The organism is Pseudomonas sp. R4-84, assembly GCF_054130985.1.
Window position 1 is genome coordinate 3,081,392 of the sequence record NZ_CP096390.1, and the last position, 57,671, is coordinate 3,139,062.

The following is a 57,671-nucleotide window of genomic DNA, read 5'->3' on the forward strand; positions in this document are numbered from 1 at the left end:
GTTTTCGGTCTGCAAGGCTTTCAGCCACGGGCCGAGCTTATCCTCCGGACCACAGCTCCAGCGCAGCGGCAAGCTATTGATGAACAGGCCGACGATGCTTTCCATGCCTTGCAGGTGCACCGGGCGGCCAGCGACGGTGATGCCCATTACCAAGTCGCGATCACCACTGTAGCGCCCGAGCAATAGCGCCCAGGCGCCTTGCACCAGGGTGTTGAGGGTCAGGCCATGCTGCGCCGCGACGTTCTGCAACGCCTGGGTCTGCCCGGGCTCCAGGAGTTCGACACAGTCTTCGACCGGTTCGGCAACACCTTGGATGCGACCGACATGACCAAAGCCAAACTCGTTGGGCGTATCGAAGCCCGCCAGTCGCTGTTGCCAGAAGGCTTGGTGATCTTCCGGTTTCTGGGTTTCCAGCCACCGGATAAAGTCGCGATACGGGCGCGGTGTCGGCAGGCTCAGTCGGCGCCCTTCCCCGGCGGCGCGGTAGCCGTTGAGGAAGTCCATCATGATGATCGAGAAACACCAGGCATCCATGAGGATGTGGTGGTAGCTGCGCACGAACTGGTAGGTGTCGGGCGCCAGTTTGTACAGCCTGACCCGCATCAGTGGCGCCTTGGTGAAGTCCAGGCCTTCGGCACGCTCCGCGCTGAGCAATTGCTCGAGGCGGTCCTGCTGCTCGCCTTCGCTCAGATGCGACCAATCTTCATAGGTGATCGGTAATTCGACCTGCTTGTGCACCACCTGCATCGGGCGTTTCTGCTGCTTCCAGACGAACGATGTGCGCAGCAGTTCATGGCGCTCCACCACCTGCGCCCAGGCCTGGCGGAAGGCCGCGAGGTCCAGGTCCGGCATGACCATGACATGGCGATATTGGAGCAGATACATGCCCTTGCCAGGGTGCATCAGGCTGTGAAACAGCAGTCCTTGCTGCATGGGAGCCAGCGGGTAAATAGCTTCGATATTGCGCGAAACAGCTTTGACCTTGTCGTTCATGCTGACGGTATCCGAACCTGTAATTGGGGGGCGCAGGGGGTTCATTGCTCAAGTTGTTCGAGCAACCCCAAAAATTCATCGTCGGACAGGCCCGAGTCGGCGAAATCCGAAGCCGTGGCGCGGCCCGCCGCAGGGGCCTGACAGTGATCCAGCAAGGTGCTGAGTCGCTGCTGGAATTGCCGCGCCAGTTCGTTCACCAACACCTGATCGTGGACCTGCGGCGCATAACGCCATTCGACGTGTAGCTGGCCTTCATTGACGAGCGCCGTCACGTCCAGCCAATGGGTGCGGCAGGTGCTGTCGGCGCGCATGCCGGGGCACATCGGCCGCGCCAGGCGCCAGAGGCTCGATGCGCCGATCCACTGATCGACACGCCCCAGGTAGTTGAACGTCAGCAGCGTGACGGCACCCAGGCCGTGGGCCGGATCCTGGCGCAGCAGGCCGTAGCCGATGCCTTGTTCGGGGACGCGGCGCAGGGCTTCCTTGGCCGCGATGATCGAGGATTCCAAATCCCAGGAAGTATCGATGGCCAGCGGATATCGGCTGGTGTGCCAACCGATGGAGCGCGACAGCTCGGGGCCTTGCTCCCAGCCACTACGACCGTGGCTTTCCAGCTCCAGGGTGACGCGCTCGCGCCCCTGCCATTGGCCGATGACACCGGCCAACGCGGCCACCAGCAGATCCTGGACCTGAGTGCTGTAGGCCGAGTGACAATCGCCCAACAGCAATTGTGTTTGCTCGACCGACAGTTGCATGTTTAGTGTCCGGCTTTCGCCGTATGTATTGGGCTGTTGAGGAGCGCTATGTTCGGCGGCTACCTGCTCATGCCAGTAGCCAACCTGGGCCAGGACGGCGGGCTCGCGGCGATACTGCTGCAAGGCCTCGCTCCATGCGTGGAAACCCGCCGACACGGCAGGCAACGCCGCGTTCGGTTGCAAGTAGAGGCTTTCCAATTCCTCCAGCAGCACTTGCCAGGACACGGCATCGATCACCAAGTGATGCGCCGTGCATAGCAGCTCACGGCTCTGGGAGAAATACACCCAGCGGATCAAAGGCGCCTTGCCCAAATCAAAGCCTTGTTGCCAGCGCTGCAACAGCGCTTCGTCCAAGGGTTGGTCTTCGATGTGGAACAACCCGTCGAGCTGGCCCGAGGAAAACGCCTGGTAGCGTTGTTGCCAACCCTGCTCCGACGTTTCAAATATCAGGCGCAAGCTGGCATGACGTTGTAACAGTGCGCCAACAGCCTGGATGAACCGCGCCTGTTCCAATGGTGCGTTCAATGCCAGAAGCAAGGATTGGTTCCAATGCTCGGGCTCGGTTTGCTCCTGGGCGAAAAACCATTGCTGGATCGGCGTCAGGGCGAACGCTGTGACAGGTTCGAGCACGGCCGGCGTAGCGCCCGTCTCCACCGCGCCAAGATCAACCACCTGCTCGGCCCAACCGCGCACGGTTGGGAACTCGAAAATCTGCTTGGGCTTGAGCTGCAGCCCGTGCTGCTTGGCCCGGGCGATGATCTGCAAGCTCAGGATCGAGTCTCCCCCGACACTGAAGAAATTGTCATCGACCCTCAGGTCGGGGTTATTGAGAATCTCACGAGCGATATCGAGCAGACGCTGTTCGAGGTTGCGCTGTGGCGTCTGCACCACTCGGGCCAAGGCGCGTACGCTCTGTTCGGCAAACAACTGCTTGGGCGTCATCAGGATATGTTGCTGGCGGGCCAAGGCAATGATCTGCAGGCCGAGGATCGAATCGCCGCCCAAAGCGAAGAAGTTGTCATCGGGGCCGAGGTCGGGGTTGCCGAGCAGCCCGCGCCAAATATCCAGCAACGCGCTTTCAACCGCATTCAGAGGTTCCTCGATGGGAGACGTCGTCTGCGCGGTGGCCGGCGCTTGCCCGGCCAAATGCTGCAATGCCTTGCGATCGACTTTTCCGTTGGGCAACAAGGCAAACCCATCGAGGCAATGCCACTGGGACGGTTGCATATAGTCCGGCAGTTGCGCTTGCAGGGCGGCCTGAATATCAGGCAACGCGGCCAATGGTGCGACCAGGAACGCCACCAAGCGGTTGCCCGTCAGGGGCGATGGGTTGTTCAGCACCTGTACGTCGCCGACCTGCGGCATCGCCCGCAGCCGTGCCGCAACCTCTGCCGGCTCGACCCGATACCCGCGGATCTTGACCTGCTCATCGAGCCGACCGAGAAACTCCATCTGCCCCCGATGATTGAGCCGCACCCGGTCACCGGTGCGATAGCCATGGGCACCGAAGCGGGCGTGGTCTGAATCGTTGGCGCTGAGGTAACCCAGCGCAACCGTTTTGCCCTGCACGCAAAGTTCGCCGCTGACACCGATCGGCAACAGACGGCCCTCGGGCGAACGCACGCTGACCTGGACATTGGGCAGCGGTCGTCCCAGCGGTGCCGCGCCATCGATATCGACCTCATGAGTCAACACCCCGACGGTGGTTTCACTGGGGCCGTAGTGGTTGACGATACGCAGGTCCGGCATCAATGCCCGCAAGCGCGAAACCAGCTCATGGCCCAGGGCTTCGCCACCGGTGACCAGGCATCGGCGCGGCAATAGGCGCTGGGGATCGTTGGCGACCAGCAAGGCGTTGAGGTGTGAAGGCACAATTTTAAGCAGGTCCACGGGATCGCGCTCAAGCACGGCCGCCAGCTCCTCGGCGTCGAATGACAGTTCCTCAGCCAACAGCCGCAGGCGACGGCCGCTGAGCAACGCACCGAACAAGGCCGTGTGCCCCAAGTCGGTGGCGCAGCTGGCGAGACTTGCCAGACTGGCATCGGCGGACAGATCCAGGCGTTCCAGGCACCCGACCACGTAATGGATCAGGTTGCCCTGGCTGACCATCACCCCCTTCGGCCGTCCCGTGGAGCCGGAGGTGTAGACGACGTAGGCCGACCTTTCAGCGGGCAAGGACGCGCGCAACGGCGATTCACCCGACAACGCCTCAGGTGGCAACGACAGCCACCGCACCGTTTCAGGCAGCCACTCGGGACGCTGGCCCTCGCCGACCCAGACCTTGGGCGTGCCATCCTGGCAGATGTCCTGCAAACGCGACTGCGGCCACTGCGGATCGAGGGCCAGGTAGGTGGCGCCGCACTGCCAGGCGGCGAGCATGTGCATCACCAGCTCGCGGCTGCGGGGCAAGCATAAGGCGATGCGTGCGCCCTCCAGATTCGCGCCTGCTTGCAAGCGCTCGCCACGGGCGACCACTGCACGGCCCAATTCGGCATAGCTGAGCGTGCCCTTTTCGTCTTGCAGGGCAATCGACTCGGGCTTTCGAACGCACTGCTGGACGAACGCCTGCCAGGCGTTGCTGACCGGGACCGGCAGGTCCTCGCCACAGAGCAAGGATTGCTGCGCCGGTGCCAGCCAGTCGAGCTGGGCAAACGGTACGTCCGGCTGTTCGATGACCGCGTGGACCAACGCAACGAACTGGTCGCAAAACCGTTGGACTGTTTCGTGGCGGTACAAGGCCTTGCTGTAACGCCACCGACACAGGAAGCCGTCTTCCTCGTCGATCATGACCATGTTCAGCTCATGGGCCGCGCCACGCTGCTCCGACAGCAGACGGTCGACGTACTGCTCGAACGGCGCGATGCGCTCCTTGTTGAGGGTGAACATGTGCTGAAACAGCGGCGCCCTGCCCATCTGGCGAGGCAGATCCAACTGTTTGACGAGGCGCGAGAACGGATAATGACGGTGCTGCAAGGTTTGTTTGACGTTGGCGTCCACCTGCCTGGCCCAATCGCCGCCGGACAGCTCGCGCTGCAAACGACAGCGGACCGGCAACGGGTTGACCAGGTAGCCCGGCAGATTGACGTGCTCGCGGCGCAGGCGCCAACCGCTGGGAGTGCCCAGCACAAAGTCATCCTGGCCGGACAGCACGCCGAGAAACTGCTGGAACAAAGAGAACCAACAGATATAAGGCGTCACGCCCCATTGACGGGCCACGGCACGAATTCTGGCCGTGGTGGCCCGGTCGAAACGAAACGACAGCTCCCCGCCTTGGAATGCCTGATTGCTGCCGTAGTGAAAATCGGTCGGTAGCTCCAGTGCCGGGGCGCCTTCCAATTGCGCCTGCCACCAGGCCAGTTCCATCGGTTCGGCGGCTTCGCTGCGTATGTGCAATTCGCTGCAATAGTCGCGATAGGCATCTGGATTCACAGCGGGCAATGCTTGCTCGTTGATCAGCGCGAACAGTTCATTGAGCACGATGTAGAACGTGGCCAGGTCAGCGGCGATGTGATGAATTACCAGCAGCACGGTGTGCTCGACATCACCGGCGTGAACGTTGCTCAACAGGACGACCCGACTGACGTCGCCGGCTTCCAGGTCGAAAGGCTTATCGGCCCACTCGGTGACGCGCTGCTGCAACGCCTGCCTGTCGGCCGCCTGCAGCGCGATGCGCTCCAGCGGCCGGACTCGCTCGCGGTCGCTCCACTGCAACAGGTCGCCATTGCGCTCGGCATAGGCGGTGCACAGCATGGGATAGCGTCGCTGCACCGTTTCCCAGGCGTCTTGCAGGCGTCGGGGCAAGTCGTCGGTGACGAACTGCGCCTTGATGCGCCCTGCGTAAGCGATGTTATAGGCGCAGCTGTCCGGCTCCAGTCGTTGCAAGAACCAGAGCGCCTGCTCGTTATCCGTCAGCGGGCGCGCTTCAAAATAATCGGGGTGCCGGGCCAGCCATTGCAGCACGTCGGCGCCGTGCGCCGTCAGTTCGCTTGCCAGTTCATCGTCCAACGCCCTAGGTGATCCGGGGGTGATGACCAATTGGCCTTCGACTTTCGATAGGCGAATCCCACGCAGCCAGCAGCGATGCATCAAGCGATCGAGCATTCGATGTCCTTCATTTTGCTTGTTCTGAATGAGCCGCCCCATGTGACGGCTGTCTGCAAGAGCGTCTAGCTCAGTTCGCGGAAGCAGGCTCGGCCATGGCGACCACGACCTTTCGCGCGCCCTGGAATGTCGAACGGCCATGGGCCACCAGCATGTTGTCGAGCATCAGCACGTCACCGGCTTGCCAGGGAAAGCTCACCTGGCAGCGCTGCAATACGGCACGGACATGCTCCAGGGCATCAAGCTCGATAGGCGAGCCATCACCGTAGAAAACGTTACGTGGCACGCCCTCTTCACCGACGATGGAAATCAGCGTCTCGCGCACGGGTGCGGCGAGATTGGAGATATGGAACAGATGCGCCTGGTTGAACCACACCCACTCCCCAGTCACCGGGTGCTGGGCCACGGCCTGGCAGATCTGGCGGGTGGACAGCTCGCCGTCCTCTTTCCATTGGAACTGGATCTGGTTGGCGCGGCAGAAATGTTCGACTTGTGAACGGTCTTCCGTGCTGAACGCCTGTTGCCAGGGCAAGTCGAGGCCGTTGCCATAGTTGCGCACGTACATCAGGCGCTTCTCGGCGAAACGCTGACGTATGGCGGGGTCGAGTTGCTGGTAGACCTTGCGGCTGTCGGCAATGGGGGTTTCACCGCCCACCGCAGAGGCCTGCATGCAGTGGAACCAGATTTTCATTGGCCAGTTAAGCGAGTAGGACTGCTCGTTGTGTAGAGGGATCACTTGGTGGGCCGGGTACTCGGTCGACGTGTAGACCCGGTTGTTGAGCTTGGTGCGCGGCGTTGAGGCGTAGTCGTAGGTCAGCAGTTCATGACCAAAACCGCGGGCGAATGCTTCAAAGTCCGCTTCGCCATTGAACACAAAGCCACGAAACAGGATGCCGCCCGCTCGCGGTAACTGCGCCTCGACTGCTTGCAGGATCTGCGCCCGGCTGTCCTGCCACGCAGCCCCCGCGCCCGGCGCGTGGAAGATAAATGGCAAGGTCTGTTCGTCGCCCGGTACGCCTTCCATGGGTTGAACCTGTGCACGCGCCAAACCAGTTTCCATTTGTGATCCCTCGCCATTCCGATGAGCGTGATTTTTCGAGAGCACAAACTATTACAAACGAGTAACAACTGCAATAGAGAATCATTGTCATTAATGACGTTTGTATGACAATCGACACAAATCATTTGGCCTGAAGCATGCTCTCCCGCTCAGCGATATGAGACATCAACAGGTAGGCGGAACCCAGCAAGCCCTGCATCGTATCGGCATAGCGGCTGCGGTTCAGGTACAGAAACTGGCGGTTCTTCACCGCAAACAGGTTCTGCCATTGCGGCGACTGGCGAAACGCAGCCGTGCTCGCTTCCGAATCGAGCAGTTCTTCGTATGTGTCGATAATGAAATCACTGTCGAAGTCGCCGATTCGCTCCAGGCTGTAGGGCACGTTCTGGCGCGCTTCGCGATAGGCGGCGACACGGCCCAGGCCGAAATCCTTGATGACGTCATCCATCCCGCCACGGCCGATCAACTGGAAACCATCGGTATAGACCTCGAGCGTCGTGACCGTGATCCGCGAAGGGTCCTTGACCCGCTTCTTGAACTCGCTGACGACCCATTCGTATTCATGGAGCATTTCTTCGTAACGCTGCTGCTTGCCGACCAGCTCGGCGAGCTGCCTGGCGTAGGTCTTGATGTCGCTTTCCCGGGAGGGCAGCAGCACGACCGGTGCGATTTTGCTGAGCTTTTCCTTTAGGTCCGCGTGATAAGACAGGCCGACAATCAGGTCAGGCTTCAGGGCGGCGATGGCTTCCAGGTCAGGAGATTGGTGCGAGCCGATGTATTGAATGCCCGTCACGTCGAAGCGCTCCTGGGCGCCGCGAAACAGCACGTCCGAAAACAGCTTCTTCCTGCCTGTCGATCCGCAGGGCTTGATACCCAATTCGAGCAACTGATCGGTCAGGCTGAAATCGTGCAGGGAGACAATGCAGTGGGGTGAAACAGGCACCTCGACACGACCGAAACTGTTCTCGAACACTTTGGTTTCGGCAGCGCCAGCGTGCATCGACATCAATGCAAACGGCACGCACAGCATGCCAAACAACCTCTTGAACACTTCTCTCATCCCTACCCGCACGCGTTTGCCTCCGATAATTTCAAGATAAGCGCCGCTGTGTTTTCAGCGACTGCGTTGACGCGCCAACAATATGATCAGATAAGGCGCGCCGATAATTGCAACCACCAGCCCCGCCGGTAATTGCAGCGGTGGGAACAGCCACCTGCCCAGTGTATCCCCCGCCAGTACCAGCAATGCCCCCATCAACGCCGACAAAGGCATCAGCGCACCGTGGCGATCGCCTGCCAGTTGGCGCGCCAGGTGCGGCGCCACCAGCCCGACGAAAGTCATGGTACCGACGTTCGCCACGGCGGCCGCTGTCAGCATGACACTGCACAGCAATAGGAAAGCCATGACACCCGTGACGTTCAGGCCCCGGCTCAGCGCGACTTTTTCGCCCAACTGCAACAGGTTCAATTGACGGTGAAAAAACAGCAAGGGAACCCCCGCGAGCAACAGCCAGGTGCCGAGGCTGTGAACCTGCGGCCAACCGGCCCGGTGCAAGCTGCCGCCCAGCCACATCAGGGCCGACTCGACCTGGTCGATGTTGCCGTAGGTGATCAGTAAATCGGCTACTGCACTGAGCATCGCGGTGAGCCCAACGCCGACAAGGATCAACCGCAGCGGCGAAATCCCCTGGCGCCACGACAGCAGCGCGACGAAGAATGCCACGGCCAACCCGCCCGCCAGTGCCGCCAATGGATAGAGCTCAAGGGGCAACAGCGTGGGCCAGAGCACAATGATCAGCAGCATCGTCACACTGGCGCCCGACTCCACGCCCACCAGGCCCGGCGCCGCCAGCGGATTGCGCGTCAACGACTGCATCAACAGGCCGGCCAGCGACATGGCCATGCCGGCGAGGATCGCCAGGGCCACACGTGGCAGTCGCAATTCCCAAAGCAGATTGCGCGTCGTCGAGTCGACCTGTTCAGGCGCCCACAGCGCTTGCCAGGCCTGGACAACCCCCAACGAATAACTGCCGACAGTCAACGCGTACAACGATAAGGCTACCAATGCGAACATCAGGGCCAGCACCGAAATCACGTCGATGGGCCGGGCCACCCAAGGCAGTAATGGCAGTGCCCTGGGCAAGATCAGCCCAACGCGCGTCATTTGACTTTCCTCAACACCAACGCGACGAAAATCGGCCCGCCGATCAGTGCCGTGACAATCCCGGTGTTCAGCTCAAAGGGGCGCACAACGGTTCGTGCGGCAATGTCCGCCAGGATCAGCAGCAACGCGCCGAGCAGCGGCGCGGCCAGCAATAGCCGTCGATAATCATCGCCAAACAACAGCCGCGCCGCATGGGGCACCACCAACCCGACAAAACCGATCGGTCCCGCCAGCGCCACGGCGCATCCTGACAGCAGCACCACGGAAGCCAGCCCGAACAGGCGCATTTTCAACAAGTTGACGCCCATGCCGGCCGCAGCCTGCGGACCGAGCCGATGGGCGTTCAAGGCCCGGACATTGACCAGGCACAAGACCATGCCCAACACCACATAAGGCCAGACCCATGCCTGCATCGAGCCTCCGGTCACGCCGATCGACCCGGTGAGCCAGCGGCGAAGGCTGTCGAGCCCCTGCTGGTCGAGCAACAGCAGGATTGACGTGATGGCGCTGAACAACGCCGCGATCATCGCGCCGGACAAGGTCAGTCGAATCGGGTTATGGCCCCTGCCCGCCAGCAGCAGGACACCAATGGCTGCCACCAGGGCACCGCTGAAAGCAAACAATGGGATCATCGACAGGTCGTGGCCGGGCAGCACCAACAAGCCGAACACCACGAACAATGCCGCGCCGCTGTTGATGCCGAGAATGCCGGGGTCGGCCAGGGGGTTGTCACCTACCGCCTGCATGATCACTCCCGCCAGGCCAAGGCTGGCGCCCACCAGCATGGCAACCAGCAAGCGTGGCAGGCGGCTGCCACGGATGACGCTCTGATCGGCGTTGTCCGGCGCATACGCCACCAGTGCCTGCCAGGCCTCGTTCCAAGGGATGCTCTTGGCGCCAACCGCCAGGTGCAGCAGCGCGGCCAAGGCGATGGCGACCAGCAGGCCCAGCCACACCGGTATTCGCAAACCGTGACTCACATCGCCTCCCGCACAGCCGATGGCTGGCTACGGGTGGTTTGCGGAACGCACAGCGGGTCGCCCGAATAAGGGTCGGTGATGATGTGCGCGTCCAGGTCGAAGACCGCCTTGAGATTCTCACGGGTAAAGACTTCAGCGGGCGCACCTTGGGCCAGCAAGCGGCCTTCACGCATCATCACCAGGTGATCGGCATAACGCGCGGCCTGGTTGAGATCGTGAAGCACGGCGACGACGGTCTTGCCTTGCTCGCGCAGGTCCACCAGCAGTTCGAGCAAGGTGATCTGATGAGCGATATCGAGAAACGTCGTGGGCTCGTCCAACAGGATCACTGGGGTGTCCTGGGCCAAGGTCATGGCAATCCAGCAGCGCTGCAGTTGTCCACCCGACAGGGTGGCCAACGAGCGATCGAGCAACGGTGCGATGCCCGCCAGTTCGATGGCACGGTCGATTGCCTGCTGATCCTGTTCGGACCATTGCCGCCACCAGCTCTGCCAGGGGAAACGTCCCTGCATCACAAGCTCTCGCACGCTCATGCCGGCCGGTGACGTAGTGCGCTGGGGCAACAACGCCATGCGCTGCGCCAGCGCCCGGCGCGAATACTGCCCCAGAGCCTTGCCGGACAGGTGCACCTCACCCGCGCTTGGGCGCAGCATATGTGCCAGCACATTCAAGAGTGTGGTCTTGCCACAGCCGTTGGCCCCGATCAACGCCGTGAAGCAGCCTTCGGGAATGTCCAGGCTGACACCGTTGAGAATCTGTTGCTCGCCATAGCTCAGCCGCACATTGCTGGCTTTCAGCATGACCGTCCCTCCACCGCCCAAGAGGGCCTGATCGAATCGTCCATCGTACAGATCCCGCGCATTCGTTTCCCGGTAACAACGCCGGAAAACCCACCGCAGGCTAAAAAGTGCGGCACAGAATATGTCGAAACTAAAATAAATTCCCTACAAGCCTGACAATATTAATGCAAACCCTTATCATTCACAGTCAGATTATGGCCAGTAGACACTAACTTCGCTCGCCTGCCCTGCCGCCGGACCGGGACGATAGGCTTGCGAAGATCAATAACAATCCTCAAGGACTTCCTCGATGCTCGTAAGAAAAACAACAGTTGGCACCGAAAAACGTTACGTCTCGCGTCATCCAGCGTTTCACTTGAGCACTCTGGCCCTGGCTTTGGGGAGCATCTTTTCAGCACAGGCGATCGCCGCACAAGAAGAGGCTGCAGCCAACGCTCCTCTTCAACTCGGCGAAATCAACATCAATGCCGCCGCCGTGGAAAACCCCACGGCGCCGCTGGCCGGCAAAGTCGCGCTGCGCAACGGCAGTGCCACCAAGTCCAACGCGGCCATCACTGAAACGCCGCAATCGGTGTCCGTGGTCACCGCCGATGAAATGCGCGATCGCAAGTCCGACACCATGGCGGACGCCCTCAGCTACACCCCGGGCTTCACCAGCCAACCGAGCAGCTTCAACCGCACGGCAGATCGGTTCCGCATGCGCGGCTTCGACGTCGAATCCGCCACGGGTGGCTCCCTGCGCGACGGCATGCGTTTGCAGTACAACTCCTACGATGGCGTCCAGGAACCCTATGGCCTGGAACGCGTGGAAGTCGTCCGTGGCGCGGCTTCGGTGCTCTACGGCCAACTGTCGCCTGGCGGCTTCGTCAACGGTGTCAGCAAGCGTCCGACCGAAACCCCATTGCATGAGCTGGGGCTGCAATACGGCAACCATGATCGCAAGCAACTGACCGCCGATTTCAGCGGCCCGCTCGGTGACAGCGATGTCCTCAGCTACCGCCTGACCATGCTCAAGCGTGACAGCGACACCCAACAGGACTACATCAACGACGACAAGCTCTACATTGCCCCGGCCCTCACCTGGCGCCCCGATGAAGACACCTCGCTGACCCTGCTCTCGTTTTATCAAAAGAGCGACACGCGCTTCTCCGCCCCGCTGCCCTATCAATTGGTCAAGGGCGTGGGCAACGGGCCGGTCAAGATCGGCCGACACGATTTCATCGGCGAACCCGACTACGATGATATGAATGGCGAGATGTCCGCCATCGGCTACGAATTCGAACACCGGTTCGATGAACACACCCGTATCAGCAACAAGTTGCGTTACTACGAAGCGGATGTGAAGTGGAAATACATGCAGGCACAGACCAGCGCGGCGGCCATCAACGGAGCGGCCAATACCGGCGTCCTTCGTCGCCAGTACAGTGATCGGCGCGAGCGTTCCCGGGCGCTGGCCAGCGACACCAACATCGAGACGCGTTGGAACATTGGCGGGATTGAAAACACCTTCCTGGTGGGTGCCGATACCTACGATGCCTCATATGATTCGCATAACTTCCGAGACAGCCGCCCGTTCCCGGGAAGCCCGTCTATTAATATTGGCGACTACAACTACGGACAGCCGGTGATAGTGGACAAGAGCCGGAGCCGCGACCGCGGTTCACAGATCGATACCTTCCAGACAGGTATCTACCTGCAAGACCAGATCAAGTTCGACGATCATTGGCTATTGCTGCTCGGTGGTCGCCACGATTGGGCAGATCAGGATCAGGAAGGCTTCGCCACCGGCGAGAAGCTGAGCCAGGACGACGAATCCACCACTTGGCGCGCGGGCCTGGTGTACCAGGCCGATAACGGCCTGGCTCCTTATATCAGCTACAGCGAATCGTTCTTCCCGGTCGCAGTGGCTGAAGCAACGGACCAGACCTTCGATCCTACCGAAGGCAAGCAGTACGAAGTCGGCATCCGCTACCAACCCCCTGGCAGCAATATATTGCTCAGCGCAGCGGTCTATGAGTTAACACAGGAAAATGTCGTGAAACGCGACCAGGCTGGCGGCAATCCCCAGCAGATTGGCGAACAGCGTTCTCGAGGTTTGGAATTGGAAGCCAAGGCAGACGTCACACCTCAACTGACGGTTATCGCGTCGTACGCCTACACCGATGCGCGTATTACCAAAAGCCAGATTCAAAGCGAAGTAGGCCAACGCAGCGAGGACACGCCTTACCATCAGGCCGCCTTGTGGGCTGATTACAACTTCGCCCTCTTCGGCGTCCCACAGCTGAAAGTCGGCGGCGGCGCGCGCTACAAGGGAACCACCCAGGCGTCCGGCATCGATTCGCAAATGCCGGCCTACACGCTGTTCGATGCCATGGCGAGCTACCAGATCGACAAGAACTGGGACATATCCCTTAACGCCAACAACGTGACGAATAAAAAATACGTCTATTGTGAAGCGTCCACTTGCCGCTACGGCGACGAGCGTGAATTGGTGACCTCCGTCAACTTCCGCTGGTAAAACCTCTGGCTCGGTCGGCGCCGACAGGCGTCGACCGGACTCATTTCACACCGTACAAACACCTCTCTGCGCCCGTTCGAATTCCCTTCATCGCCCCCATCCTTCTGAATCCTCTTTTGACCTTGACGCATCGGATGACGATCGTCATATTACGATCATCATAAGCCAGACAAAAACCGGCCAAGGGGATTGATTCATGGAAACTGGGAATGCATCAGCGATTGCAGACGCGCAGCCACTCGCATCGAGCCCAGCCCTGACCGGCCGAATCGTCGCACTGCTCGCCGGCCTCGCGGCCATCGGCATGCTCTCCACCAATATCATCCTCCCTGCGTTCCCGGTGATCGGTGATGATCTCGGCGTGACCGCCCGCGAACTGGGCCTGACGCTCTCCAGTTACTTCGTCACCTTTGCCCTGGGTCAGTTGGTGGTCGGGCCGTTGGCTGACCGTTATGGACGGCAGAAACTGGTGCTGGGCGGACTCTCGGTGTTCATAGTCGGCACCGTCATCGGCGGCCTCGCCACCACCCTTGAGGTACTGATTGCCGGCCGCGTCGTTCAAGCACTGGGCGTGTGCGCGGCCTCGGTGCTGTCGCGGGCCATCGCACGGGATCTGTTCGAAGGCGAGACACTGGCCCGCGCCCTGTCATTGACGATGGTCGCCACGGCCGCTGCGCCAGGTTTCTCACCCTTGGCGGGCAGCGTGCTGTCCGTCACGCTCGGATGGCGCGCCATCTTCATCCTGGTGGGATTGGCCGCCGTGGTGCTGGCGTTCTTCTATGTACGCGATCTTGGCGAAACCCATCCCGCCGACCGCCGGGCGCCGCACTCTACCGGCAGTGTGGTGCGCGCTTACGCCAGGCTGATGGTGGACAAGCGTTTCATCCTCCCTGCCCTGTCGATGAGCCTGTTGCTCAGCGGTCTGTTCGCGTCATTCGCCGCTGCCCCGGCCATTCTCATGAAAGGCATCGGCCTGACGTCCCTGCAGGCCGGCCTGTATTTCGCATCAACGGTGTTTGTGGTGTTCGCCGCCGGCCTGGCCGCTCCTCGCCTGGCCCGACGTTTTGGCCCAGGTAACACCGCCCTGCTGGGCATTGCCTGCGCCATGATCGGCGGTGGTTTGCTCATCGTGGGGCCGGCCAGCCCGGGGCTTGGCTGGTATGCGGTGTCGATGGTGACGTTCCTGTGGGGCATGGGCCTGGCGAACCCCTTGGGCACGGCGATCACCATGGGACCTTTCGGCAAAGAGGCCGGGATGGCCTCGGCGCTGCTGGGTTTTCTCTCCATGGGTGCGGCAGCGTTGACCACCTGGCTCGCCGCCGTGCTGAGCTTTTCACCCATCGCCACACTGGGCGCGATACAGGCGTTGACCTGCCTGGTCGCGCTGGTGCTGTTCCGCTTGCGCCGCTGACGCGGCGTCAATCGTCCCAACGACGGAATAACACGCTGGCATTGACGCCACCAAAACCGAACCCATTCGACAGTGCATGGGTGATCGGCATTTTCCGGGCCTTCAGGCCAACCAGATCGAGGCCGTTGGCTGCCTCGTCGGGATGCATCAGGTTCAGCGTCGGCGGCACGACCTGATCACGCAGCGCCAAAACCGTGAAGATCGCTTCGATGCCGCCGGCCGCGCCCAACAAGTGGCCAGTGGCTGATTTGGTAGAAGTGATCGCCACGCCTGCGCCCGCGCCGCCGTTCGTGCCAAAAACCGCGCGGATCGCCGCCAGCTCACCGGCATCACCCACCTGGGTGGACGTCGCGTGGGCATTGATGTGCTGCACTTCGCTGGGGTTGAGATCTGCCTGGCGCAACGCCTGCTCCATGGCGCGGCGGGCGCCGTTGCCATCCTCCGGGCCCGCGGTCAGGTGGTAGGCATCGGCGCTGGTGCCATACCCCACCAACTCCGCCAGGGGCTTGGCGCCCCGGGCCAGGGCGTGTTCCAGCGACTCGATCACCAGCAACCCGGCGCCTTCGGCCATGACGAAGCCGTCGCGCTCCCGATCGAACGGCCGCGAGGCCTCTTGTGGTCGCTCGGCAAATCCCGTGGACAGTGCCCGCGCCGCCGCGAAGCAGCCCAACGTCACGCGGTCGATCGCCGCCTCGGTGCCGCCGCAGATGGCAATGTCCGCCTCGCCACTCTTGATCAGCCGAGCGGCATCGCCAATGGCTTGTACGCCGGCAGCACAAGCGGTAACGGGCGCACCTAGCGGCCCTTTGAAACCATGCCGGATGGACACCTGCCCGGCCGCCATGTTGGCCAGGAAAGCCGGCGCGGTGAACGGCGACAGTCGACGTGGACCGCGAGCATCGGTGGTGCGCACCGCATCGGCAATCGTGGCGAAACCACCCACGCCCGAAGAAATGATCGTGGCAGTCCGCTCCTGATGGACGGGATCAACAGGATGCCAGCCCGCCTGCTCCAAGGCTTCGTGAGCCGCCACCAGGGCGAACTCGATGAAGCGGTCCATCTTCTTGCGATCCTTGGGCGCGATGAGGCGCTCCGGGTCGTAACCGGCGATACCGTCCTCTTCCAAGGTCGGCACCTGCCCCCCCACGGCGACGCCGGTCCCGTCGGTGATGTCGGCGGACAGGTTGCGAATGCCGGATTGCCCGGCCAGCAAGCGCTGCCAGACCTCTTCCACCCCGCAGCCCAGCGGGCCGACGATGCCTACGCCAGTGATGACGATGCGTTTTTGACCTTCGCGATTTTTCATGAAGCCCTCTTCGTATCAGGACGGATCTTGAACCAGATGGAATACATCGCCGGCAGGAACACCAGCGTCATGATGGTGCCGACGAACGTGCCGCCGATCAGGGTGTAGGCCAGCGTGCCCCAGAACACCGAATGTGTCAGGGGGATGAATGCCAGGATTGCCGCCAGTGCCGTGAGCAACACCGGCCGTGCACGCTGCACCGTGGCCTCGATCACCGCATGGAACGGATCGAGCCCTTCGTTGGCGTTGTGATGGATTTGCCCGATCAGGATCAGCGTATTGCGCATGAGAATGCCCGACAGGGCGATCAGGCCGACCAATGCATTGATACCAAATGGCTGATTGAAAATCAGCAATGTCGGCACGACGCCGATCAGCCCCAGTGGCGCCGTCAAGAACACCATGATCATCGCCGAGATCGAGCGCACTTGCAGGATGATGATCAGCAACGTCAAGGCGACCATGATCGGCACCAGCGGCACGATGGCCTTGCCGGCCTTGCCCGACTCCTCGATGGCGCCCGCCTGCTCGATCCGGTAGCCGGCGGGCAACGTGTCGATGACCGGTTGCAGTTGCTTGATGATCGCGCTGGAGACGTCCGGTGGCTGCAGGCCTTCGGCAATATCGCCGCGCACCGTCATGGTCGGCGTGCGATCACGACGGCGCAGGATCGGATCTTCCATGCGCACATCCACCTCGCCGACCTGGGACAGCGGAATGCGCTGGCCTGTCGCGCCCACTAGGGTGAAACCTTCGATCCGCGCGGGGTCGAGGCGGATGTCACCGGCGGCGCGGCCGATCACCTGCACCGAACGGATGTCCTCGCGCACTGCCGTGATCGGCACGCCGCTGAGCAGAAATTGCAATTGCTGGGCGACCGCATTGGACGTCAGCCCCACCGCTTGCAAGCGGTTCTGGTCAAGATTGAAATGCAGCGTCGGCACCAAGGGTCCCCAGTCGGTGTTGACGGTCCTCATCATCGGGCTCGCCTGCATGATGCCCTGGACCTGACTGGCGATCTCGCGCAGCTTCGTCGAATCAGGGCCCATCACACGATACGCCACGGGGAACGGTGAATACGGGCCGAACACCAATTGAGTGACCCGCACCCGCGCCTCGGGAGCCAGCCCTTGGGCGATCGCTTCGCGGAGACGGAACTTGAGGGCTTCGCGTGCTTGCTGGCTGTCCGTCAGCACGACAATCTTGGCAAATGACGGATCGGGAAGTTCCGGCGCCATCGCCAGGTAGAAACGCGGCGCACCTTGGCCGATGTAGGCGGTGACGATCCGGGCCTCTTCCTGTTGTTGCAGCCAGGCCTCGACCCTGGCGGTGGTGGCGCTGGTTTGCTCGATGGAGGTGCCGTACGGCATCTGCACTTCCACCAGCACCTCGGGCCGATCCGAGGTCGGAAAGAACTGTTTTTTCACCAGGCCCATGCCGAGGATCGCCACCACGAATGTCGCGATCACCGTACCGGCCACCCACCATTTGCGCGCGATGACTCGCGTCAGCACTCGGCGGAAACGGTTGTAGTGCCGGGTGTTGTAGATGGCCGCGTGCCCGCCTTCGACCTGCTTGATGTCGGGCAACAATTTCACGCCCAGGTACGGTGTGAATGCCACCGCGACCACCCAGGAAGCAATCAGCGCGATGCCGACGATCCAGAACATGTTGCTGGTGTATTCGCCAGCGGTCGATTGCGCGAACCCGTTGGGCATGAAGCCGATGGCGGTCACCAGCGTGCCGGACAACATCGGTGCGGCCGTGTGGCTCCAGGCATACGCGCTGGCCTTGATCCGGTCGTAGCCCTCCTCCATTTTCACCACCATCATTTCAATGGCGATGATCGCGTCGTCCACCAACAAACCGAGCGCGAGGATCAGGGAGCCGAGGGTGATTCGGTCGAAATTCTTGCCGGTGGCGGCCATGACCACGAACACCACGGCCAACGTCAACGGCACGGCCGCCGCGACCACGACACCCACGCGCCAGCCCATGCTGAGGAAACAGACAATCATCACCACCAGCAGCGCGACGAAGAACTTGACCATGAACTCGCCGACCGCCGAGTCGATATTGACCGATTGATCGGTAACCTTGGTCAGCGCCATGCCCAGCGGCATGTCTTGGTTGATCTTGCTGATCTGCGTATCCAAGGCCTTGCCCAGGTCCAGGCCATTCCAGCCCTCGCGCATGATCACGCCCAATAACAACGCCTCTTCGCCACCGTTGCGCACCAGGAACGTGGCGGGTTCTTCATAGCCGCGCTCGACAGTCGCCACGTCCGACAGCTTCAGCGAGCGCCCCTGTACCACGACCGGCGTGTCGCGAATCTTCTGCAGCTTGTCGAAAGCGCCATCCAGGCGCAGGAACACCTGCGGCCCGACGGTTTCGATGGAGCCGGCGGGCGTGAGCATGTTCTGGCTGTTGAGGGCGGTAAAAATATCCTGGGGCGACACACCCAGGGTCGCCAAGCGATCGTGGGAAAAGGACACGAAGATCCGTTCGGCCTGCTCGCCGATGATGTTGATCTTCTTCACGCCTGGCACATGCAGCAGTTGTTGGCGCAGCGCTTCGGCATCACGCACCAGCCGTCGTTGCGGCTCGCCTTTGGCTTTCAGGGCGAACAAGGCGAAGGTCACGTCGGAAAATTCATCATTGACCATCGGCCCTATAACCCCGGGCGGCAGTTTGATCGCCTCGTCAGCCAGCTTCTTGCGCGCCTGGTAGAACTCTTCCTGCACTTGCGACGGTGGCGTCCGATCGACCAGCGACACCATCGTGAACGCAAGGCCGGGACGGGTATAGGTTTCCGTGCGGTCGTACCACTTCAATTCTTGCAGGCGTTTTTCCAGCGGTTCGGCGACCTGGTCTTGCATTTCCTGGGCTGTCGCGCCTGGCCAGGCGGTGATGACCGTCAGTTGCTTTACCGTGAAGGGTGGGTCTTCCGCGCGGCCGAGCTGGAAAAAAGCGAGGACACCCGCAACGGCGATCAGCAACAGCAGGAATACCGTGATGGAACGCTCGCGGACGGCGAGCGCGGAGAGGTTGAAGCTCATTGGCGATTCCCCGCAACCTTCACGTCTTGCGGTTGCGCAAGACGCACCGCCTCGCCCTCGTGCAGCAGATGGGCGCCGAGCGCAACGATCTGCTCGCCCATTTTCAGCTCGCCCAAGACCTGCGCGGCGTCGTCGCTCAAGCCGACGACCTTCACCGGACGCCAGGCGACTGTCGCCGGTTCGCCCGTGATGACCCAGACACCACTGCCTTTGCCCGAGTCGAAAATGGCAGCGATCGGAACTTGCAGTGCCTGTTCCGTCCGAGGCCCCGCGGCGACCCGGAGCGTGACCGTGGAACCCAGCGGTGCGCTGGCCAGCGCGCCCTCCAACACGTAACGCGCCTCGAAGGTGCGCGTTACAGGGTCGGCGGAATCCGACAGCAACCTCAGCTTCGCATTGACCGCCTCGCTGGCATTGCCGTACAGCGTCGCCTGGGCGACTGACCCCGACGTCGGCCGCAGGGTTTCAGGCAGTTGCACTACGGCTTCGCGCTGGCCTGCCCGGGCCAGTCGAACCACGATTTGTCCAAGAGCGACAACTTGCCCGGGCTCGGCGAGCGTTTCCATCACAACGCCATCGGCGTCGGCGAGCAGCACGGCATAACCAGAAGCGTTGCGGGCAACGTCAGCCTGGGCCTGGGCCGCGCTGAGTTGCGCCCTTGCGGTATCGGCGGCGGCCTTGATCTGGTCGTAGCCCGAGGCGGAAATGGCGCCGGCAGCGACGAGGTCTCGGTAACGAGCCTCGTCATCGGCGGTCTGCTTCGCCCTCGCCCGAGCGGCGGCGACGGCCTCCTGTTGTGCTCGCGCTTGCAGCCCCAGGTCGACAGGGTCCAGGCGCATCAGTGGCTGGCCGCGCTTGACCGTCTGGCCGGTGTCGACCAGCCGCTCGAGGACCTTGCCCGACACGCGAAAGCCCAGGTCGCTCTGGACCCTGGCCGTGACCACGCCGGTAAACGAACGTGACCGGTCGGGCGAACCCAAAACTTGCGCGACCCTCACGATGGGCGCAAGCGTGCGTGGATCTTTCTCGGTGGATGACTCGCCACACGCCGTCAGGACGAGAGGCAGCAAGCAAGCGGCAAGGGTGACAGGTCGGCGCCGGAGCATAAGGTCCCTTTTCATGAGCGGACAGGATGGAAGGCGCATTCTCATTCGAGTGACCATATCTGTCAATCGTCACGACCCTTGCACTATGACCGTCAGCCTTCAAGCCGTGTTGCGCTTAACAATTGTCCGTTAGCTCTGCCTGGAAGCCAATTGACAGCTTGTGACCATCTTATGATATGGTCACAATCCGCATCGACTCGAGGAATTTTCCATGCCACCCTTGCGCCCCCTGGCTTTTTTTCTGAGCACCGGCTTGTTGACAGGTTGCGCGGTCGGCCCGGACTACCATCGTCCCGCAGTTCCACTTTCGAGTCGTTACGTAGGCCAGCCTCTGGCCGAACAGCGGTCCGCGAGCGTTCGGGCCGACTCGATTGTCTGGTGGGAAGCGTTTGGTGATCCAAACCTCACGGTGTTTGTCACCAAGGCCCTTGAACAAAACCTGGACTTGGCGCAGGCATCGGCGCGCGTGATGCAGGCACGGGCCGGACTGGGCGCAGCGAACGCCGCTTTGCTGCCCTCGGGAAATATCAGTGGCCAGGCCGCGCGCGCCTACCAGTCGGTGGAGACCCCGCTCGGCCAGGTGCTCGATTCAACGCCTGGCTATGATCGATACGGAAGTTCCTACGAACTCAACCTCGGCGCCAGTTGGGAGATAGATGCCTTCGGCGGCCTGCGGCGTGGACGCGAAGCAGCGCTGGCGGACTACCAGGCGTCCGAGGCCGGTGCGGTCGCCACGCGCTTGGCGGTCGCCGCGCAGGTCGCCGACACCTACATCACCGTTCGTGGACTGCAGGCCCGGCTGGACATTGCAAACCGACAGGTCAGGACGCAGCAAGACCTGCTGGAAAAAGTCCAATTGCTGTCCAACAAAGGCCTCGCCGCCAGCTATCAGGTTCGCCAGACCGAGGGGCAACTGGCACAAGTCCAGGCAACGTTACCGGTCCTGCAGACCGGCCTGGATGCCGCGATGAACGCCTTGGATGTCATGCTCGGCACTCCGCCCGGCACCCATCGGCCGCTATTGGCCGAGCGTCGCGACATTCCCCTCGCCCCACAAATAACCACAACCGGAACGCCGGCGGACCTGCTACGTCGCCGGCCAGACCTGATCGTCGCCGAGCGCCACCTTGCGGCCTCCGATGCGCGCATCGGCGAGGCCGTCGCCGAGTACTATCCAAAGTTCTCCCTCAGCGCCTTGCTCGGCAGCGCCACGGCGGTGTCCGGCGGTAACTTGTTCAGTGGCGGCGCCAGCCAATCGGCGGGCGTACTGGGGCTGCGCTGGAGGCTCTTCGATTTTGGCCGCATCAACGCCCGGATCGACGAGGCCAAGGGCGAGGAAGCCGAAGCGTTGGCTGCGTATCGCCAGTCCGTGCTGCGCGCCACTGAAGACGTCGAAAACGCCTTTAGCGCGCTGGTCAATCGCGAAACCCAGGCGACCACCCTCACCCAAGGCGAAACGTCTTTGAACCAGGCCCGTCAATCGGCCTTCTTCGCCTACCAGAAAGGCACCGCCAGCCTGATCGACGTGCTCAACGCCGACGAGACGTTGCTGCAGGCATCCGATGCCCGTGCGCAAGCTCGAACGGAATCAGCACGGGCAGCGGTCGCGGCATTCCGTTCGCTTGGCGGTGGTTGGCAAGCTCCCGAGGAAGGAGCTGTGGCGACAAGGTGAACATTTTTAGAAATGGTCACTAAATAGCGGCAAGAGTGGCCATCAGCCAAAGCTCAGGGCATCAGGCTACGCAGAATGAGATTGGTCGTGAGCGTGGGGGCTTCCTCGACGAAGTCGAGGTTGTATTGCAGCAGCAAGGGGTTGACGAACGGCCGCAAGGCCAGGTGGATGGCCTCCACCGTTTCGTCCAGAGGCGTGCGTCGTTCAAACTCGCCGAGCTCACGCCCTTGGCGGATGATCTCCAGCACGAAGCTCTTGATCCGTTCGTTATACGCCTGGGAACTGGGCCAGCGCTCCGAAGCCGAGAAAGCCGCGATATCGTAGAGCTTGCGGTCGTTGAAAAACAGGTTCACGCCCGTGACCACTAATGTTTTGACCAGCCTGCGCAAGCGCTCCGTTGCCGTCAGCCCGTCTACGTTGATCGCCTCTTCCACCGCCTCGACGATCGTCGACAGGCAGTTGGCGCAGATCGCTTCGCCGATCGCCTGCTTGGAATCGAAGAACTTGTAGATGTACGCCTTGGAGAAGCCGATAGCCTTGGCCAGGTCGGAAACCGTGGTCTTGCCAAAGCCGTACTGGCTGAAATGTTCATGGGCGGCCGCGATGATCTGGTCACGAATGTCGTGATCGGCGGGTCCACGGGCGCTGGGTGGTGCGATGGATGGCTGGTTCATCGGGGCAGCTTACGCATCCCGACGGCCATTGACAACTTATGACGAAACCTGGATTTAGTCACAATCCCATCGCCCTGTCGTCTCTTGACTACCCGATTACGCGGGCATACACCGATCGATCGATATTACCGCCGGACAAAATCACCCCGACCTTCTTCCCTTCCATCTTCCCGCGCTCCTGGATAAGCGCCGCCAACGCCGCCGCGCCGGCACCTTCGGCCAGGTTATGGGTGTCGGTGTAATAGACGCGCATGGCCTCGGCAATTTCCTGGTCGCTGACCGCTACGATGCGCGCCGCGCCAGCGCCGTAGATGGCGAAGGCCTGCGCAATCGGCTTGCGCACGGCGAGGCCGTCGGCAAAGGTATCGGCCGAGGCGGTTTCGCGGATTTCACCCGCTTCAAATGACAGTTTCGCCGCCGTCGCCTCGGTGGACACCACGCCCACGACCTGGGTTTGCAAGCCCAGGGCATCACGGGCAGCGATGACCGCGCAGACCCCGGAGCCGCAGCCGATGGGCACGTAGACGGTGTCCAAGTCAGGCACGGCCTTGAACAGCTCGAGCGCGTAGGTGGCGACGCCTCTGACCAGCTCGGTATGAAACGGCGGTACAAGATAGAGTCCCTGGGTCTGCGCCAGGCGTGCCGCTTCTTCACGGGCCTCATCGAAATCGCGACCGTATTCGATCACTTCGCCACCGAAGCCGCGCATGGCGTCGTTCTTCTCGACCGAGTTCCCCTCCGGCACCACGATCAATGCCCGCAGCCCCGCCGCGCTGGCCGCCAGCGCCTGGCTCTGGCCATGGTTGCCACGGGTCGCGGTGACAATGCCTTTCGTTCGCGGATGCTCACGCTTGAGCCAATCCATGAATGTGATGCCGCCGCGGACCTTGAACGCGCCCGTGGGGGTATGATTTTCGTGCTTGACCCACACCGTGCAACCGAGGCGTTGCGCCAGCAAGGGCCAGGCGTACTGGGCCGTGGCGGGCATGACCTGGTAGACCTGGCGAGCCGCTTGTTCGATATCGTCGAGAGTCAGTGCGTACATGATGGGTCTCCTTGGGTTTCGGCCAGTCTAGCCAGGGACGCCGAAGCCGGGCTTTCAAAAAACTGACCTGACTTTTGTCCCCTCGTTTCACTACTATGGGTAGATGAGCCATCGAAACCGCCCACAGCCACCGCGCCCGACTGAATCGACCCGTCGCGTCGAGGCCGGCCCGTGGCTCATCGAACTGCTCCCCGGTAGCGCCTATTCGGCTCGATACGTTGCAACCCAGCCGGTCATCGGCTTTGCCTTCGACAGCCAGCGAGGCCTGCATGCCATTGGCAGCGACCGGGTGCAGCCGTTCTACGCCAAGCCCAACGGCCTGGCGTTCGTGCCAGCCCAGTGCGACGTGTATTCGGAGTCACCCGTTGGCGGCGAATACCTGCGTCTGGTGCGCACTGACGGCGTCGTGCTGCCTGGAGATCATGCGTTCAACAATCGCGTCGACCCACGCGCCAGCGCCCTCGCGCAACGCATGCGCAAGGCGTTGCTGCACGCTTCGGTCGAAGATGATTGGCAAGCCTGGGCCGTGGCGCTGGCCGAGCGCGTGACGCCGGGCGAACGTTCTTGCGCAACGCTCCAGGGCTCCATGACCGACAGCCGGATGCGCCTGCTCGACGAGTTCATCGATGCCGGCCTCGATCAACCGCTGGGCGTCTCGGCAATGGCGCAGTTGCTGGGATTGTCCGAAGGTTATTTCATGCGCGCCTTCAAGTTCGCGACGGGCAAAAGCCCCCACGCTTACCTGATCGACCGCCGCCTCGCCAAAGCCCGGGCGTTGATACGCGACTCATCGGCGACGTTGGCGCAAATCGCCCACGCCTGCGGTTTCAGCTCCCAGGCGCACATGACAACAACGTTCAAGCAGCGCCTAGGGGTGAGTCCGGCGCAGTTGCGCCAGATGACGAGTGGCGTTTGACGCCCTTGACTTAATGGTCCAGTTTTTAAAAGAAGCCAAGACAGCATCCCGTTCATTGATCAGAGGGCCACTGCCGCCTATGAATGAGGCACGAAGGAACTCCCCCGCTATTCGTCGTTGGACACCCCAGTGCCGTTGATCCCTCTGGTTGTGTGCGATGACTCCACCATGGCGCGCAAGCAAGTGTTGCGTGCGCTGCCGCAAGACTGGCCGGTTTCAGTCACCGAGGCGGTCAATGGCCGCCAGGCCATGGATGCCATACGTCAGGGCCTCGGCCATGTGGTGCTGCTCGACCTGACCATGCCGGAAATGGATGGATACCAGGTCCTGAGCGCGTTGCGCGCCGAAGGCCTCAAGGCGCAGGTCATCGTGATTTCCGGTGACATCCAGGATGAGGCCGTGCGCCGCGTCCTTGAGCTGGGCGCGTTGGCCTTCCTGAAAAAACCGTTCGATGAAAACGAACTGCGCCAGACCCTCAACCGCGTGGGACTGTTGAGCCAGCCCGCTCAGGCGCCGCCGCAGAACCGAGCGACACCGAACACGGCCATCAGCTTCCAGGACGCGTTCCGCGAAACGGTCAACGTTGCCATCGGCCAGGCCGCCGCCCTGATTGCCAAAGTGCTGGGGGTTTTCGTGCAACTGCCGGTGCCGAACGTCAACGTACTCGAAGTCGGCGAATTGCACATGGCCTTGAACGACGTCGGCGGTTCCCAGCAACTCACGGCCATCTGCCAGGGGTTTATCGGCAGCGGGATTGCCGGCGAAGCCCTGCTGATCTTCCATGATTCGGAAATCGCCGATATCGCCCAGTTGATGCAGCGCGAAAGCGCCGACTATTCAGACCTGGAGATGCTGGTGGACCTTTCGAGCATCCTGATCGGTGCGTGCCTGAGCAGCATCGCCGAGCAGATAGATGTGGTGTTCTCCCAAGGCCATCCGCAGGTCCTCGGCCAGCATGCGGCCATCGAGGAATTGATCCGGGCAAACCGCGTCCATTGGAAAAAAACCCTCGCGGTGGAGATCAGCTACGGCCTCGAAGGCCAGGATATCCGCTTCGACCTGTTACTGCTGTTCACGGAGGATTCCATCGAGCGGCTGACCCACAAACTCGCCTACCTGATGAGCTGAGCCATGACCGACTCCATCGATCTGAACGAATTCCACTGGTTGCTGGCCATCGTTCAGAGCATCGACGTCGGCGTGGTGGTGCTCGACCGTGAGTACCGCGTTCAGGTCTGGAACACCTTCATGGAGAACCGCTCCGGCGTCCAACCCAAGGACGCCCAGAACCGGAATTTCTTCAGCCTGTTCCCGGAAATCGACCGCCAATGGTTCAGCCGCAAGGTGGAAAGCGTCGCGACCCTGGGCACCCCCGCCTTCACGGTCTGGGAGCAGCGCCCGTACCTGATGCGCTTCAAGAGCTACCAACCGATCACCGGCCAGGAAGAGTTCATGTACCAGAACACCACCTTGCTGCCGCTGCGCTCGCCTGACAACCGAATCAACCATATCTGCCTGGTGATCTATGACGTCACCGACGTCGCGACCAATCGCCATCAGATCCAGGCCGCCAATGCACAACTGCAATTGCTCTCCAGCACCGATCGCCTGACCGGCCTCTATAACCGCGGTCATTGGGAAGGCACCCTGAAAGCCGCCTACGCCCGCCATCAGCGCTATGGCAACGCCCTGAGCCTGGTGATGCTGGACATCGATCATTTCAAGCAGGTCAACGACACCTACGGCCACCAGGCCGGCGACAAGGTGATCGAACAGGTTGCCGCGCTATTGCACGAGCACGTACGCGAGTCCGACGTGGCCGGGCGCTACGGGGGCGAAGAGTTCGGCGTGGTGCTGTCGGACACCGACCAGGCCGGCGCACGGATTTTCGCAGAGCGCCTGCGCAAGGCTGTCGAACAATTGTTGGTGCAGTACAACGGCCAGGAGATTCGGTTCACCATCAGCCTGGGCGTGGCCGACCTGAGCACGCCGGCGAACGACCACGCCGAGCTGATCGCCCGGGCCGACCAGGCGTTGTATACATCGAAGAAGACAGGGCGCAATCGCGTGACGGTGCATGGCTAAGGACGGCACCGAACCCTATCGCGAGCAAGCTCGCTCCCACAGGGTCATGTGCATGCCGTTATTTGGCGAACAACTGACTCATGTCCTTGAACGCCTTGAACTCCAGCGCATTGCCGCAAGGGTCGAACAGGAACATCGTCGCCTGTTCGCCCACCTGCCCCTTGAAACGCACGTAGGGCTCGATCACAAATTGAGTGCCCAAGGATTTCAGTCGCTCGGCCAGCGCTTCCCATTCAGCCCACCCCAACACCACGCCAAAATGAGGCACCGGCACATCGTGCCCATCCACGGCGTTGCTGTGCACGCTTTCCTGGGACGCGGTCTTGGGGTGCTCGTGGATCACCAACTGGTGACCGTAGAAATTGAAATCGACCCACTGCTCGCTGGAGCGGCCCTCCTCCAACCCAAACACTTGGCCGTAAAAAGTACGGGCTGCCGCAAGGTCATAGACCGGAATTGCTAAATGGAAAGGCGAGACGCTCATCGGGACTCCAAAGATTCAATCATGGGATACGCAACCGCGCGTTTGCCCATCGTAGGCGCGGGAACCGAACAATAAAATCAATATAAATTTCTTAGAAAGACCATTAATCTTTATCAATGATCAAAGAACTCAAGACCCTCATTGCCGTCGCGCGTGAAGGCACCTTCGCCGCAGCCGGGCACAAGATCGGCCTCACCCAGGCGGCGGTCAGTGCGCAGATCCAGCGCCTGGAAGCCGAGCTGGGCTTCGAGCTATTCGACCGCAAGGGGCGCACGGCCCACCTCAACAAGCGGGGCCACCAGGTTCTCCTGCAAGCCCAGGAACTGCTTCGCCTTTACGAGAGTCTCGGCTCCGCCACCCCCGGGCTTCCCGCCAGCGTGCTGGTGAACATCGGCGCGATCGCCTCGGTCCAGCGCTCGTACCTGCCGGACGCTCTCGCCAGGTTTCACCAGCAATGCCCGCAGTGCCGCACACGCATCGTGCCGGGCCTGTCGGTGGAATTGATCAATCTGGTGGACGCCGGTGAAATCGACATGGCCGTGATGATCCGCCCGCCGTTCTCGCTGCAAAGCGATCTGCGCTGGACCACCCTGGCATTGGAGCCTTATCGGCTGATCATTCCCCGTGCAATGCCCGGCGAGGATTGGGCGGCGCTGCTGTCCAGCCAACCCTTCATCCGTTATGACCGGTCCTCGTTCGGCGGCAGGCAGGTCGATCGTTTCCTGCGGCAGATGCATTTCACGCTGCGGGAAGTGTGCGAACTGGATGAACTGGACGCGATCATCAAACTGGTGGAAAAAGGCGTCGGTGTCGCCCTGGTGCCGCAGACGTCAGCCCATCAGCCGTGGCCCAAAGGCGTGCGGGCCCTAGACCTGGGGCCACACACGTTTCATCGGGACATCGGCCTGATCCATCGGTCGCGACAGAGCCTGGCCGACCCCGTTGCGATTCTTGCCGAGCTGGTCATCGAGCAGGCAGGCACGCCCGCAAGCGCGTCAGGTGTCGCAGACCCGAATAGGATTGGCGGCACTACTTACCCTTGAACGCTTCCCGTATCAATCCGCCTGCACGGTCACCTGACGCTGCTCACCCAATCCTGCAATCCCGAGGCGCATGGTCTGGCCCGGCCGCAGGAACACCGGGTTGGGCTTGATGCCCAGCCCGACACCCGGCGGCGTGCCGGTCGAAATGACGTCGCCCGGTTGCAGGCTCATGCACCGGCTGAGGTAGGCGATCAGTTGCGGCACGCTGAAGATCAGCGTCCGGGTATTGCCGTTCTGATAGCGATGCCCGTCGACTTCCAACCACAGGTCCAGCGTATGCGGGTCTGGGATCTCATCCTTGGTCACCAGCCACGGCCCGAGAGGGCCGAAGGTGTCGAAGCCTTTGCCTTTGTCCCAGGTGCCGCCACGTTCGAGCTGCCATTCGCGCTCCGACACGTCGTTGATGACGCAATATCCGGCGACGTGCTCCAGGGCATTCGCTTCGTCGATGTAGCGCCCGCCTTTGCCGATGACCACGCCCAGCTCGACTTCCCAGTCGGTCTTGAGCGAGCCGCGGGGGATCTGGATATCGTCATTCGGCCCGCAAATGGCACTGGTCCATTTGTTGAAGATGATCGGCTCTTTTGGCACCTCCATGTTAGATTCGGCGGCATGATCGGCGTAGTTCAAACCGATGCAGATGAACTTGCCGACCTGCCCGACGCACGGGCCGATCCGAGGCTGGCCGGTCACCACCGGCAAGCTGTGCGGGTCGATGGCCGCGAGTCTGGCCAGGCCTTCCGGCTCCAGGACGTTGCCGGCGATGTCCGGCACATGGCCCGACAGGTCGCGGACCTGATGGTCGTCATCCAGCAGCCCGGGCTTTTCCGAACCTTTTTCGCCGTATCGCAACAGTTTCATGAAGTGCTCCTGTTCAAGTGAAAACTCAAAGGCTCATGCCGCCATCGATCACGTGCACCGCTCCCGTGGTGTAGGCGGACGCGTCACTGCCCAGGTACAGCGCCAGTTGCGCGATTTCCTGAGTGTTGCCAATGCGCCCCATGGGCTGACGGTCAAGAAACTGCCGGTAGACCTGTTGCACATCGACACCCTGCTGCGCGGCCTGGTCGGCAATGCGCTGGCGCAGCGATGGTGAATCCACGGTGCCGGGGCAGATCGCGTTGCAGCGGATCCCCTGGCTGACGAAGTCGATGGCGACAGATTTGGTCAGCCCCACCACCGCTGCCTTGCTGGCAGCGTAGGCGAAACGATTGGGCACGCCTTTGACACTGGACGCCACCGACGACATGTTGATGATCGACCCGCCACCCCGCGCCAGCATGCCTGGCAGGAACGCACGGATCATCCGGTACATGGCCGTGACGTTGAGGTCCATCGAACGCACCCAGGCCGCTTCGTCGCAGTCCAGGATGTTGCCGCTGTGCACGTAGCCGGCGCAGTTGAAGAGCACGTCCAGGCCGCCGATCCAGTCGCGGACAGCCTCGATGGCGCTGGCCGAGGTGACATCCAGGGTGACCGCCGTCACCCCTTCGATGCCCGCCAATGCGCGCGTATCGATGTCACTGGCAAACACCTCGGCCCCGGCCTGGGCGAAGGCCACCGCGCTGGCGAGGCCGATACCCTGCCCGGCCGCCGACACCAGCACCCGTTTGTTCTGCAGGCTCATGCGGTCTCCAGTTGCGTTGCCGGGACTGCGCTTTTTGGTGCCCTAGCGAGCATCGAGGCCGGAATGGCCAGGATCAGCCCGCCACTGACCAACAGGCACAGGGCCAGGACATACGTACCATTGTTGATATTGCCGGTAAGCGTCTCGGCCACGGCGGTGATCATCGATCCGGTGAAGCCCGACAGGTTGCCGATGGCGTTGATCATGCCGATCCCGGCAGCGGCAGCGACGCCCGACAACACGGTGCCCGGCAGGGTCCAGAAGATCGGCATCAGGCTGAGGATCCCCGAAGCGGAGACGCTGAGGAACAGCACCGACAGCACCAGGTTATCGGCGAAGAACGCACTGAGGATCAGCCCGGCGCCACCGATGAAGGCTGGAATCGCCGCGTGAAGGCGCCGCTCACCGGTGCGGTTGGAGTGCCGGGCGTTGAGCAGCATCGCCACGACGGCCACCGAATAAGGGATGGCGGTGAGCAAACCGATGTGCAGGCTGTTGGTGATGCCGGTGCTCTTGATGATCGAAGGCATCCAGAATGCCAGGCCATAGAAGCCGGTGTTGAAGGTCAGCAAAATCAACACCAGCAACCACACCCGAGGGTTGAAAAACACCTCGCTCAAGCGCGACGCCTTGCCCTGGTTGTCGGTTTGCAGGTTGGCCTTGAGCATGGCTTTTTCTGCTGCCGACAGCCACTTGGCCTTGTCGATGTTGTCGGCCAGGCAGACGACTACCACGAAAGCCATGATGATCGAAGGAATGCCCTCGATGATCAGCATCCATTGCCAGCCGGACAGGCCTTGCACGCCCTGCATGCTATTCATCAGCCAGCCGGACAAGATCCCGCCGAGGGTCAGGCTGACCGGCAAGGCCAACAGGAACCCGGACATCACCCGGCTCTGCCGGTGGGTCGGAAACCAGTAATTGAGGTAAAGGATCACGCCCGGGAAAAAGCCCGCTTCACAGATACCCAGCAGGAAACGCAGCACATAGAACATAGTGCTCGATTCGATATGGAAGAACGCCGCCAGCGGCACAGTGTAGGCCACCGCCATGGAGATCACCGCCCAGCTGAGCATGATCCGGGCGATCCAGAACCGCGCGCCAAAGCGATGCAGCAACAGGTTGCTGGGGACTTCGAACAGGAAATAGCCCCAGAAAAACATACTGGCGCCCAAGGCATAGACCGTGTTGCTGAATTGCAGCTCGTTGAGCATGTCGAGCTTGGCGAAACCGATGTTCACCCGGTCGAGGTAGGCCGCCATGTAGCACAACAGCAGGACAGGCAGGATTCGCCAGATGACCTTGCGGTAGGTCCGGTCCTCGAAATCGAGTCCGCCGGCGGAAGCCTGGGCGGGCGAATGCTCGGAGATGGTTTGCATGAGGTAACCCCTGATTGTTTTTATTGGGTCACGTCGAATGAGCGAGTCATCCGGCGATTGAACGAGGACTCTACTGTCGGGAAGCGATTCTTTCCCAATGGCATTTTTGGATTAGTTGATAACCCAGTGTTATCAGAAATCGTAGGGCTACTGCGTTGCCCAGCGGGAGCAAGCTCCCTCGCCACGGGTTCAGCGCAAGCAGGCTGTGTGGGAGCGAGCTTGCTCGCGATGGGGCGGCACGTTCAACCACTCAAGCGGGCGTTGTCCTTAAGGATCTCGGCGAACTCCAGGGCCGCGCCCACCAGCGGCTCGTCCTTGCGGGTGAGGATGCCGTAGTCCTGGGGCACCAGGTGCAGCGGCGTATCGAGGGTCTTGAGCTGGCCGCTTTCGAGCAACGGGTCGACCATGGCGTTGGGCAACATGCCGATCATGGGGCCACGTTGCAGGACCTGGAGGAAGGTCTGCATTGAAATCGTGTCGATGGTGTTGCGCGGCATCCCCACACCAGCTTCGGCGAAGGCCAGTTCCATGCGGGCGCGAATCGGCGTGCCGACCGGATAGAGAATCCACGGCAGGTCCACCAGTTGCTGCAAGGATGTCGGCCCAGCGTTGGCCAGCGGATGGCGATCGTTGACCACGATGCAGAACGGTTCGGGGGCAAGGGGCTGGAAGTCGTAGCGCTGCTGCTGGCTTTGATCGGTGAAACGCGCCACGGCTAGGTCGAGCTTCTTTTCTTCGAGCATCTTCATCAGATGATTACTGGTTTGCTCCACCACTTCGATGGACAGCAAGGGCCAGCGCTGCTTGATCTGCAGGATTGCCTCGGGCAACGCCACCGCCGTCGCGGCAAAAATACCGCCGACCTTCAAGTAACCGTGGCCACCTTCTCGCAGGCTGCTGATCTGTTCGACGAACGAACGGGCGTCATTCAGGGCTATTTGCGCGTAGCGCAGCACGTGCTCGCCCAGGGCGGTGGGCGGCATGCTGCGCGGTCGACGCTCGAACAGGGCGAAGCCGAGCAGGCTCTCGATTTCCTTGAGCATTTTGCTCACGGCCGGCTGGCTGAGGTTCATCTGCTCGGCCGCCAAATGCATGTTGCAGGTGCGTCCCAACGTGTCGATCAGCAGCAGATGACGAAATTTGAGCCAGCCGCAAAAGCTGGAAAAGGACAGATCGGACATGGGCATTCCTCGGCGGCGCAATAACCAGGCGTTATCGGATACTGAATATATCTCATTGGAGTTCATCGACAACGGGCCCTAGCGTGAAGGCTTTACGAACCAGGAAGCCTGTCCATGTCGCTATTGCTTACTCCCGAGAACACTCTGCCGGTCGATGGCGTGGCCGGCACGTTGATTGGTCGCGCCTGGGTCCCGGGGCGGATCGCCGGGCCTTCGCCCATCGTGCTGCGCAGTGACGGGGTGTTCGACCTCTCGGATCGATTCGCGACCCTTAGCGACCTACTGGAAACACCCTCGCCCCTGGCGACGGTAAGAGAGACGCCTGGCACCTTCATCGCCACCCTCGAAGCACTCTTGGCCAACACCGGCCCCCATGCCGACCCGGCCAAGCCGTTCCTGTTGCCGCCGCTGGACTTACAAGTGATCAAGGCGGCCGGCGTGACGTTCGCGGCGAGCATGATCGAGCGGGTCATCGAGGAACAGGCCGGCGGCGACGCGGCCCGCGCCGAAGCCGTGCGCGCCACGGTCCACGGCGTGATCGGCGACAACCTGCGCTCGATCGTGCCAGGCTCCGAGCAAGCGATGCGCCTCAAGGCGTACCTCATCGAGCAAGGTATGTGGTCGCAGTATTTGGAAGTGGGCATCGGCCCGGACGCGGAAATTTTCACCAAGGCGCCGGTGCTGGCCGCCGTGGGCAGTGGCAGCCAGATCGGCATTCATCCCGCCTCACAATGGAACAACCCGGAGCCGGAAGTAGTGCTGGCGGTGGACAGCCGTGGCCGGATCCACGGCGCGACCCTGGGCAACGACGTCAACCTGCGGGACATCGAAGGCCGCAGTGCGCTGTTGTTGAGCAAGGCCAAGGACAACAACGCCTCGTGCGCCATCGGGCCGTTCATTCGCCTGTTCGACGAGCAGTTCAGCCTGGACGATGTGCGCGCCTGCGAAGTCGATCTGGACGTACAAGGCGAAGACGGTTACCGGCTGCACGGTTGCAGCTCCATGAGCCAGATCAGCCGCGATCCGCAGGACCTGGCCGGCCAGACACTCAACGCCAACCATCAATACCCCGATGGCTTCCTGCTGTTTCTCGGTACGCTGTTCGCCCCCACCGAGGACCGTGATCATGCCGGCAGCGGTTTCACCCACAAACTCGGCGACCGCGTCAGTATCAGCAGCCCGCTACTGGGCAGCCTGCATAATCAGGTGACCCATAGCTGCGACGCGGCACCGTGGACCTTCGGCGTCGGCGCCCTGTTGCGTAATCTCACCGCACGGGGGCTGCTCGACCGCTGAGCCCGACAGATCGTCGATTCGCCCAATTACAAGAGAGAAATGAATCATGAGTGACACGCCAAAACGCCGCCTGCGCAGCGAGCAATGGTTCAACGACCCGGCCCACGCGGACATGACCGCGCTGTATGTCGAACGCTACATGAACTACGGCATGACCCGCGAAGAGCTGCAATCGGGCCGCCCCATCATCGGCATCGCCCAGACCGGCAGCGACCTGACGCCCTGCAACCGCCATCACTTGGAACTGGCGCAACGGGTCAAGGCCGGGATCCGCGACGCCGGTGGCATTCCGATGGAATTCCCGGTGCACCCCATCGCCGAACAGTCGCGTCGCCCCACGGCGGCCCTGGACCGAAACCTGGCGTATCTGGGCCTGGTGGAAATCCTCCACGGTTATCCGCTGGACGGCGTTGTGCTCACCACGGGTTGCGACAAGACCACCCCCGCCTGCCTGATGGCGGCAGCCACCACCGACCTGCCGTCCATCGTGCTGTCCGGCGGGCCGATGCTCGACGGTCGTCACAAGGGCGAGCTGATCGGCTCCGGCACAGTGCTGTGGCACGCTCGCAACCTGATGGCCGCTGGCGAGATCAACTACGAAGGTTTCATGGAAATGACCACGGCGGCCTCGCCCTCCGTGGGCCACTGCAACACCATGGGCACCGCCCTGTCGATGAACGCGCTGGCCGAAGCCCTGGGCATGTCGTTGCCCGGGTGCGCAAGCATTCCGGCGCCGTACCGCGAGCGCGGGCAGATGGCCTACGCCACTGGCAAGCGCATCTGCGAACTGGTGCGCCAGGACGTGCGCCCTTCCCAGATCATGACGCGTGAAGCCTTCGAAAACGCCATCGCCGTCGCCTCGGCACTCGGCGCATCGAGCAACTGCCCGCCGCACCTGATCGCCATCGCCCGGCACATGGGCGTCGAGTTGAGCCTGGACGACTGGCAAAAAATCGGCGAGGACGTGCCGCTGTTGGTCAACTGCATGCCCGCTGGCAAATACCTGGGCGAAGGCTTCCACCGCGCGGGCGGCGTGCCGGCAGTCATGCACGAATTGCAAAAGGCCGGCCGCCTGCATGAGAACTGCGCCACGGTCAGCGGCAAGACCATCGGCGAGATCGTCAGCGGCAGCCTGACCTGCGACGCCGACGTCATCCACCCCTTCGACACCCCACTCAAGCACCGCGCCGGTTTCATCGTGCTCAGCGGCAACTTTTTCGACAGCGCGATCATGAAGATGTCGGTGGTGGGCGAAGCGTTCCGCAAGACTTACCTGTCCGAACCCGGCGCCGAGAACAGCTTCGAAGCGCGGGCCATCGTATTTGAGGGGCCGGAGGACTACCACGCACGCATCGACGACCCGGCGCTGGACATCGACGAGCGCTGCATCCTGGTCATCCGTGGTGCCGGCACCGTGGGCTATCCCGGCAGCGCCGAAGTGGTGAACATGGCCCCGCCGGCGGCGCTGATCAAGCGCGGCATCGACTCCCTGCCCTGCCTGGGCGATGGCCGCCAGAGCGGCACCTCGGCGAGCCCGTCGATCCTCAACATGTCCCCGGAAGCGGCCGTTGGCGGCGGCCTGGCACTGCTGCAAACCAACGACCGGCTGAAAGTCGACCTGAACTCCCGCACCGTGAACCTGCTGGTGGACGACGCCGAGATGGAGCGGCGCCGCCGCGCCTGGACGCCAAACTTCCCGCCGTCGCAAACGCCTTGGCAGGAACTGTACCGGCAACTGGTCGGCCAGCTTTCCACGGGAGGTTGCCTGGAGCCGGCCACGTTGCACCTGAGGGTGATCGCCCGCAGTGGTGAGCCGCGACATTCACACTGACTCGGCGCCACCCACCGCTTCCAGTGGCGAGCGAGCTTGCTCCTTCGCCACGGGGGGCTCACAGATTACCGAGCATCTCCCACAACGAAGCCCCCACCCCGGTAATGCTCTCCCCGGCAATCAACCCCGCCGCCGCCGTGATGGCGAAGCGTTCGGTGAGGCTCGGCCAGCGGCAGCTCACCAGCCAGGTCAGCACGGCGCCAAGGGCCATCATCAGCGACACCGAGGCCGGCAGGACAAACGCCAGGCCCAGGGCAGCCGTGCTGGGCAGGTAGCGGGCGCGATGGGCCGGCAGCAGGCTGTCGAGGATGCCCAGCAGCAAACCGACGGCGCCGCCGATGAAGATCGCCCAGCGGATGCTCACCGACAACGAGTCCAGGCCATGGGTCAGGGTTTGCGCCACGGCCTTCCAGGTGGCGACGGCCGGGGCCGGCCATTCTTCGGTGAGCAGCATGGTTTGCGGGTCGGGGATCAACGCCAGGTAAGCGAGCACGCCGACGATGCTGCCGATGAAAATCCCCAGCGTCTGGGCCAGCAGTTGCTTGCGCGGCGTCGCGCCGATCGCCCGGCCGACCTTGAAATCATTCATCAGGTCCGTGCATTGCCCCGCCGAACCGCCGGCGGTGTTGGCGCTCATCAAGTTGATCGGCACCTGCCCCGGTGCAACGATGCCGAAGCTCAGCTGGGACAGTTGCCCAATGGCGCCAATGGGCGGAATTCCGGTGGCGCCGACTACCCGGGCTGCCACCGCCGCCAGGCAAATGGCCAAGGGAATGGTCAGCAGCGCCATCCAGGGATTGATGCCGAACAACATGGCTTGCAGGCTGACCACCAAGACGATTGCCAGCAAAAACCCAACGGCGGGCCCGGCCTTGGGCACCGCCCAGGACGCCGAGCCACTGGCCTTGGTTGAGCGGTGCAGCGACCACAAGCGGATCGCCAGGGAAGCCAGGGTCGCGCAAACCATCAGGCTCACGCCCGGCCACAGCAGCCATTCCACTAGCACGGCGAATTGCGGGCCGCTGCTGCCGGGCGGCAAGTGCACGACGCCATTTTCCAACAGCCACGGCGCCAACCCACCCCACGCCAACAGCGCGCCGAGCAACAGGGTCAGGCCGACACGGATGCCGATGATGCCGCCAAATCCCACCAGCAATAGCGACGGATCCGCGGTGAATGTCAGCCGCTCCAGTTGGGCGCTCGGCGACCAGCGCGGGATGGCCCAGACGAAGGTATCGACCCACTTGGCGAACCCGGACAGCACGGCTGCGCCGAGCAGCACCTTGAGGCGCGTCGCGGCTTCGTGGCCGTGATTGTAGATATGCAACAAGGTCTCCAGGGTCGCCATGCCCTCGGGAAACCTCAGCGCCTTGTCGTTGAGCAACGAGGGCCGCAGGTACCAGGCAATCCAGATACCCAGGAAACTCACCGAAAACACCCAGGCGACCATGGGCAAAGCGTCGAGTTGCTGGCCGGTCAGCAAGGTGTACGCCGGGATCGGCGCCACCAGCCCGCCGGAAATGATCGATGCCGCGGCCGACGCCACGGTCTGGTTGATGTTGCTCTCGTGGAGCGTCCAGGGCAGCCGGCCGGAGGATCGCTTGGCCAGGCCCTGCCAGATGCCGTAGCCCACCAGCAAGGCGATGATCGACATGTTGAACGACCAGCCGATCTTCAATCCCGCATAGACATTGGAGGGCGTCAGCAAAATACCCAGCACGATCCCGGTTATTACCGCGCGTGGGCTGAACTCGCGCTCTACGGGGCGCACGTGGGAGGTCGAGGTTGGATCCATGCGAATTCCTTATCGGCAGAAAACAGCGCGTTCACCCGGGGCGACGACCTAACAAGTGAGCGTTGTATTGACGGAAGGTTCACCGGCGCGTCCTGGCGTCCGCGTGATAGAGCGGTCGCCCGGAAGATGCGTAGTTGCGCTCAAGCAACACCCTCACCCAGCCGATAACCTGGATGACGAAGGCCCTCAGGCCTCGCCAGGCTCTGCTGGCTGCATAGGGTGATGATCAATGGCTTCGCTGCTTAACCGCTTACTGATGTGTGGCGCCCTGATGCTCCTGGTTGCAGGTGGATCGGCGTTGGCCATCGCGGCTGAGCCGCCACTGCGCATCGTCACCGAGGAGTTGCCGCCCTACAACATGACGCAGGACGGCCGGGTGACCGGCATGAGCACCGAAGTGGTCGAGGCTGTGCTCAAGGAGATCGGCGTCGAAGCGTCGATCCAGCCCATGCCTTGGGCGCGGGCCTATGAACTGGCGCTCAATGAAAGCAATGTGTTGATCTATTCCATCGTGCGCACCCCGGCACGCGAACCGCTGTTCCAGTGGATCGGCGCCATCGCCCCGACCCAGTGGTATATCTACTCCCTGGCCGAGCGGCCGGTGAAACTCGACTCCCTGGCCGATGCCCATGGGCACCAGATCGCTACCGTCAATCAGGATGTGGGCGAGCAGTTTCTCGTCTCGAAGGGCTTCCGCATCGGCGAAGAACTTCAGTCCAGCACCAAATATGAACACAATTACCGCAAGCTCAAGGTCGACCACGTGGAGCTGTGGATTTCCAACGAGCTCAACGCGCTGTACCTGACCCGTCAGAACGGCGAAGACCCGGACAAAGTATTGATCAAGTCGCTGGCGCTGCCCGAACTGAGCAGTGCCGACGGCCTGAGTATGGCGTTCAGCCGCAACACGCCGCCGCAGACCGTCGAAAAATTCCGCGCAGGCCTGCAAGCCATACGTCGCAACGGCGTCTACGATGCCATCGCGCGCAAGTGGTTATGAGATGGACAGCCATCTCACACCCCCACCCTCTCAACGGGCACAGGCCAAGACCCTCAGCTCCCTGGGTCGGCGCCTGGTCCTGGCGACCCTGCTGTTCTGCCTGTTTTTCACAGTGGCGATGGTCACCTGGCGCACCTGGCTGGCCTGGGAAAGCAACCTGACGGACATGAATGCCGAGCTGGGGCTGATCGACCAGGTTTTCCGCGACACCTTGGCTCATGCGATCTGGGAGATGGACCGCGACTCCCTGGACAAACAGCTTGCCAGCGTCGCCAAGGCCGCGCCGGTCGGACGCGTGGCGCTGAATGTCCTGCGGCCCGGCCGGTCGCCGGAAATCATCGAGCTCAATCGCTACACCACCGGTAACGAAGGGGTAGCACCGGTATTGCACCGCGAGCTCATCGCGCAGCCTTATCTCGGCGCCCACGAAAAAGTCGGCGAGCTCATCATCGAAGGCGATAACCAACTGCTGTGGCAGCGCCTGTGGGGCGAAGCGCGCAGCATCGTCATCACCCAGATCATCCAATCCATGCTACTGGCGGGCCTGGTCATGACCATGTTCAACCGCCTGGTGACGATCCACGTGGTGCATATCGCCCGGCACCTGGGCGAGCTCGAGCCACAAACACTCAAGCACCACCTCAAGTTGCAGCGTTCGGTGGATCGCCAGGACGAGTTGAGCTTGCTCGAATCCCAGGTCAATGAACTCCAGGACAATCTCCACGCCCACCTGGAGCGCCAGCGTTCGGACGAGCTGGCGATCGCCGCCAGCCGCGATCAACTGGTCGAGCTGGTCGAGGCGCGCACCGCGGAGCTCAAGGCCGCCAACCAGGCCCTCGAAGCCTTGTCCCGTCACGACGCCTTGACGGGCCTGGCCAACCGTCGCCATTTCGACGAGCTGAAGGAAGTCGAGTTTCGCCGCGCCATGCGCCACAAGACGCCGCTTGCGGTGCTGATGTGCGACGTCGATTTCTTCAAGATCTACAACGATACCTATGGCCATATGAACGGCGACCAATGCCTGCAACAGATCGCTGAAACCCTGCGCGAGGTCTTCGGCCGCTCTGGCGAGCTGACCGCACGGGTCGGTGGCGAGGAATTTGTCGTCCTGCTGCCCAATATCGACGCAGGGCAGGCCTGGGAGGCGGCCCAACGCTTGCGTGGCGCCCTGGCCGAACGCCAACTGCCCCACAGCGGCTCATCGATCTCCCCATTCGTCACCCTGAGCATCGGCGTCGCCGAGCTGGACCCCGAGGCCATGGATCATTTCGACCAATTGATGCAACGCGCCGACCAGGCGCTGTACCGGGCCAAGCACCAGGGCCGCAACCGCGTGTCCCTCTAATCATCGCCAAAACCGAGGTCTGTATGCGCCACTCACTGATGCTCTGTTCATGGGTATTCCTGGCCTTGAACAGCCTTCAAAGCCAGGCCGAAACCATCGAGGTCGTGACCGAGGACTCGTTGTATGCCTATCTGCGCGACGAGAAATTGGTCGGCCCCGGTATCCATATCGCCGCCGATACCTTGAAGCAGGCCGACCTCGACGATTTCCACATGGCCCTCTACCCCTGGGCGCGGGCCTATGAAATGGCGCTGCGCGAGCCCAACGTGCTGATCTTCCCGCTGGATCGCACCCCAGCCCGTGAACAGCTGTTCAAGTGGGTCGGTGAAATCCATCGCTCCACCAGCCGGCTCTACAAGCTGCGCGACACGGCCCCCATCGCCATTGGCACCCTGGAAGAGGCCAAGCAGTACAGCATCGGCGTGGTACGAAATGACGCCAAGCAGGTTTATCTGCAAGGTCGTGGCTTCAGCCGACTGGTCGTTTCAGCGAATAACCACGATAACTTCCAGAAACTGTTGAACCGTCAGGTCCAGCTGGTGCCGATGCCGGAGAACACCGCGCGCCTGATGAGCCAGGATGCCCGGATTGACTTCAATCTGCTGGAGGAGGTCTACGCGCTGGATGAGCAGCCCCATCGGGTTTACCTGGCGTTCAGCCTGAGCACACCCGACGAGACGGTCGCCAAGGCACAACGCGCTTTCGAACAGCTCAAAGCTTCGGGTGAAGTGGAGCGGATCATGAAGGAAAAGCGCTGACGGGCGGCACCGGTCAGCGACGTTGAACTCTCCCATCGAAGGCACCGTCTAGCCCATAAAGGCACAGATGTGAAGGTTCTTCGATGAGCACGTTCAACGCACTCCCGGATTCAATCCAGACCTTGTTGCTGGAACGCAACGATTGGGTACCCAACAACCCCCGCCTGCCGGTGATCATTTACCGTGATGCGGTCGCGACCCATACCGACGATCTGGCCGCCCGCCTGGAGCAGACTTTCCGCGCCAACGGCTGGCCACCGCAATGGCGTTACGGGATCTACGACTTTCACCACTACCACACTGAAGGCCACGAAGTGCTCGGTGTTGCCAGCGGCAAGGCTCGCTTGATGATCGGTGGCCCCAACGGCCAAGTCATCGACGTCAAGGCCGGTGATGCGCTGCTTCTCCCCGCCGGCACCGGGCATTGCAACCTGGACTCCAGCGAGGACTTCCTGGTGGTCGGCGCGTATCCCCCCGGCCAGCAGGCCGACATCTGCCGCGAAGCGCCGAGCGAGGCGCAACTGGCAAACATCGAAGGGTTGCCGTTTCCGGATCGGGATCCGGTGCAGGGTGCCAACGGCGGCGTCAGCCGGTTTTGGACGGACCAACGCTGACATCTGGCCGAACATGCGAGCGGTCAGCGGCCGTATACCTGGCGCAACTGCTCCTGAGTCAACGCGTCTTCGAACGGCACCGGCACTGATTTCACCGCGCCGTAGAGGTTGCGGTAGCGCCAGTAATTCCCATTGTTGGCCAACTGATAACCGCGCTCGACTACACGCTGCCCATCAAGCACATAGCGCAGGGTTTCCTGGGCCGCTTCCGGCGGCGCCGGCAACATCAGGTCGGCAGCCAGCACACGCATCGACTCATCGATACATTCGTCGAGCGCCGTCGTCACTTGCGCCAGGTCCAGCGAGCCGTCGTCGATACAACGCTTGCCGCAACGCCGGATCGGCTGGCTGGAGACTTCAATGCGCATGCGATACAACGCCGAACCGGCGATGTCCTGGACCTGCACCTGATTGATCAATACGAAGCTGCCACGATCAGGCGTCAGCATCAGCTTGGGCTCGATCACCAGGCGGGCACTGATGTCTCCCGCGCCCTGCTTGAGACCCGCTGCCAGCGAAGCCTGCTGGAAACGCTGTTGCAGGCGCTCCTGCAACGGCACGCCGGCAAGCAGGTCCGCCAACGGCCTGGACTCCTTCGCGGCGGTTTGTTCGGCATCGCGTTGCAAGCTACCGCTGCCCATCTGGGTATTGATCAGGCTGGCAACCAGCAAACCGGCAAGCCCAGCAGCGTTGCCGGAACTGGCGACCAGGTTATGACTCGACGAAGCAGCCTTCTGTGCGGCCTCGGCGTCCACCACCGTAGTGGCGCCGACAAACGCCTGGGGCAGTTGCAGGTCAACCTTCACCCCGTGGGTCTGGACATAGGACACCGCGTCCGGCGTTTTGAAACCGGCCGGTGGGGCTGGCTTCTGCGCGCAACCCGCCACCATCAGCAAGGCCACCGAGCCGAGCGCTATCAATCCGCGCTTCATTGCTCGAACGGTGTGATCATTTGCTGGCGACTCGTGTCCATCGCCTGGTAAAAGGCGTTGGTCAGATTGGTGTAGTTCGGTTCGTCCCACTCGCCCTGGGCTGCCTGCACAACGGAGAAAGGCTTGAACCACAGGAGCCGGTTGTCGGCCAGATCGACCACCATGCCCTGCCCGCCCACCTGCGCCATGGGGACGCTGGTCGGCACGATGCTGTAATAGCTTCGGGTAGCGCCCGTTCCCATCACGTTCACCAGCAGCAGGCGATCAACACCGTAGGTGGCCTTGATCGGCGTCAGGTCACGGGTGGTGTAGCCTTCGCGGAAACTGACTTCCTTGTATTTAGTCAGGTCCACCGGCTCGTTGATGCGCTTGGCCTTGTAACCCTTGGCCTGCAATTTGGCCACGATGGCGTCCGGCAAGGTGTTGAGGTCGCGTACTTGCCATTTTTCAACGTTATCGCTGAGCTTGCTGTTGACGCCTTTATTGATGGCCAGGTCCAGCAACCCCTGATTGCCGGTCAGCGCCAGCACCGGCTCCGGCACCACGTTGATCGCCACGCCAATGGTCGGCTCCTTGGCGTCCCAGAATTGATGGTCCAGCGGTACCGGCGGTTGAACGTGGGCGCAACCGGTGAGGGTCAGGCAGGCAAGAACGGTCAGTGTCGCGAGGGTGCGAAGCGTACGAAAAGACATGTATCAAGTCCTTATGATTAAAATCGATGCTGCTCATATCGGCAGCTGCGGCAATAACAATAGTGGCATATTGATATTTATCTTTTCAATCTTCCTCATAGATCAAAGACTTCGACTCCCTCAGATCATCGGCGAACTGCTCACCACTCGCAGCGCCAGCCCCTCGAACGCGTCCAAGGTGATGGTGAACTCGCCTTCCGACGTGAGATCCCCTTCGACTCGCTCATTGATGATGTCCACCACCGGTCCCGGCGCGATATCTGGCAGATGGAGGGTTTCAGTGATGGGCGTCGAGCCGAAATTCAGCGCGGTGATCTGCGTGCCTTTGCCGGCCGGCAGTTCATGGACCATGATCAGCAACCCTGGATGCTCAACGTCCGGAATCAATATCTGGCGACTCGCGGCGATGTCGTAGGCCCGGCGCGCGGCCAGGATTCTGCGCAGTTGCGAGGCGAACGAATCCGGATCCTTCAATTGGCTCGGCAGGCTGCCATACAACGTCCTGGCGCGGGGCATTTGCCCGGCAGACATCGGCGCTTGCGGGTTGAGGTCTACAAGGTCGTAGGCGCCGCGATGGATCCAGCGCGTGTCGCCGTCGCGCATCAAATGCTCGACCTGCTCCGCCGGCAACGGCAATGCCCCCACCAGATCCCAGCCTGACAAGGCGAACACGCCCGGCTGCATGGCGTTGAACATCACCAGCAGTAGATGCACCTGGCGAATCTGCTGGATATCGGCGGCGGTGATGGCATCGAGGTCGCGGATGCCCAGCGCGGCGGTGATGATGCTGGCCGTGGTGCAGGACACGCCGTTGGTCACGAACCTCAAGTTGTAAGGCGCATGTTCACCGGACAGGCGCTCATACATCTGCTCGCGGATGTGCTCGCGCAAGATGTTGCCGGGAAACGTCTGGCCTTGGTAGAGGTAGGTGTCATGGGCGTGTAGCGTCCAGAAGTGCACCAGCTCAAGGGTCAATTCGTCGTGGTTTTGCAGCGCGTGGATCAGCGACCCCGGATCGATGCCAAAGGCGTGCATCTGGCGCAGCATCAAGCGCAGGAATTCGGTATCGCCCATCAGCAAGGCATGCTGGTAGGCCGGTCGCGTGATGAAGTCATAGGACAGGTCCGCCCCGCCGTGGGACATGGCGGCGATGTCATCCAACGTCAGGTTCAATTCCTGGAAACTGAAACCCCCTGCCTTGCGAATCGCACCGCCGAGCAGCTGGTTACCGGTGATCGATAGCGGGTGGCTCTCGGACCATGCAGTGCCATCGAGCTTGCGCTCGACGCCCAGGAAACCGTTGGCGTCCAGGCGCAGGATCTTCGCCCCCATGCAATCGATGGCGTGCAGCGCATCGCCAATGATCATCTGCTGCGCGGCAAAGCTTGGGTCAAGCCAGTTCAGCGACGGCTGCCCTTCCTTGAAGTAATGCAGGTAGACCCAACGCCGCGGCTTGCCGTCCACACCCATGACGACGGGGGTTGCGCTCCAGTCGGTTTCCTTGACGCCGGGTTCGAAGAAGATCACCCGCTGCAACTGGCCGACGATGTAGTGCTTGTCGCGCAGGGCGTCCACCTGCTGCGCGGTGAGATTCTGCGCGTCGCGCCCCTCCTCGACTTCAGGCAACAGCGGCCAGTCTTCCTCGCGGATCTCCACCATGTGGTAGAGGCCTGGATAGTCGTCGTAGGCCATCTCCGCCAGGCGGAAATCCGCGCCCTTGCCGGTGTGGGACGGGATGACGTCGTCGATGACCACGGCATTGTGGGCAGCGGCCATGCGTGTCAATGCCTGCAACTGGGCCTCGGTGCCCAGTTCCGGGTCGATGTCGAAGCTGATGCGGTCGAAGTTGCCGTCGATCGTCGGCGTAAATTCAGTGCCGTGCAGGCCTCCGGACCTTTTCAAGGGGCCGTTGTGGATGCCCTGGATGCCGATCTTCGACAGCGCATGCCACAAGGTTTCATCCCCCAGCGCTTCGAGCACCGTGCCATCTTCCCGGGTGACGATGGAGGCCGGGTACGCGGTGAACCACACGGAGGATAGCGCGCAGGCGTCACGGGGCCGGGTGTGTGCGAAGGGCTGTTGCCACAGGCGCCCTTGTCCCGAGTAAAGCTTGGCCCGCTGCCTCGCCGCCTTGAGCATCGATTGCTCCACCAGCCAGTCGACATGGTTTTTCTCAGCCATCGTCATGAAAACAATCACCCGTCATAAGGAAAATCGGCCCGCCGCCTGGTATCCAAGGCGCCGCTTATGACTCATATGAGGCCGTGGCCTAGCAATCGTTGCATTGGGACGGTTCGCGAGATGGCAAACCCGCCAAAACCGTGGAGAGGGAGCAACTTCCCTCGCCACATAGGTCTACTCAGCACTCAGTCGTCGTTGAACAGCGCTCCTTCGTCTCTCTCCCCCGGCGGACCAGGTCTTTGCAAGGTGGCGCAATTCGAACCACCGCCCTGCCCATCGAGTCGGGCCCTGACGAATGCGAAGGCATCTTCCAGCGAACCGTGCAACACCCCGTCATGCCCCAGGCCTTCATAGGTGCGCCAAGTGACGGGGTTGCCGGCGGCGCACAACGCCGCCGCGACCGCGTATTGCCGCTCTGGCGTGATCGTCTGATCTGCCTGGCCGGTGGCGATGAACAACGCAAACGCAATCGAAGCCTGCGGCATGTCGGTGGACGGGATGCGCGCTGCGTTCAATGCCTCGGGGGTGATCGTCAACAGCTCTGCAAACGAACCGATCCGCAACGCCTTGGATTTGAGCGCGATGTCACGGGTACAGCCCTGCCGGGCGACGTCCAGCAATTGGAGGCCCTTGGCGGTCAGGATGGTTTCGATTGGCGGTCCGTCTTCGCGCAGGCCACCGGACGCCAGGACCAGGAACACGGTGTTGGTTTGGCGTGGCGGCAGCGCAATGGGGCCTTGGGGAAACGTGCTGTTCGGCGCCGTGAGTATCGCCCCCAGGATAGGCAGTTCGGGTGCGTAGGTCGTGGCAAGTATCGCCGCGCCCAACGCCGCCCCGCCGCCCTGGGATTGCCCGGCGAGGAACGTGCGAGGGGCGATCAGCCCTGGTCTGATGGCGCGGGCAGCGCGAATCGAGTCGAGAACGGAACGTCCCTCGGCCTGCCAGAATGTATAGGGATGCGGCCCCGGGCCGCCCAGTCCTTGGTAGTCAGTCACGACCACCGCGAACCCTCGCGCCAGCCAACGATTGATGTACGCCGCGTCACGGTCGCGCAGCCCCGTCCAGGACGGCGCGCACGCATCGGCGATCCCCAGCGTACCGTGGGCCCAGGCCAGCAGCGGCCAGCCTTCGGCGGGGGGATTGCCCGCCGGCAGGTATAACGCGCCGCTGACCGGAACGAGGCCGGAATGCCAGCGTTCGTCAACTGAACTGTAGAGCAGGCGTATCGCCTGCGCGGCGGCAGGCATTAGTGCCTGCACTGGCATGCGCTCGTTTCGCAGCAGCGTACCCGGCGATTCGGGCATTGCCTCAGGCCAGCGATAAAACGCCGACAACTGCACATCCCCGGCAACGGGCCCGACAGGCAGCGTACCGGCGGCCATGCCAACGGATGCCGCGACGCAGGCCCATGCAAAGGCCGCGATTCGGAAAACATTCATGGAAGGTTCGCCTGATTGGAAAGCGCCTTGCGCAACGCGTTACCCTGAGCAGCGAGTACGTTGCGCGCGATGGGCGCCACTTCGTTGAAACGGATAAAACCGTGGGTCATGTTCGCCAGGACTTGCAGGCTCGTCACCACACCTGCGTCCTTCAAGCGCTGCGCCAACCCTCGGTTTTCGTCCAGCAGTGGGTCCAGCTCGCCAATGACCAATCGCGTCGGCGGCAGGTCCGTCAGGTCAGCCGTGATTGGCTGCACCCGCCAGTCGTCCTCATCATCGGCCAGATAGCTGGCCCAATAGGCGCTCATGGTTTCGACCGACAGATTCTGCCCTGCGTATCCGCCCAACCGTTGCCACGAGTTGGAGGTCATGTCCCGCGAGTAGCTGCCGTAGAACAGCAACAGCTGGCGCAGCGCATCGATCCCCGCGTCACGCAGCGCAATGGCCGCGCCCAGGGCCAGGTTCGCGCCCGCCGAATCGCCGCCCAGGGCATAGCCGCGCACCGGGCAGTCGGTGATTGCCCCGAGCTTGATGACACGGCTGACGATCGCTACCACCTCGTTGAACGCCACGGGAAAGCGATGCTCCGGCGACAACGCGTAGTCGATGGAGAGCACCGCCAGGCCACTGTCGCGAACCAACTGACGCAGCGGCGCGTCCCAGCCGGCCAGCGAACCATGGCGAAATCCGCCGCCATGGCAGTAGAACATCAAGCAAGGCGTCTCATCGCCCTCCGGCCAATAAAGCTTGCAGGGAACCGTTCGGCCGTCGACGCAAAAGCCCAGCGTGCGCTCGTAGCTCAGGGGCACGCTGCGGTGCGCCGCCCACGCATTGATCCGCTCCAACTGGCCCCGGACGCTCTGCACATCGCCCTGGACAATCGGAAGCAGGCCCTGTTGGCGCAGCGACGTCGCCACCGCGAGCAAGTCGGGATGAACCGGCGGGCATGAGTCCGGCGACGGGTTTTCGCTACGACTCATGGCCACACCTGCGTGCCGGCGGGACGACGTCCGTCCGCGATGACGCAATGGGCGGGCGGGCTGCGCCCTTGCAGGACGGCCACCGCGCACTGGGCGGCAATCAGGTTGGTGCGATTGAGCCCCTCGACCGTGGAGCCCCCGACGTGGGGCGTCACGACCACGTTCGGCAGTTGGATCAATCGTTCGGTCACAGGTAAAAGCGTGGGGTCAGACTCGCTTTCGAAGACATCGAGCCCTGCCCCTGCCAACCGGTTCTCCCGCAGCGCGCAGAGCAGATCCGCGTCGCGCACCAACCCGCCCCTCGCGGTGTTGATCAACACCGAGGACCCCTTCATCAGTCTCAATGCGTGCTCGTCGATCAACCCTTGGGTTTGAGGATTGAGAGGCGCATGAAGGGTGACGAAATCGCTTTCCTCGAGCAGCGTTTCCAGACCAACGAATTTACCGTGGGCGATACCGTCGAGCTGTGTTTTGTGAGGATCAGGGGTAAAAATCAACGGTGTAACTTCAAACCCGGACAAGCGCTGCAGAACGCCCCGGCCGATCCGCCCCATCCCGACGACGCCCACCGTCTTGCGGTACAAATCGCCGCCCAGGGGGATCGACCAATCCCCTGCGGACAATCCCGATTGGCAGCGTTTGAGTTGGCGGCACACAGCGAGCATCAATGCCACGGTGTGGTCGGCGACGCTTGCGTCGTTGCCGCCGATCGCGATGGTCGCGACCTTCCCCGCCGCTTCCACCGCCGCCGTATCAACCCGTTCGTAACCCACACCGCGACGGGCGATGACCTGCAAGCGCGGGAGCGAGCCCAACAGGCTGGACGTGATAGTCGCATGCCCGACGATCCAGCCATCAGCGTCCTTCAAGATGTCGGTCAGTTGCTGTTCACTCAGGTCGCCGTCCGCTTGCCCGGGCGCCAGGTCGGCGACGACTACATCACAGCCGCGGCTCTTCAGGAAGTCGGTCGCCATGGCATCGAAGAATCGCTGCGTGACCACTATTTTATGACGAGGTGTAGACATCTCGAGCCTCTCGATAGAGCGGTTGAACTTCTAAAATGCGTAGTCCAGATAGACCCGCGCTTCCGAACCGCTCACCACGTTATCGGGTTGAGCGGAAACCAGTGCGACGAAGTCCTGATTAATCCGGTAGTTGATATAAATCAGGCCCACGGAAAGTCCTGCGTATTCTTTTTCGTCAAAGCGATAGTAGAGGCGATATTCATTTTGTCGCTCGGTCACGTCGGTGCGTCGACCGCTGAACGGGTCGGTCGCATCAAACTCACCTTGTTTATAAATAGTCATGACCTTGAAACCATCCAGCGAAGCGCCCAATAAAGAATGCCCGCCCAAGTCGTATTCGGCGCCAATCTGCCAGGTTCGCTCACCGTCGTTATTGAAATCATTGCCGGAGCGTGTCCAGGCATCCATCCGGCCGTCAACATTATCGCCGTGGTCGAAGTAGGCATAACCCAGTTGCCCGTTGCTCAACTTTGCCTGGGTCTCGGAAAAAGAAAGACCCAGGCGAAGTTTATCGAGCAATAAACCCAGGTTGATATTCAACCATGTCGCGTCATCATCGTAAGCCGCCTCACCCGCCTCCCAGTCACGCTCCCAGATTCGCCCGGCTTTCTGGAACTCATAATATTGGGTGTCCAATACCACACCGGCTTTGTCGCCCAGCGGCGCTTTTAATGTCAGCCCATAACGGGTGTTTTCATTGAAGTCCCGCGCCACCCCGTGGGCGTAACCCAGCTCGACAGCTTTCAAGTCGTAATTGATGCCGTAGGTATACAGATCCTTGATTTCCTCGCCCGTCTGGCTCAGCAGGTGCTCGAAGTCTTCCCTGTCCCGAGGCGAGGTGCGGTTGATATAGGCGGTTTCGAACCCCAACGTGCCAGGAAGCGGACCGATTCCCATCTCGGTGAAGTTCAAATGGGCGCGGCCTCCCTGGTAGGAGCCGGGCACGATCCGAGTGTCCAGCGTGACCAACGTTCCGGCGTCGAACCGCCCCCGACCTACTTGGGAATCGGCATTCCAGCCGTTGCCCTCGTAACGCAACTTGAAATAACTCTGTCCAACTTTGGCAAAGCCCCCGTTGGTGCCGTCAGTATCGTCGAACAGGTCTCGGCCATTGTCTTTTGAATCGATCATTGCCACGCCATACAAAGAGGCATCAATCCCTACAACCCCGGCCCAATAACTGGAGTTGTAATCCAGGATCGCACCGACGCCTGTGCCACCCAGCTCGGCACCGTCCGGAAAACCGCCAAAGCGGTCTTCGATCAAATCGTTGGCGATACGCGTATTGATATAGACCGAACGAAGATAAGCATTCAACTTCCCTTCATGCTGGAACCTGTCAGGATCACTGATGGTTGCCGAAAGGCAAATTTCAGACATTAACAATGTCGACAGGAACGTCATAGCGACGGCGTTAATCGATTTCATCGACCACCTCTCTATTATTTTTATTTTGACGTGAGCAGACGCGAACTGGCGTCCTTTGAACTTCGGCGCAGCGAACTAATTAATTAATTAATTAATAAATCGCCCGGGTAATAACTGCCGTTACAATCAGGACAACGCTGCTGCCGATCGCCCAGAGCAGGCAATAGCGTTGCATGTCGCCCATGTCGCGCTTGATGATTCCACTGATGAGATAGACCGCTGCAACCAAAGGGCTCAATGCATGCACCGGTTGCCCCAGCACCGACGCGCGAGCGATATGCATCGGGTCGATGCCATATTCGGCAGCCGCGGCCCCCAGCACCGGTAAGATGCCGAAGAAAAACGCGTCATTGGACAGCAGGAAATTGAGCGGCAAGGCCACCAGCGCAGTAATGATGCTGAAGTATTGGCCACCGCCGTCGGGAATCAGCTGGACGATCTTCCCTGACATGGCATCAACCATCCCGGTGCCGGACAAGATGCCGGTGAACGCACCTGAGGCAAATATCAGCGCGATGACCATCAGCACACTTTCCGAGTGAGCCGCGACTCTAGCCTTCTGCTCCGCCAAGCGTGGATAGTTGATCAGCAGCGCCAGGGAAAAACCCACCATCATCAGCAACGGCAAGGGTGCCAGCCCTGTGGCCATGGAGTACATGAGCCCCGCGGTAAGCACCAGGTTGACCCAGAAGAGTTTCGGCCGATGGGTTTCGGCGTGTACGGTCGGCAAAGCGACCTCCTGCGGTGCGGCGTCCTGGGTGCCGGGCGTCCATCCCAAGCGGCGCCGCTCCTTGCGGCCTATCCAGAACGCCACGGCAAACGCATAGGCAAGCCCCACCAGCATCGCCGGCACCAGCCCCAGGAACATTTCTGCCACATCAAGGTGAAGGGCGCTGGCGGCGCGGGCGATCGGTCCCCCCCAAGGGATGAGATTGACCACGGTGTTCGTCAGCAAAAGCATCAACGCCAGGATCAGCGGGTTCATCCCCAGCCGCAGGTAAAGCGGCAGGAACGCTGTCGTGACGATCAGCACAGTCGTTGCGCCATCGCCGTCGAAGGAGATGACGGTGGCCAGCAATGCAGTGCCCAGTACGACTTTAAGAGGATCATTTCCTACATGGCGCAGGATTTTCCTCACGGCGGGTTCGAAGAGCCCGGCGTCGAACATGATCGCGAAATACAGGATTGCAAACATCAGCATCAACGCGGTGGGCGCAACTTGCTTGACGCCGTTCATCACCATCGCGCCCAGTTCCGGTCCTGCCCCACTGGCCAGCCCGAAGGCAACCGGAATAAGGATGAGTGCCGTCACAGCAGAAAGTCGTTTGCTTATGATCAAGGCCATAAACGTGACGTCCATTGCGAAACCTAACCAAGCCATGCGTTTCACCTTTTCGTTTTTATTGTTATCGATGCATCGAAAAATCAATGTGAACAACTCTTGCGCAGCCGAAATCTACATAGGGGCTGAAACGCTGTAAATCTTGATTTTTTTCGTCAACATCCCGGCTTAATCGGGCCTATCCCGCCATCGGTCGTCTAAAAAACACGTGTTGAAATTTATCCACCAATACACATTGACGACCTGACTGCACATCTAATAAACATGTACGACTTCCAATCACCCGAGTGGGCCCGTCATGCCAGAACAAGAAGGCCTTTACCTCTCGGCAGACGAGGCAGCCGCCCTGCTCCGGATCAGCCTGCCGACGTTGTACGCCTACGTCAGTCGCAAGAATATCCGCTCCATCAAAATCGCCGGGACGCCCAAGCGTCGCTATTGGGCCGAGGATATTCAGCGGCTGGTGAAGGTCCCGGCGGCGGAGAAACCCGTGGCGAAGCGCTCATCGCCCTCGGACAGTGCGATTACGCTGATCACCGATGATGGGCTGTTTTATCGTGGCCATGACGTCGTCGAGCTCGCGGACCGGGCCACCGTCGAAGAGGTGGCCGAGTTGATATGGCAGGTGCCTTCGGCGTTCGGCGATTCGCTGCCTCGCACGCCGAAGGACAGCGCCAAGCTGTTGCAGATTTACGAGCACATGTCTGCCCAGGAAAAAGCCATCGCGCTTTTCCCCTTGGTCCAGCGAGAGAATCCCAAAGCGTTCGACCTTTCCCCGGACAGCTACGCCCGTACAGGCGCCGATGTCGTGAGGTGGTTTGCCGCGTTGGTCGTGGGGGCGACCGAACCGAGTACGCAACCCCTGCATGAGTTCATCACCCAGTCGTGCGGCGCCCCGCCGGCCCACGCCGATCTGATCCGGCGCCTGTTGATCCTCAGTATCGACCATGAGCTGGATCACACTACCCACAGCGTCCGCGTCGCCGCCACTACCGGCGCCACTCCGTACTACGCGGTCATCGCTGCACTCGCCGCCGCACGGGGCCATAAAATCGCCTATGGCAGGAATGAAGCCGCCAGTCGGATGATCGAAGAGATTTGTACCGCCGTGGACCCTACGCGACCGATCTTGCAGCGCTACAACCAGGACGGACACATTGTCGGGTTCGGTCCCAATGTCCACTCGATCAACGACCCGCGTGCCAGCAATCTTTTGGCGGCGCTCACGGCTGCCTTTGATGGCGACAGTGAGTTCATCAAGCTGCAAAAAGCCTTCTCGGTGGCCTCGGAGCTCGTGGCGTACCCACCGGAATTCATTCTCATGGTGAGCTTCATCGGCAGGAAACTGGGATTGCGCGGGCAGGAAATTTCATTGGGAGGCGTAGGTCGATCCATCGGCTGGATCGCCCACGCCAGCGAGCAATACAACCAACACCACGAGGGCCGCCCTCGCGCTCGCTACACCGGGACGCTGCCAACGGCGACCGATACCGGACGCCGCTGATTGGGGCATTCGTTGGCGATGCCATTGGGGCGCTGGCGACCCTAGGAGACAACCATCGCCGCAAACAATGTCTCGAACTCGGTTTGATGCTCGAGCCCCGCCACGAACCCAAGCACCGCAGCCTGTGCCGATGCATCGAGATGCGGCATCGCCATGCGCCGGAACTTGCGCTCGAAGTCGCTATCGGTCATTGGCGTTTCGACCGAACCGGGACCGGTGATCATCTCGCTCACGACCAGCTCGCCGCATTTCAGGGTTACGCAAACACGGTTGGCAAGGTGCCGCGGAAACAGTGCGGTGAGCGCCGGATCTTCGACGACGCTGACTTTCTTCATCAAGGCAATCACTGCGGGGTCGGCGATCTTTTCTGCGGCGTACGAGCCGACCGTGATATCGCCATCGAGCAAGGCCCGGGCGACGTTGTAAGGCAGGCTGTGGTCAGCCGTTTCGCGGGTTTTCGGCAGCCATTTCTCTGGGGTATCGGCGAGTACCCGACGGTTGAATTCAGACGTTTCGATTGAAATGGCGGCAATGTCCTGCACACCGTCAATCCGCTTGCGGATATCCAGCGCGGCCCAGACGGCCGTGTGCAATTCGCCATTGGTGGGAAACGTCTTGGTCAGCGAGCGCCGTATCGCGTAGTCGCCGTTGCCGGGCGTGCCGAAACGACTGATGTCCAGGTCGAACGGTCCGCTAATCTGTTTGAAGAAGCCCATCTCGCCTTCGAAGATCGGCGACGGCCCGGTCATGCCATGGCGCGCCAGTTGCGCTGCGAAAATCGCGTTGCGAGCGGCATTGGCCGCGGAACAGCCCTTCCAGTCGGACAACGACCCGCTGCGCACTTGCCGCATCGCCAAATGCCCGCTCAGGGCGATGTTGATCGCTTGCTCGGTCTGCGCCACGTCCAGCTTCATCAAGTTGGAAGCCGCCGCCGCCATCGCGACGTTGATGTAGTTCACGTGGTCCCAGCCACGCTTGTTCAGGCTCGCCACATCCTGCAAGCGCATTTGGATCTCATATGCCAGGACGATGGCCGAGACCAACTCAGCCCCGGATGCGTTTTCGGCTTGCGCCACCGCCAGGCAGGCCGGGATGTTATCGCTCGGATGGCCGGGCTCCAGGCCCATGTAGCCATCGTTGTAGTCCAGGAAACGAACCATCAAGCCGTTGGCGAAAGCTGCGATTTCCGTCGTTGTTCTGAGGTTGGTGCCGAATACGCTGGATGATTGCGCCGTGTTTGCAGCGGCGTAACAGAGGGCAGCCTTGACCGGGTCAGCCCCGTAGGCGCCCAGTATGCACGCCAGGCTGTCGATGAAACGCTGGCGTACCAGTTTGATGATGTCTTCGGGCAGGCGTTGGCTACGAAATTCATGGGCATATTGCGCAAGGCGCATCGCAACGGTCGGGTCCGTCATAGTTACCTCGGGTAAACAGGGGGTCGGTCCTCGTCCATGAGGCGCACAAATCAAGGCTCGAGCGGGCGCCCGGCCTCAGTCGACGATCACGTCAAGCAGACGGACGTATTGCTGGCCGGCGTGCATGTCGCGCTCGACCATTCCGCCCTGGGGCGTCGCACGGGGATAGGAGATCTTGACCATTTCCAGATCCGGCACCGGGATGCGCTTGACCCGTTCCGGGTCGGTGCCGTAGAGCGTTGCGAATTGAGCCGGCGAGAGTGCCGCGCAATTGGAATAACGTTCGAAATTCTCGCGTCCGTTGAAAAAGATATCGAACGTAACCCAGAACGGCCCCGCTTGTTTGGATCGGACGTGCCGGCATACATCACGCAACTTAGTCATTGTGCAAGTTCCTTCACAGCTATTGTGGTGTCCGACAGATCAATCCACTTCAAACGAACCAATTCAAGGGGATTCTCAAGTTGCACCACGTGATTCAACTTGAACTCGAATATTTGCCCACGAGGTATATCGGCCGGTGTAAAGGCAAACCCATAGGAAGGCAACTCCTTACCCATCACGCTTGGATAATGGAAGAAGTACGGATTACACGCCTGGGCAATGGTATTGGCCATTTCCTGCGTTGCAGCCGTGGCGACAAACAACATCCCTATTTCCGGTGGCGGTAACGTTCCTGCTGCGGGTTTGACACCGGTCACGCCATTCCACCCGTACATGCGCAGGGAAATATGAAACTCGCCCAACTCTTCGGCGGGAATCGACTGACGTGTTCTCTTATATAGCGCGTCCAGCAAACGGTCATGAAAACCATCGATGTCCTTTAGCACATCGGGGTCCTGGATGCCCACCAGCATGATGGTTTGGTACAAACCGGCGGCAGCGCCTTCCAACTTCATGGTGTAAGGCATCGGCTCCCATTGCGAGCCTTCTACCCGAACAGCGCGCCCATTCAAATCGGTGTAGCGCGCCTGGGCCACGTTCAAGATTCCGCCGGGCTCCAACAACCGGAACGGGTCACTGTTTTCGTAGAGCATATGGGCCGATACGCTATGGGGCGTGCACTGGTTGTCCAGGCTCAACGGCTCGACTTCGAAGCCGTTCGCGTCAACACTGAGCAGGATCCCCGACCCTAGCGTCGGGTTGACGGCGCATTGCACGCCGCATTCACCGGTCTTGCCGGCATGCCAGGACGGTCCCCATGGCGCGCCTTTCCAAATGGGATAGCAGCCTATGACGGCTGTGTCGGTCGAACGGCCGGCCAATATGATATCGGCGCCCGCGTCCAGCGCGGCGAGGAAGGGTTCAACCCCCAGGGCAGCGACAATGTGCTCACAGGCGTCCACTGTCGCGTCGTCCAACTCGGCGTGGGGCGGCAATGGTTTGATACGACCTTCAGCGTTCAGCTTTTTAATGGTTTGCTTGTCTTGCTCACAATAAATGAGCGCAATCTTTGGTGACACACCCAACTCCCCGGCAATTTCCAAGGCAATATCACGCGTCCAATCAAGATTCAGATCGCCGCCCGCCTGCCCCGAAGTCCCGACAATAATCGGCACGCCGGATTGCGCCTGGGCCTTCATCAGAATAGTCAGGTCGCGCTTGACCGCGCCTCGGTTATTCTTCGACTTGCCAAGGGCAAGATAAGCCGCGCCGCTGTCGGTTGAACCCGCGTCCGTGGCAATTACTTGCGCCCCCGCCGCCAGCCCATAAGCAATTTCTTCTTCTCGTACACCCGCTCCCAATGAACCACAGGGGACAATCACTTTTACACAACCTTCAAATAACTGCTTCATGACACCCTCTTCTTGGCGACTCAGTGCGCCAATAATAGGGGCTGCAATTACGTTGACAAGTGGACAGATTTTGTCCATATAGCCCTGCGAATTAATGCTCTCGGAAGGCTACCGCAAGATAACCTTTAATGATTAATCGTGTTTATCCTGCATAACTAACGAAGAAAAAAATCAAGTTCAGATATCTGTTCGAAGGCGCTCGAAGCGCACATGGCAACACGTTCAAAACGGCCTTTTGTCCCACCCGTAGCTCTTCCCAGCCATCGCTTCAAGGGACGGGAAAAAGCGCGACATGACGCCCTCCGTGACGTCAACAATCCGTCACAAAAAACCTTCCTATAAAAACTTTTATATGAAGCGCCATTTTTCCGACAGATGGCACTGATGTCCCATTGCTGAAGATTTGTGAGCGGGCTCATCATCCGCCGCATGATCGCTGTGCGTTCAGGCGCTAAAACCGCGCTGACACAGGACGTAACCAACCGCATCGCTCGCTGGAGCAACATTAGGATGATGACTGTCTATTTTCTTGTCATGAGGATCTGTAGTGGCATGGAAGGCTGTGTGGAAGAGCGAAACCCCGGGCCGACCTATGCATCCAGACAGATGTGTATTGAAAGCGCGCAAGTCATGGCACCGCGCAAAGGCGTGAAATACAAATGCCGCAGCGAGCGGTTATGGGTCTCCGACGAAGTGCAGAGCCCGGGCGGTTACGACGCGGTCGTTTCAACCAAGGTCAAGGAACAGCCCTTACCTTGAGTGGGCGCAAACCGCTCCGTTATCCTTCCAGTGTCAATGACATATCCGGGTAACGGGCGCACAGGAAGTCCACAAACGCGCGAACCTTCGGCGCCGCCAGGCGCCTGGAGGTGTGCAGGACCCACAACTGTCGCTCGGCGCTTGCGACCATCCCCCACTGGACCAACTCGCCGCGGGCCAATTGATTCCAGGCAATCGATTTCGGAAGCAGCGCGGCGCCCCCACCCGCGACCGCGGCGTCGCGAATCATCAGGTAGGAAGAGAACCACAGCTTGGGGATGGGCTCCAGGATCAAGCGCCCATCATCGAGATTCCAGTGGGTCGGCTGGAAATTGGAAGGCACGATACTGGGAACAGGCCTGACCGCTCCGGGTTCAGGCTTGGCCACGCCAGGCGCGGCCACGACCACCAACCGGTCCTTGGCGAAGCAACGTCCGACGAGATTGCTGTCCGGGCTTGGGTTGACTCGGATGGCGACGTCGAATTGTTCCTCGACGAGATCCACCAGGCGGTCCTCCGCCCGCACATCGATCGTCACCTGCGGATAGGCCGCGCAGAAATCCGCGCCAATGCGCCCCATCGTCAATTGGGAAAACAGGACCGGCGCCGCCACCCGCAAGCGTCCGTTAGGCGTCGACACGCCTTCCTGGGTCGCCGTCATGGCTTCGATCACCTCCCCCAGCGGCCCTTCGGTCCGGGCAATCAGCATTTCGCCGGCTTCGGTAAGCTTGAGGCCACGGGCGCTACGCTCGATCAGCCTGACGCCCAGCTGTTCCTCCAATTCGGCGATGCGCCGCGACAAGGTGGCTTTCGACCGGCCGCTGGCGCGGCTTGCCTTGCCCAATCCTTCGTTGGTGGCGACCAGCGCGAAATCAATGAGCGCATTCAGGTTCATGTTGTTCCATTTTTGAAACGAGGTGTTTGCATTCTGGCGCCTTCGTTTTATACCTGCAACGCCCTATCGTCTGGTCACTGCAATGCCATTCCTTGATATCAGCGACAGGAGATTCACATGAGCATCTTGATCACCGGCGCCACGGGCACCATCGGTTCTCTCATCGCCACACGACTTGCCGAGAAAGGCGCCGAAGCGAAGGCCCTGGTGCGTCAGCCCGGCAAGCGCGACTTCCCGGTTGGCGTGACGGAAGTCGTTGGCGACCTGACCGACGTAGCCTCGATG

General features: G+C 61.5%; 46 protein-coding genes (2 of these 46 running past the window's edge). 16 read left to right on the top strand and 30 right to left on the bottom strand.

Annotated features, from left to right (window positions below; genetic code table 11):
• The 7 genes from M1D68_RS13845 to M1D68_RS13875 form a co-directional block, all read right to left on the bottom strand.
• Positions 1 to 993: the beginning of an amino acid adenylation domain-containing protein gene (locus tag M1D68_RS13845; RefSeq protein ID WP_457967147.1), read on the bottom strand. It extends 8,472 nt beyond the left edge of the window; only the first 993 of its 9,465 coding nucleotides appear in the window; it begins with the start codon at positions 991 to 993; its stop codon lies off the left edge, out of view.
• A 41-nt stretch (positions 994 to 1,034) separates the two neighbouring features.
• Positions 1,035 to 5,849: an amino acid adenylation domain-containing protein gene (locus M1D68_RS13850; RefSeq protein WP_457967149.1), complete on the bottom strand. Its 4,815-nt coding sequence runs from the start codon at positions 5,847 to 5,849 to the stop codon at positions 1,035 to 1,037.
• A 70-nt stretch (positions 5,850 to 5,919) separates the two neighbouring features.
• On the bottom strand, positions 5,920 to 6,873 hold the full coding sequence (locus M1D68_RS13855) for a TauD/TfdA family dioxygenase (RefSeq protein WP_434564112.1): 954 nt from the start codon (positions 6,871 to 6,873) through the stop codon (positions 5,920 to 5,922).
• A gap of 157 nt (positions 6,874 to 7,030) precedes the next feature.
• Positions 7,031 to 7,960, bottom strand: a complete 930-nt coding sequence (locus M1D68_RS13860) for an iron-siderophore ABC transporter substrate-binding protein (protein ID WP_434559177.1) — start codon at positions 7,958 to 7,960, stop codon at positions 7,031 to 7,033.
• 63 nt (positions 7,961 to 8,023) lie between these two features.
• Positions 8,024 to 9,073: a FecCD family ABC transporter permease gene (locus tag M1D68_RS13865; protein ID WP_457967151.1), complete on the bottom strand. Its 1,050-nt coding sequence runs from the start codon at positions 9,071 to 9,073 to the stop codon at positions 8,024 to 8,026.
• Entirely contained in the window at positions 9,070 to 10,053 is a 984-nt protein-coding gene (locus tag M1D68_RS13870; protein ID WP_420763716.1) for a FecCD family ABC transporter permease, read from the bottom strand. The genes M1D68_RS13865 and M1D68_RS13870 overlap by 4 nt, the downstream gene beginning before the upstream one ends.
• Positions 10,050 to 10,853 (bottom strand): ABC transporter ATP-binding protein, encoded by an 804-nt coding sequence (locus tag M1D68_RS13875; protein WP_420763715.1) that lies wholly within the window; start codon positions 10,851 to 10,853, stop codon positions 10,050 to 10,052. Before M1D68_RS13875 ends, M1D68_RS13870 begins: the two co-directional genes overlap by 4 nt.
• 289 nt (positions 10,854 to 11,142) lie before the next feature.
• On the opposite strand from M1D68_RS13875, the gene M1D68_RS13880 reads away from it, so the two are divergent.
• Together M1D68_RS13880 and M1D68_RS13885 are read left to right on the top strand one after the other, a co-directional pair.
• Positions 11,143 to 13,371, top strand: coding sequence for a TonB-dependent siderophore receptor (locus M1D68_RS13880; RefSeq protein ID WP_457967154.1), 2,229 nt, complete (start codon positions 11,143 to 11,145; stop codon positions 13,369 to 13,371).
• Positions 13,372 to 13,567: 196 nt separating this feature from the next.
• On the top strand, positions 13,568 to 14,782 hold the full coding sequence (locus M1D68_RS13885) for a multidrug effflux MFS transporter (RefSeq protein ID WP_457967156.1): 1,215 nt from the start codon (positions 13,568 to 13,570) through the stop codon (positions 14,780 to 14,782).
• 7 nt (positions 14,783 to 14,789) lie between these two features.
• Here the strand turns inward: M1D68_RS13885 and fabF are convergent, their stop codons facing one another.
• From fabF to M1D68_RS13900, 3 genes are read right to left on the bottom strand one after another with little or no spacing between them, the layout of a single operon-like run.
• Positions 14,790 to 16,088: a beta-ketoacyl-ACP synthase II gene (gene fabF, locus M1D68_RS13890; RefSeq protein WP_457967158.1), complete on the bottom strand. Its 1,299-nt coding sequence runs from the start codon at positions 16,086 to 16,088 to the stop codon at positions 14,790 to 14,792.
• Positions 16,085 to 19,147 (bottom strand): efflux RND transporter permease subunit, encoded by a 3,063-nt coding sequence (locus M1D68_RS13895; protein ID WP_457967160.1) that lies wholly within the window; start codon positions 19,145 to 19,147, stop codon positions 16,085 to 16,087. The genes fabF and M1D68_RS13895 overlap by 4 nt, the downstream gene beginning before the upstream one ends.
• Entirely contained in the window at positions 19,144 to 20,253 is a 1,110-nt protein-coding gene (locus M1D68_RS13900) for an efflux RND transporter periplasmic adaptor subunit (protein ID WP_457967162.1), read from the bottom strand. The genes M1D68_RS13895 and M1D68_RS13900 overlap by 4 nt, the downstream gene beginning before the upstream one ends.
• Before the next feature lie 211 nt (positions 20,254 to 20,464).
• On the opposite strand from M1D68_RS13900, the gene M1D68_RS13905 reads away from it, so the two are divergent.
• Complete coding sequence (locus tag M1D68_RS13905; RefSeq protein ID WP_457967164.1) at positions 20,465 to 21,925, top strand: efflux transporter outer membrane subunit; 1,461 nt, start codon at positions 20,465 to 20,467, stop codon at positions 21,923 to 21,925.
• Between the two features lie 53 nt (positions 21,926 to 21,978).
• On the opposite strand, the gene M1D68_RS13910 is transcribed toward M1D68_RS13905, so the two are convergent.
• Together M1D68_RS13910 and M1D68_RS13915 are read right to left on the bottom strand one after the other, a co-directional pair.
• Positions 21,979 to 22,599, bottom strand: coding sequence for a TetR/AcrR family transcriptional regulator (locus M1D68_RS13910; RefSeq protein ID WP_420763708.1), 621 nt, complete (start codon positions 22,597 to 22,599; stop codon positions 21,979 to 21,981).
• 88 nt (positions 22,600 to 22,687) lie between these two features.
• Positions 22,688 to 23,644 (bottom strand): threonine dehydratase, encoded by a 957-nt coding sequence (locus tag M1D68_RS13915; RefSeq protein WP_457967166.1) that lies wholly within the window; start codon positions 23,642 to 23,644, stop codon positions 22,688 to 22,690.
• 103 nt (positions 23,645 to 23,747) lie between these two features.
• Here M1D68_RS13915 and M1D68_RS13920 point away from each other — a divergent pair, with 103 nt between their 5' ends.
• The 3 genes from M1D68_RS13920 (at position 23,748) to M1D68_RS13930 (ending at position 26,645) form a co-directional block, all read left to right on the top strand.
• Positions 23,748 to 24,560 (top strand): helix-turn-helix transcriptional regulator, encoded by an 813-nt coding sequence (locus tag M1D68_RS13920; RefSeq protein WP_457967168.1) that lies wholly within the window; start codon positions 23,748 to 23,750, stop codon positions 24,558 to 24,560.
• A 129-nt stretch (positions 24,561 to 24,689) separates the two neighbouring features.
• The gene (locus M1D68_RS13925) at positions 24,690 to 25,688 is read left to right on the top strand and encodes a response regulator (RefSeq protein ID WP_434706530.1); all 999 of its coding nucleotides are present in this window, start codon (positions 24,690 to 24,692) and stop codon (positions 25,686 to 25,688) included.
• A gap of 3 nt (positions 25,689 to 25,691) precedes the next feature.
• Positions 25,692 to 26,645 carry a sensor domain-containing diguanylate cyclase gene (locus tag M1D68_RS13930; protein ID WP_434606072.1) on the top strand — a complete coding sequence of 318 codons (954 nt, stop codon included), beginning with the start codon at positions 25,692 to 25,694 and terminating at the stop codon, positions 26,643 to 26,645.
• 58 nt (positions 26,646 to 26,703) lie between these two features.
• On the opposite strand, the gene M1D68_RS13935 is transcribed toward M1D68_RS13930, so the two are convergent.
• Complete coding sequence (locus M1D68_RS13935) at positions 26,704 to 27,129, bottom strand: VOC family protein (RefSeq protein ID WP_457967171.1); 426 nt, start codon at positions 27,127 to 27,129, stop codon at positions 26,704 to 26,706.
• 116 nt (positions 27,130 to 27,245) lie between these two features.
• On the opposite strand from M1D68_RS13935, the gene M1D68_RS13940 reads away from it, so the two are divergent.
• Complete coding sequence (locus tag M1D68_RS13940; RefSeq protein WP_434647772.1) at positions 27,246 to 28,172, top strand: LysR substrate-binding domain-containing protein; 927 nt, start codon at positions 27,246 to 27,248, stop codon at positions 28,170 to 28,172.
• A 12-nt stretch (positions 28,173 to 28,184) separates the two neighbouring features.
• Here M1D68_RS13940 and M1D68_RS13945 read toward each other — a convergent pair whose 3' ends face one another.
• The 4 genes from M1D68_RS13945 to M1D68_RS13960 all read right to left on the bottom strand — a co-directional run bounded on the left by M1D68_RS13945 (position 28,185) and on the right by M1D68_RS13960 (position 32,359).
• Positions 28,185 to 29,033 carry an ureidoglycolate lyase gene (locus M1D68_RS13945; protein WP_434606079.1) on the bottom strand — a complete coding sequence of 283 codons (849 nt, stop codon included), beginning with the start codon at positions 29,031 to 29,033 and terminating at the stop codon, positions 28,185 to 28,187.
• Between the two features lie 25 nt (positions 29,034 to 29,058).
• On the bottom strand, positions 29,059 to 29,799 hold the full coding sequence (locus M1D68_RS13950) for an SDR family oxidoreductase (RefSeq protein WP_434559201.1): 741 nt from the start codon (positions 29,797 to 29,799) through the stop codon (positions 29,059 to 29,061).
• Positions 29,796 to 31,178, bottom strand: coding sequence for an MFS transporter (locus tag M1D68_RS13955; RefSeq protein ID WP_457967174.1), 1,383 nt, complete (start codon positions 31,176 to 31,178; stop codon positions 29,796 to 29,798). The genes M1D68_RS13950 and M1D68_RS13955 overlap by 4 nt, the downstream gene beginning before the upstream one ends.
• Positions 31,179 to 31,420: 242 nt before the next feature.
• Positions 31,421 to 32,359: a LysR family transcriptional regulator gene (locus M1D68_RS13960; RefSeq protein ID WP_434559205.1), complete on the bottom strand. Its 939-nt coding sequence runs from the start codon at positions 32,357 to 32,359 to the stop codon at positions 31,421 to 31,423.
• A gap of 114 nt (positions 32,360 to 32,473) precedes the next feature.
• Here M1D68_RS13960 and M1D68_RS13965 point away from each other — a divergent pair, with 114 nt between their 5' ends.
• A complete protein-coding gene (locus M1D68_RS13965) occupies positions 32,474 to 33,655 on the top strand; it encodes a fumarylacetoacetate hydrolase family protein (RefSeq protein ID WP_457967176.1) in 1,182 nt (393 codons plus the stop codon).
• A 46-nt stretch (positions 33,656 to 33,701) separates the two neighbouring features.
• Positions 33,702 to 35,486, top strand: coding sequence for an IlvD/Edd family dehydratase (locus tag M1D68_RS13970; RefSeq protein WP_457967178.1), 1,785 nt, complete (start codon positions 33,702 to 33,704; stop codon positions 35,484 to 35,486).
• A gap of 58 nt (positions 35,487 to 35,544) precedes the next feature.
• On the opposite strand, the gene M1D68_RS13975 is transcribed toward M1D68_RS13970, so the two are convergent.
• Positions 35,545 to 37,281 (bottom strand): OPT family oligopeptide transporter, encoded by a 1,737-nt coding sequence (locus M1D68_RS13975; RefSeq protein WP_457967180.1) that lies wholly within the window; start codon positions 37,279 to 37,281, stop codon positions 35,545 to 35,547.
• 229 nt (positions 37,282 to 37,510) lie between these two features.
• On the opposite strand from M1D68_RS13975, the gene M1D68_RS13980 reads away from it, so the two are divergent.
• From M1D68_RS13980 to M1D68_RS13995, 4 genes are all read left to right on the top strand, one after another.
• The gene (locus M1D68_RS13980) at positions 37,511 to 38,281 is read left to right on the top strand and encodes a substrate-binding periplasmic protein (protein ID WP_457967182.1); all 771 of its coding nucleotides are present in this window, start codon (positions 37,511 to 37,513) and stop codon (positions 38,279 to 38,281) included.
• 1 nt (position 38,282) lies between these two features.
• Positions 38,283 to 39,626 carry a GGDEF domain-containing protein gene (locus M1D68_RS13985; RefSeq protein ID WP_420763693.1) on the top strand — a complete coding sequence of 448 codons (1,344 nt, stop codon included), beginning with the start codon at positions 38,283 to 38,285 and terminating at the stop codon, positions 39,624 to 39,626.
• A 23-nt stretch (positions 39,627 to 39,649) separates the two neighbouring features.
• Positions 39,650 to 40,384 carry a substrate-binding periplasmic protein gene (locus tag M1D68_RS13990; RefSeq protein WP_434559215.1) on the top strand — a complete coding sequence of 245 codons (735 nt, stop codon included), beginning with the start codon at positions 39,650 to 39,652 and terminating at the stop codon, positions 40,382 to 40,384.
• Between the two features lie 83 nt (positions 40,385 to 40,467).
• Positions 40,468 to 40,998: a cupin domain-containing protein gene (locus tag M1D68_RS13995; RefSeq protein WP_457967184.1), complete on the top strand. Its 531-nt coding sequence runs from the start codon at positions 40,468 to 40,470 to the stop codon at positions 40,996 to 40,998.
• A gap of 23 nt (positions 40,999 to 41,021) precedes the next feature.
• On the opposite strand, the gene M1D68_RS14000 is transcribed toward M1D68_RS13995, so the two are convergent.
• The 8 genes from M1D68_RS14000 to M1D68_RS14035 all read right to left on the bottom strand — a co-directional run bounded on the left by M1D68_RS14000 (position 41,022) and on the right by M1D68_RS14035 (position 51,056).
• Positions 41,022 to 41,930: a hypothetical protein gene (locus M1D68_RS14000; protein WP_457967186.1), complete on the bottom strand. Its 909-nt coding sequence runs from the start codon at positions 41,928 to 41,930 to the stop codon at positions 41,022 to 41,024.
• Entirely contained in the window at positions 41,927 to 42,622 is a 696-nt protein-coding gene (locus M1D68_RS14005) for a hypothetical protein (RefSeq protein ID WP_420763689.1), read from the bottom strand. Before M1D68_RS14005 ends, M1D68_RS14000 begins: the two co-directional genes overlap by 4 nt.
• 120 nt (positions 42,623 to 42,742) lie before the next feature.
• Positions 42,743 to 44,809: a maltose alpha-D-glucosyltransferase gene (treS, locus tag M1D68_RS14010; RefSeq protein WP_434647797.1), complete on the bottom strand. Its 2,067-nt coding sequence runs from the start codon at positions 44,807 to 44,809 to the stop codon at positions 42,743 to 42,745.
• Positions 44,810 to 44,988: 179 nt separating this feature from the next.
• The gene (locus tag M1D68_RS14015; protein ID WP_457967189.1) at positions 44,989 to 46,242 is read right to left on the bottom strand and encodes a lipase family protein; all 1,254 of its coding nucleotides are present in this window, start codon (positions 46,240 to 46,242) and stop codon (positions 44,989 to 44,991) included.
• Positions 46,239 to 47,222, bottom strand: coding sequence for an alpha/beta hydrolase (locus tag M1D68_RS14020; RefSeq protein ID WP_457967191.1), 984 nt, complete (start codon positions 47,220 to 47,222; stop codon positions 46,239 to 46,241). Before M1D68_RS14020 ends, M1D68_RS14015 begins: the two co-directional genes overlap by 4 nt.
• Positions 47,219 to 48,247: a phosphoglycerate dehydrogenase gene (locus tag M1D68_RS14025; RefSeq protein WP_457967193.1), complete on the bottom strand. Its 1,029-nt coding sequence runs from the start codon at positions 48,245 to 48,247 to the stop codon at positions 47,219 to 47,221. The genes M1D68_RS14020 and M1D68_RS14025 overlap by 4 nt, the downstream gene beginning before the upstream one ends.
• 30 nt (positions 48,248 to 48,277) lie before the next feature.
• On the bottom strand, positions 48,278 to 49,675 hold the full coding sequence (locus M1D68_RS14030) for an OprD family outer membrane porin (RefSeq protein ID WP_457967195.1): 1,398 nt from the start codon (positions 49,673 to 49,675) through the stop codon (positions 48,278 to 48,280).
• Positions 49,676 to 49,766: 91 nt separating this feature from the next.
• The gene (locus tag M1D68_RS14035; RefSeq protein ID WP_457967197.1) at positions 49,767 to 51,056 is read right to left on the bottom strand and encodes a CitMHS family transporter; all 1,290 of its coding nucleotides are present in this window, start codon (positions 51,054 to 51,056) and stop codon (positions 49,767 to 49,769) included.
• Positions 51,057 to 51,315: 259 nt separating this feature from the next.
• Here M1D68_RS14035 and M1D68_RS14040 point away from each other — a divergent pair, with 259 nt between their 5' ends.
• A complete protein-coding gene (locus M1D68_RS14040) occupies positions 51,316 to 52,521 on the top strand; it encodes a citrate synthase (protein ID WP_434559231.1) in 1,206 nt (401 codons plus the stop codon).
• Positions 52,522 to 52,562: 41 nt separating this feature from the next.
• Here M1D68_RS14040 and M1D68_RS14045 read toward each other — a convergent pair whose 3' ends face one another.
• The 3 genes from M1D68_RS14045 to M1D68_RS14055 form a co-directional block, all read right to left on the bottom strand.
• Positions 52,563 to 53,936 carry an MmgE/PrpD family protein gene (locus tag M1D68_RS14045; RefSeq protein WP_457967199.1) on the bottom strand — a complete coding sequence of 458 codons (1,374 nt, stop codon included), beginning with the start codon at positions 53,934 to 53,936 and terminating at the stop codon, positions 52,563 to 52,565.
• Positions 53,937 to 54,011: 75 nt separating this feature from the next.
• Complete coding sequence (locus M1D68_RS14050) at positions 54,012 to 54,320, bottom strand: DUF4387 domain-containing protein (protein WP_420763680.1); 309 nt, start codon at positions 54,318 to 54,320, stop codon at positions 54,012 to 54,014.
• Positions 54,317 to 55,732: an acyclic terpene utilization AtuA family protein gene (locus M1D68_RS14055; protein WP_434606112.1), complete on the bottom strand. Its 1,416-nt coding sequence runs from the start codon at positions 55,730 to 55,732 to the stop codon at positions 54,317 to 54,319. Before M1D68_RS14055 ends, M1D68_RS14050 begins: the two co-directional genes overlap by 4 nt.
• Positions 55,733 to 56,137: 405 nt before the next feature.
• Between M1D68_RS14055 and M1D68_RS14060 the strand changes: the two genes are divergently transcribed.
• The gene (locus M1D68_RS14060) at positions 56,138 to 56,491 is read left to right on the top strand and encodes a hypothetical protein (RefSeq protein WP_420763678.1); all 354 of its coding nucleotides are present in this window, start codon (positions 56,138 to 56,140) and stop codon (positions 56,489 to 56,491) included.
• A 19-nt stretch (positions 56,492 to 56,510) separates the two neighbouring features.
• Here the strand turns inward: M1D68_RS14060 and M1D68_RS14065 are convergent, their stop codons facing one another.
• The gene (locus M1D68_RS14065; RefSeq protein WP_434606115.1) at positions 56,511 to 57,386 is read right to left on the bottom strand and encodes a LysR family transcriptional regulator; all 876 of its coding nucleotides are present in this window, start codon (positions 57,384 to 57,386) and stop codon (positions 56,511 to 56,513) included.
• A gap of 117 nt (positions 57,387 to 57,503) precedes the next feature.
• On the opposite strand from M1D68_RS14065, the gene M1D68_RS14070 reads away from it, so the two are divergent.
• On the top strand, positions 57,504 to 57,671 hold the beginning of the coding sequence (locus tag M1D68_RS14070) for an NmrA/HSCARG family protein (protein ID WP_457967202.1). The gene runs 702 nt beyond the window's last position; 168 of the gene's 870 nt are visible here — the first part of the coding sequence; it begins with the start codon at positions 57,504 to 57,506; its stop codon lies beyond the right edge, outside the window.

What these genes read in the sequence shown, in the direction of transcription:
- M1D68_RS13850 (WP_457967149.1), bottom strand. Translation starts at nt 5,849, where the DNA reads ATGCTCGATCGCTTGATGCATCGCTGCTGGCTGCGTGGGATTCGCCTA.
- M1D68_RS13855 (WP_434564112.1), bottom strand. Translation starts at nt 6,873, where the DNA reads ATGGAAGGCGTACCGGGCGACGAACAGACCTTGCCATTTATCTTCCAC.
- M1D68_RS13865 (WP_457967151.1), bottom strand. Translation starts at nt 9,073, where the DNA reads ATGACGCGCGTTGGGCTGATCTTGCCCAGGGCACTGCCATTACTGCCT.
- M1D68_RS13875 (WP_420763715.1), bottom strand. Translation starts at nt 10,853, where the DNA reads ATGCTGAAAGCCAGCAATGTGCGGCTGAGCTATGGCGAGCAACAGATT.
- M1D68_RS13880 (WP_457967154.1), top strand. Translation starts at nt 11,143, where the DNA reads ATGCTCGTAAGAAAAACAACAGTTGGCACCGAAAAACGTTACGTCTCG.
- M1D68_RS13885 (WP_457967156.1), top strand. Translation starts at nt 13,568, where the DNA reads ATGGAAACTGGGAATGCATCAGCGATTGCAGACGCGCAGCCACTCGCA.
- fabF (WP_457967158.1), bottom strand. Translation starts at nt 16,088, where the DNA reads ATGAAAAATCGCGAAGGTCAAAAACGCATCGTCATCACTGGCGTAGGC.
- M1D68_RS13895 (WP_457967160.1), bottom strand. Translation starts at nt 19,147, where the DNA reads ATGAGCTTCAACCTCTCCGCGCTCGCCGTCCGCGAGCGTTCCATCACG.
- M1D68_RS13900 (WP_457967162.1), bottom strand. Translation starts at nt 20,253, where the DNA reads ATGCTCCGGCGCCGACCTGTCACCCTTGCCGCTTGCTTGCTGCCTCTC.
- M1D68_RS13905 (WP_457967164.1), top strand. Translation starts at nt 20,465, where the DNA reads ATGCCACCCTTGCGCCCCCTGGCTTTTTTTCTGAGCACCGGCTTGTTG.
- M1D68_RS13910 (WP_420763708.1), bottom strand. Translation starts at nt 22,599, where the DNA reads ATGAACCAGCCATCCATCGCACCACCCAGCGCCCGTGGACCCGCCGAT.
- M1D68_RS13915 (WP_457967166.1), bottom strand. Translation starts at nt 23,644, where the DNA reads ATGTACGCACTGACTCTCGACGATATCGAACAAGCGGCTCGCCAGGTC.
- M1D68_RS13920 (WP_457967168.1), top strand. Translation starts at nt 23,748, where the DNA reads ATGAGCCATCGAAACCGCCCACAGCCACCGCGCCCGACTGAATCGACC.
- M1D68_RS13930 (WP_434606072.1), top strand. Translation starts at nt 25,692, where the DNA reads ATGACCGACTCCATCGATCTGAACGAATTCCACTGGTTGCTGGCCATC.
- M1D68_RS13935 (WP_457967171.1), bottom strand. Translation starts at nt 27,129, where the DNA reads ATGAGCGTCTCGCCTTTCCATTTAGCAATTCCGGTCTATGACCTTGCG.
- M1D68_RS13940 (WP_434647772.1), top strand. Translation starts at nt 27,246, where the DNA reads ATGATCAAAGAACTCAAGACCCTCATTGCCGTCGCGCGTGAAGGCACC.
- M1D68_RS13945 (WP_434606079.1), bottom strand. Translation starts at nt 29,033, where the DNA reads ATGAAACTGTTGCGATACGGCGAAAAAGGTTCGGAAAAGCCCGGGCTG.
- M1D68_RS13950 (WP_434559201.1), bottom strand. Translation starts at nt 29,799, where the DNA reads ATGAGCCTGCAGAACAAACGGGTGCTGGTGTCGGCGGCCGGGCAGGGT.
- M1D68_RS13955 (WP_457967174.1), bottom strand. Translation starts at nt 31,178, where the DNA reads ATGCAAACCATCTCCGAGCATTCGCCCGCCCAGGCTTCCGCCGGCGGA.
- M1D68_RS13960 (WP_434559205.1), bottom strand. Translation starts at nt 32,359, where the DNA reads ATGTCCGATCTGTCCTTTTCCAGCTTTTGCGGCTGGCTCAAATTTCGT.
- M1D68_RS13965 (WP_457967176.1), top strand. Translation starts at nt 32,474, where the DNA reads ATGTCGCTATTGCTTACTCCCGAGAACACTCTGCCGGTCGATGGCGTG.
- M1D68_RS13970 (WP_457967178.1), top strand. Translation starts at nt 33,702, where the DNA reads ATGAGTGACACGCCAAAACGCCGCCTGCGCAGCGAGCAATGGTTCAAC.
- M1D68_RS13975 (WP_457967180.1), bottom strand. Translation starts at nt 37,281, where the DNA reads ATGGATCCAACCTCGACCTCCCACGTGCGCCCCGTAGAGCGCGAGTTC.
- M1D68_RS13980 (WP_457967182.1), top strand. Translation starts at nt 37,511, where the DNA reads ATGGCTTCGCTGCTTAACCGCTTACTGATGTGTGGCGCCCTGATGCTC.
- M1D68_RS13985 (WP_420763693.1), top strand. Translation starts at nt 38,283, where the DNA reads ATGGACAGCCATCTCACACCCCCACCCTCTCAACGGGCACAGGCCAAG.
- M1D68_RS13990 (WP_434559215.1), top strand. Translation starts at nt 39,650, where the DNA reads ATGCGCCACTCACTGATGCTCTGTTCATGGGTATTCCTGGCCTTGAAC.
- M1D68_RS13995 (WP_457967184.1), top strand. Translation starts at nt 40,468, where the DNA reads ATGAGCACGTTCAACGCACTCCCGGATTCAATCCAGACCTTGTTGCTG.
- M1D68_RS14000 (WP_457967186.1), bottom strand. Translation starts at nt 41,930, where the DNA reads ATGAAGCGCGGATTGATAGCGCTCGGCTCGGTGGCCTTGCTGATGGTG.
- M1D68_RS14005 (WP_420763689.1), bottom strand. Translation starts at nt 42,622, where the DNA reads ATGTCTTTTCGTACGCTTCGCACCCTCGCGACACTGACCGTTCTTGCC.
- treS (WP_434647797.1), bottom strand. Translation starts at nt 44,809, where the DNA reads ATGACGATGGCTGAGAAAAACCATGTCGACTGGCTGGTGGAGCAATCG.
- M1D68_RS14015 (WP_457967189.1), bottom strand. Translation starts at nt 46,242, where the DNA reads ATGAATGTTTTCCGAATCGCGGCCTTTGCATGGGCCTGCGTCGCGGCA.
- M1D68_RS14020 (WP_457967191.1), bottom strand. Translation starts at nt 47,222, where the DNA reads ATGAGTCGTAGCGAAAACCCGTCGCCGGACTCATGCCCGCCGGTTCAT.
- M1D68_RS14025 (WP_457967193.1), bottom strand. Translation starts at nt 48,247, where the DNA reads ATGTCTACACCTCGTCATAAAATAGTGGTCACGCAGCGATTCTTCGAT.
- M1D68_RS14030 (WP_457967195.1), bottom strand. Translation starts at nt 49,675, where the DNA reads ATGAAATCGATTAACGCCGTCGCTATGACGTTCCTGTCGACATTGTTA.
- M1D68_RS14035 (WP_457967197.1), bottom strand. Translation starts at nt 51,056, where the DNA reads ATGGCTTGGTTAGGTTTCGCAATGGACGTCACGTTTATGGCCTTGATC.
- M1D68_RS14040 (WP_434559231.1), top strand. Translation starts at nt 51,316, where the DNA reads ATGCCAGAACAAGAAGGCCTTTACCTCTCGGCAGACGAGGCAGCCGCC.
- M1D68_RS14045 (WP_457967199.1), bottom strand. Translation starts at nt 53,936, where the DNA reads ATGACGGACCCGACCGTTGCGATGCGCCTTGCGCAATATGCCCATGAA.
- M1D68_RS14050 (WP_420763680.1), bottom strand. Translation starts at nt 54,320, where the DNA reads ATGACTAAGTTGCGTGATGTATGCCGGCACGTCCGATCCAAACAAGCG.
- M1D68_RS14055 (WP_434606112.1), bottom strand. Translation starts at nt 55,732, where the DNA reads ATGAAGCAGTTATTTGAAGGTTGTGTAAAAGTGATTGTCCCCTGTGGT.
- M1D68_RS14065 (WP_434606115.1), bottom strand. Translation starts at nt 57,386, where the DNA reads ATGAACCTGAATGCGCTCATTGATTTCGCGCTGGTCGCCACCAACGAA.